This window comes from Lentzea sp. NPDC092896 (assembly GCF_044754905.1).
Lineage (GTDB): Bacteria > Actinomycetota > Actinomycetes > Mycobacteriales > Pseudonocardiaceae > Lentzea.
The window spans coordinates 54,716-111,128 of the sequence record NZ_JBIVPX010000003.1 but is presented as its reverse complement, the minus strand read 5'-3'; the positions used below and the strand labels follow the sequence as shown (position 1 = coordinate 111,128).

At 68.7% G+C, this 56,413-nt stretch carries 56 protein-coding genes and 1 pseudogene (2 of these 57 cut by a window edge); 36 read left to right on the top strand and 21 right to left on the bottom strand.

Going from position 1 to position 56,413, the window contains the following annotated elements:
- Together ACIQF0_RS16225 and ACIQF0_RS16220 are read left to right on the top strand one after the other, a co-directional pair.
- Positions 1-1,417: the final stretch of a polymorphic toxin-type HINT domain-containing protein gene (locus ACIQF0_RS16225; RefSeq protein ID WP_401030179.1), read on the top strand. 5,261 nt of this gene lie to the left of the window's left edge; only the last 1,417 of its 6,678 coding nucleotides appear in the window; the start codon falls outside the window, past its left edge; it ends in the stop codon at positions 1,415-1,417.
- A gap of 2 nt (positions 1,418-1,419) precedes the next feature.
- A complete protein-coding gene (locus tag ACIQF0_RS16220; protein WP_401030178.1) occupies positions 1,420-1,824 on the top strand; it encodes a DUF6896 domain-containing protein in 405 nt (134 codons plus the stop codon).
- A 75-nt stretch (positions 1,825-1,899) separates the two neighbouring features.
- Here the strand turns inward: ACIQF0_RS16220 and pssA are convergent, their stop codons facing one another.
- The 4 genes from pssA to glp form a co-directional block, all read right to left on the bottom strand.
- Positions 1,900-2,868 (bottom strand): CDP-diacylglycerol--serine O-phosphatidyltransferase, encoded by a 969-nt coding sequence (pssA, locus tag ACIQF0_RS16215; protein ID WP_401030177.1) that lies wholly within the window; start codon positions 2,866-2,868, stop codon positions 1,900-1,902.
- Positions 2,868-3,563: a phosphatidylserine decarboxylase gene (locus ACIQF0_RS16210; RefSeq protein ID WP_360046466.1), complete on the bottom strand. Its 696-nt coding sequence runs from the start codon at positions 3,561-3,563 to the stop codon at positions 2,868-2,870. The genes pssA and ACIQF0_RS16210 overlap by 1 nt, the downstream gene beginning before the upstream one ends.
- Before the next feature lie 203 nt (positions 3,564-3,766).
- Entirely contained in the window at positions 3,767-5,191 is a 1,425-nt protein-coding gene (locus ACIQF0_RS16205; protein ID WP_401030176.1) for a M48 family metalloprotease, read from the bottom strand.
- Positions 5,188-6,384 carry a gephyrin-like molybdotransferase Glp gene (gene glp / locus ACIQF0_RS16200; RefSeq protein WP_401030174.1) on the bottom strand — a complete coding sequence of 399 codons (1,197 nt, stop codon included), beginning with the start codon at positions 6,382-6,384 and terminating at the stop codon, positions 5,188-5,190. Before glp ends, ACIQF0_RS16205 begins: the two co-directional genes overlap by 4 nt.
- Positions 6,385-6,456: 72 nt before the next feature.
- On the opposite strand from glp, the gene ACIQF0_RS16195 reads away from it, so the two are divergent.
- The 4 genes from ACIQF0_RS16195 to groL all read left to right on the top strand — a co-directional run bounded on the left by ACIQF0_RS16195 (position 6,457) and on the right by groL (position 10,534).
- Positions 6,457-7,098, top strand: a complete 642-nt coding sequence (locus ACIQF0_RS16195) for an AIM24 family protein (RefSeq protein ID WP_360046472.1) — start codon at positions 6,457-6,459, stop codon at positions 7,096-7,098.
- 88 nt (positions 7,099-7,186) lie between these two features.
- Positions 7,187-7,393, top strand: a complete 207-nt coding sequence (locus ACIQF0_RS16190; protein WP_090014840.1) for a cold-shock protein — start codon at positions 7,187-7,189, stop codon at positions 7,391-7,393.
- A gap of 69 nt (positions 7,394-7,462) precedes the next feature.
- Complete coding sequence (locus ACIQF0_RS16185; protein WP_401030171.1) at positions 7,463-8,686, top strand: serine/threonine-protein kinase; 1,224 nt, start codon at positions 7,463-7,465, stop codon at positions 8,684-8,686.
- Positions 8,687-8,914: 228 nt separating this feature from the next.
- Positions 8,915-10,534 carry a chaperonin GroEL gene (gene groL, locus ACIQF0_RS16180; protein ID WP_360046476.1) on the top strand — a complete coding sequence of 540 codons (1,620 nt, stop codon included), beginning with the start codon at positions 8,915-8,917 and terminating at the stop codon, positions 10,532-10,534.
- Positions 10,535-11,271: 737 nt separating this feature from the next.
- Here groL and ACIQF0_RS16175 read toward each other — a convergent pair.
- Both ACIQF0_RS16175 and ACIQF0_RS16170 read right to left on the bottom strand, forming a co-directional pair.
- A complete protein-coding gene (locus tag ACIQF0_RS16175; protein WP_169746023.1) occupies positions 11,272-11,748 on the bottom strand; it encodes a carboxypeptidase regulatory-like domain-containing protein in 477 nt (158 codons plus the stop codon).
- Between the two features lie 5 nt (positions 11,749-11,753).
- The gene (locus tag ACIQF0_RS16170; protein WP_319975859.1) at positions 11,754-12,359 is read right to left on the bottom strand and encodes a sigma-70 family RNA polymerase sigma factor; all 606 of its coding nucleotides are present in this window, start codon (positions 12,357-12,359) and stop codon (positions 11,754-11,756) included.
- 356 nt (positions 12,360-12,715) lie between these two features.
- On the opposite strand from ACIQF0_RS16170, the gene ACIQF0_RS16165 reads away from it, so the two are divergent.
- The 5 genes from ACIQF0_RS16165 (at position 12,716) to ACIQF0_RS16145 (ending at position 17,813) form a co-directional block, all read left to right on the top strand.
- Positions 12,716-13,375: a copper homeostasis protein CutC gene (locus tag ACIQF0_RS16165; protein WP_401030168.1), complete on the top strand. Its 660-nt coding sequence runs from the start codon at positions 12,716-12,718 to the stop codon at positions 13,373-13,375.
- Positions 13,376-13,454: 79 nt separating this feature from the next.
- Positions 13,455-14,732 carry an extracellular solute-binding protein gene (locus ACIQF0_RS16160; RefSeq protein WP_401030166.1) on the top strand — a complete coding sequence of 426 codons (1,278 nt, stop codon included), beginning with the start codon at positions 13,455-13,457 and terminating at the stop codon, positions 14,730-14,732.
- Positions 14,733-14,734: 2 nt separating this feature from the next.
- Positions 14,735-15,619 (top strand): sugar ABC transporter permease, encoded by an 885-nt coding sequence (locus ACIQF0_RS16155; RefSeq protein WP_360046485.1) that lies wholly within the window; start codon positions 14,735-14,737, stop codon positions 15,617-15,619.
- Entirely contained in the window at positions 15,616-16,449 is an 834-nt protein-coding gene (locus tag ACIQF0_RS16150; RefSeq protein WP_401030163.1) for a carbohydrate ABC transporter permease, read from the top strand. Before ACIQF0_RS16155 ends, ACIQF0_RS16150 begins: the two co-directional genes overlap by 4 nt.
- Positions 16,446-17,813, top strand: a complete 1,368-nt coding sequence (locus tag ACIQF0_RS16145; RefSeq protein WP_401030161.1) for a beta-N-acetylhexosaminidase — start codon at positions 16,446-16,448, stop codon at positions 17,811-17,813. The genes ACIQF0_RS16150 and ACIQF0_RS16145 overlap by 4 nt, the downstream gene beginning before the upstream one ends.
- Before the next feature lie 6 nt (positions 17,814-17,819).
- Here ACIQF0_RS16145 and ACIQF0_RS16140 read toward each other — a convergent pair whose 3' ends face one another.
- A complete protein-coding gene (locus tag ACIQF0_RS16140) occupies positions 17,820-18,050 on the bottom strand; it encodes a PspC domain-containing protein (RefSeq protein ID WP_360046491.1) in 231 nt (76 codons plus the stop codon).
- Between the two features lie 84 nt (positions 18,051-18,134).
- Positions 18,135-18,518: a VOC family protein gene (locus ACIQF0_RS16135; RefSeq protein ID WP_401030159.1), complete on the bottom strand. Its 384-nt coding sequence runs from the start codon at positions 18,516-18,518 to the stop codon at positions 18,135-18,137.
- A 29-nt stretch (positions 18,519-18,547) separates the two neighbouring features.
- Here ACIQF0_RS16135 and ACIQF0_RS16130 point away from each other — a divergent pair, with 29 nt between their 5' ends.
- The 9 genes from ACIQF0_RS16130 to ACIQF0_RS16090 all read left to right on the top strand — a co-directional run bounded on the left by ACIQF0_RS16130 (position 18,548) and on the right by ACIQF0_RS16090 (position 27,563).
- Positions 18,548-19,378, top strand: coding sequence for an AAA family ATPase (locus tag ACIQF0_RS16130; protein WP_401030157.1), 831 nt, complete (start codon positions 18,548-18,550; stop codon positions 19,376-19,378).
- Positions 19,375-20,349 (top strand): VWA domain-containing protein, encoded by a 975-nt coding sequence (locus ACIQF0_RS16125; protein ID WP_401030155.1) that lies wholly within the window; start codon positions 19,375-19,377, stop codon positions 20,347-20,349. The genes ACIQF0_RS16130 and ACIQF0_RS16125 overlap by 4 nt, the downstream gene beginning before the upstream one ends.
- Positions 20,342-21,433 carry an XdhC family protein gene (locus ACIQF0_RS16120; protein ID WP_401030153.1) on the top strand — a complete coding sequence of 364 codons (1,092 nt, stop codon included), beginning with the start codon at positions 20,342-20,344 and terminating at the stop codon, positions 21,431-21,433. The genes ACIQF0_RS16125 and ACIQF0_RS16120 overlap by 8 nt, the downstream gene beginning before the upstream one ends.
- A gap of 80 nt (positions 21,434-21,513) precedes the next feature.
- Positions 21,514-22,047, top strand: a complete 534-nt coding sequence (locus ACIQF0_RS16115; protein ID WP_401030151.1) for a (2Fe-2S)-binding protein — start codon at positions 21,514-21,516, stop codon at positions 22,045-22,047.
- Positions 22,044-24,470 (top strand): xanthine dehydrogenase family protein molybdopterin-binding subunit, encoded by a 2,427-nt coding sequence (locus ACIQF0_RS16110; protein WP_401030149.1) that lies wholly within the window; start codon positions 22,044-22,046, stop codon positions 24,468-24,470. The genes ACIQF0_RS16115 and ACIQF0_RS16110 overlap by 4 nt, the downstream gene beginning before the upstream one ends.
- Positions 24,467-25,291 (top strand): FAD binding domain-containing protein, encoded by an 825-nt coding sequence (locus tag ACIQF0_RS16105; RefSeq protein ID WP_401030148.1) that lies wholly within the window; start codon positions 24,467-24,469, stop codon positions 25,289-25,291. The genes ACIQF0_RS16110 and ACIQF0_RS16105 overlap by 4 nt, the downstream gene beginning before the upstream one ends.
- The gene (locus tag ACIQF0_RS16100) at positions 25,288-25,884 is read left to right on the top strand and encodes an SRPBCC family protein (protein WP_360046507.1); all 597 of its coding nucleotides are present in this window, start codon (positions 25,288-25,290) and stop codon (positions 25,882-25,884) included. Before ACIQF0_RS16105 ends, ACIQF0_RS16100 begins: the two co-directional genes overlap by 4 nt.
- A gap of 26 nt (positions 25,885-25,910) precedes the next feature.
- Complete coding sequence (locus tag ACIQF0_RS16095; RefSeq protein WP_360046509.1) at positions 25,911-27,002, top strand: CapA family protein; 1,092 nt, start codon at positions 25,911-25,913, stop codon at positions 27,000-27,002.
- A gap of 27 nt (positions 27,003-27,029) precedes the next feature.
- Positions 27,030-27,563 (top strand): Uma2 family endonuclease, encoded by a 534-nt coding sequence (locus ACIQF0_RS16090; protein ID WP_401030146.1) that lies wholly within the window; start codon positions 27,030-27,032, stop codon positions 27,561-27,563.
- Here ACIQF0_RS16090 and ACIQF0_RS16085 read toward each other — a convergent pair.
- The 4 genes from ACIQF0_RS16085 to ACIQF0_RS16070 form a co-directional block, all read right to left on the bottom strand.
- Positions 27,548-28,471 (bottom strand): o-succinylbenzoate synthase, encoded by a 924-nt coding sequence (locus ACIQF0_RS16085; protein WP_401031433.1) that lies wholly within the window; start codon positions 28,469-28,471, stop codon positions 27,548-27,550. The two genes, ACIQF0_RS16090 and ACIQF0_RS16085, sit on opposite strands and share 16 nt — an antisense overlap.
- 8 nt (positions 28,472-28,479) lie before the next feature.
- Complete coding sequence (locus ACIQF0_RS16080; protein ID WP_401030144.1) at positions 28,480-28,932, bottom strand: hypothetical protein; 453 nt, start codon at positions 28,930-28,932, stop codon at positions 28,480-28,482.
- A 485-nt stretch (positions 28,933-29,417) separates the two neighbouring features.
- Positions 29,418-30,791 carry an ATP-binding protein gene (locus ACIQF0_RS16075; RefSeq protein WP_401030142.1) on the bottom strand — a complete coding sequence of 458 codons (1,374 nt, stop codon included), beginning with the start codon at positions 30,789-30,791 and terminating at the stop codon, positions 29,418-29,420.
- A complete protein-coding gene (locus ACIQF0_RS16070; protein ID WP_401030140.1) occupies positions 30,788-31,468 on the bottom strand; it encodes a response regulator in 681 nt (226 codons plus the stop codon). Before ACIQF0_RS16070 ends, ACIQF0_RS16075 begins: the two co-directional genes overlap by 4 nt.
- Positions 31,469-31,597: 129 nt before the next feature.
- On the opposite strand from ACIQF0_RS16070, the gene ACIQF0_RS16065 reads away from it, so the two are divergent.
- A complete protein-coding gene (locus ACIQF0_RS16065; RefSeq protein WP_401030138.1) occupies positions 31,598-33,109 on the top strand; it encodes a trypsin-like serine protease in 1,512 nt (503 codons plus the stop codon).
- On the opposite strand, the gene phnE is transcribed toward ACIQF0_RS16065, so the two are convergent.
- From phnE to ACIQF0_RS16045, 4 genes are read right to left on the bottom strand one after another with little or no spacing between them, the layout of a single operon-like run.
- Entirely contained in the window at positions 33,027-33,812 is a 786-nt protein-coding gene (gene phnE / locus ACIQF0_RS16060) for a phosphonate ABC transporter, permease protein PhnE (RefSeq protein ID WP_401030136.1), read from the bottom strand. The genes ACIQF0_RS16065 and phnE overlap by 83 nt on opposite strands.
- Positions 33,809-34,426 carry a phosphonate ABC transporter ATP-binding protein gene (locus tag ACIQF0_RS16055; protein ID WP_401030135.1) on the bottom strand — a complete coding sequence of 206 codons (618 nt, stop codon included), beginning with the start codon at positions 34,424-34,426 and terminating at the stop codon, positions 33,809-33,811. Before ACIQF0_RS16055 ends, phnE begins: the two co-directional genes overlap by 4 nt.
- Positions 34,426-35,313, bottom strand: coding sequence for a phosphate/phosphite/phosphonate ABC transporter substrate-binding protein (locus tag ACIQF0_RS16050; RefSeq protein WP_401030133.1), 888 nt, complete (start codon positions 35,311-35,313; stop codon positions 34,426-34,428). The genes ACIQF0_RS16055 and ACIQF0_RS16050 overlap by 1 nt, the downstream gene beginning before the upstream one ends.
- A gap of 1 nt (position 35,314) precedes the next feature.
- Entirely contained in the window at positions 35,315-36,601 is a 1,287-nt protein-coding gene (locus ACIQF0_RS16045) for a TIGR03364 family FAD-dependent oxidoreductase (protein ID WP_401030132.1), read from the bottom strand.
- 96 nt (positions 36,602-36,697) lie between these two features.
- Between ACIQF0_RS16045 and ACIQF0_RS16040 the strand changes: the two genes are divergently transcribed.
- The gene (locus ACIQF0_RS16040) at positions 36,698-37,444 is read left to right on the top strand and encodes a GntR family transcriptional regulator (protein WP_401030130.1); all 747 of its coding nucleotides are present in this window, start codon (positions 36,698-36,700) and stop codon (positions 37,442-37,444) included.
- On the top strand, positions 37,441-38,100 hold the full coding sequence (locus tag ACIQF0_RS16035; protein WP_401030128.1) for a phosphonatase-like hydrolase: 660 nt from the start codon (positions 37,441-37,443) through the stop codon (positions 38,098-38,100). Before ACIQF0_RS16040 ends, ACIQF0_RS16035 begins: the two co-directional genes overlap by 4 nt.
- Here the strand turns inward: ACIQF0_RS16035 and ACIQF0_RS16030 are convergent.
- Positions 38,074-38,460: a hypothetical protein gene (locus ACIQF0_RS16030; protein WP_401030126.1), complete on the bottom strand. Its 387-nt coding sequence runs from the start codon at positions 38,458-38,460 to the stop codon at positions 38,074-38,076. The genes ACIQF0_RS16035 and ACIQF0_RS16030 overlap by 27 nt on opposite strands.
- A gap of 38 nt (positions 38,461-38,498) precedes the next feature.
- Positions 38,499-40,139: a DNA repair helicase XPB gene (locus ACIQF0_RS16025; protein WP_401030123.1), complete on the bottom strand. Its 1,641-nt coding sequence runs from the start codon at positions 40,137-40,139 to the stop codon at positions 38,499-38,501.
- Positions 40,140-40,248: 109 nt separating this feature from the next.
- On the opposite strand from ACIQF0_RS16025, the gene ACIQF0_RS16020 reads away from it, so the two are divergent.
- From ACIQF0_RS16020 to ACIQF0_RS16000, 5 genes are all read left to right on the top strand, one after another.
- On the top strand, positions 40,249-40,833 hold the full coding sequence (locus tag ACIQF0_RS16020) for a hypothetical protein (protein WP_360046535.1): 585 nt from the start codon (positions 40,249-40,251) through the stop codon (positions 40,831-40,833).
- 50 nt (positions 40,834-40,883) lie between these two features.
- Positions 40,884-41,366, top strand: a complete 483-nt coding sequence (locus ACIQF0_RS16015; RefSeq protein WP_360046536.1) for a hypothetical protein — start codon at positions 40,884-40,886, stop codon at positions 41,364-41,366.
- 52 nt (positions 41,367-41,418) lie between these two features.
- Positions 41,419-41,931, top strand: a complete 513-nt coding sequence (locus ACIQF0_RS16010) for a hypothetical protein (protein WP_401030122.1) — start codon at positions 41,419-41,421, stop codon at positions 41,929-41,931.
- Between the two features lie 126 nt (positions 41,932-42,057).
- Positions 42,058-42,615, top strand: a complete 558-nt coding sequence (locus ACIQF0_RS16005) for a hypothetical protein (protein WP_401030120.1) — start codon at positions 42,058-42,060, stop codon at positions 42,613-42,615.
- A gap of 83 nt (positions 42,616-42,698) precedes the next feature.
- Positions 42,699-43,544: a hypothetical protein gene (locus ACIQF0_RS16000; RefSeq protein WP_401030119.1), complete on the top strand. Its 846-nt coding sequence runs from the start codon at positions 42,699-42,701 to the stop codon at positions 43,542-43,544.
- 59 nt (positions 43,545-43,603) lie between these two features.
- Here the strand turns inward: ACIQF0_RS16000 and ACIQF0_RS15995 are convergent, their stop codons facing one another.
- Positions 43,604-44,581, bottom strand: coding sequence for an ABC transporter substrate-binding protein (locus tag ACIQF0_RS15995; RefSeq protein ID WP_360046544.1), 978 nt, complete (start codon positions 44,579-44,581; stop codon positions 43,604-43,606).
- A gap of 484 nt (positions 44,582-45,065) precedes the next feature.
- On the opposite strand from ACIQF0_RS15995, the gene ACIQF0_RS15990 reads away from it, so the two are divergent.
- From ACIQF0_RS15990 to ACIQF0_RS15975, 4 genes are all read left to right on the top strand, one after another.
- Entirely contained in the window at positions 45,066-48,395 is a 3,330-nt protein-coding gene (locus tag ACIQF0_RS15990; protein ID WP_401030117.1) for a nitrate- and nitrite sensing domain-containing protein, read from the top strand.
- Positions 48,392-48,811, top strand: a complete 420-nt coding sequence (locus ACIQF0_RS15985) for a roadblock/LC7 domain-containing protein (RefSeq protein ID WP_030470879.1) — start codon at positions 48,392-48,394, stop codon at positions 48,809-48,811. Before ACIQF0_RS15990 ends, ACIQF0_RS15985 begins: the two co-directional genes overlap by 4 nt.
- Before the next feature lie 216 nt (positions 48,812-49,027).
- Complete coding sequence (locus ACIQF0_RS15980; protein ID WP_360046548.1) at positions 49,028-49,612, top strand: DUF742 domain-containing protein; 585 nt, start codon at positions 49,028-49,030, stop codon at positions 49,610-49,612.
- Entirely contained in the window at positions 49,593-50,198 is a 606-nt protein-coding gene (locus ACIQF0_RS15975) for an ATP/GTP-binding protein (protein ID WP_093605474.1), read from the top strand. The genes ACIQF0_RS15980 and ACIQF0_RS15975 overlap by 20 nt, the downstream gene beginning before the upstream one ends.
- Positions 50,199-50,337: 139 nt before the next feature.
- Here ACIQF0_RS15975 and ACIQF0_RS15970 read toward each other — a convergent pair whose 3' ends face one another.
- Positions 50,338-51,120: a hypothetical protein gene (locus ACIQF0_RS15970; protein ID WP_401030114.1), complete on the bottom strand. Its 783-nt coding sequence runs from the start codon at positions 51,118-51,120 to the stop codon at positions 50,338-50,340.
- 122 nt (positions 51,121-51,242) lie between these two features.
- The gene (locus ACIQF0_RS15965) at positions 51,243-53,495 is read right to left on the bottom strand and encodes a helicase-associated domain-containing protein (RefSeq protein ID WP_401030112.1); all 2,253 of its coding nucleotides are present in this window, start codon (positions 53,493-53,495) and stop codon (positions 51,243-51,245) included.
- A gap of 85 nt (positions 53,496-53,580) precedes the next feature.
- On the opposite strand from ACIQF0_RS15965, the gene ACIQF0_RS15960 reads away from it, so the two are divergent.
- The 4 genes and pseudogenes from ACIQF0_RS15960 to ACIQF0_RS15945 form a co-directional block, all read left to right on the top strand.
- Positions 53,581-53,766 carry a hypothetical protein gene (locus ACIQF0_RS15960; protein ID WP_330271303.1) on the top strand — a complete coding sequence of 62 codons (186 nt, stop codon included), beginning with the start codon at positions 53,581-53,583 and terminating at the stop codon, positions 53,764-53,766.
- A 116-nt stretch (positions 53,767-53,882) separates the two neighbouring features.
- Entirely contained in the window at positions 53,883-55,265 is a 1,383-nt protein-coding gene (locus tag ACIQF0_RS15955; RefSeq protein WP_401030110.1) for an NAD-dependent malic enzyme, read from the top strand.
- Between the two features lie 48 nt (positions 55,266-55,313).
- A complete protein-coding gene (gene moaC / locus ACIQF0_RS15950) occupies positions 55,314-55,787 on the top strand; it encodes a cyclic pyranopterin monophosphate synthase MoaC (protein ID WP_093605470.1) in 474 nt (157 codons plus the stop codon).
- Positions 55,784-56,413 (top strand): annotated as a pseudogene (locus ACIQF0_RS15945) (molybdenum cofactor biosynthesis protein MoaE) (it continues 263 nt past the right edge of the window). Before moaC ends, ACIQF0_RS15945 begins: the two are co-directional and overlap by 4 nt.

The following is a 56,413-nucleotide window of genomic DNA, read 5'->3' as shown; positions in this document are numbered from 1 at the left end:
GGCGACCGGCCGGTTCCTGGCCGACGACCCGATCATGAACACCGCGAACCCGCAGCAGGTCAACGGGTACTCGTACAGCAACAACAACCCCGTCACGTTCTCCGACCCGTCAGGCATGTACCTGGAGGGCGGTCACGACGGAAGTGGTCACAGCTGGGGCATCGACATGCGGGGTGGCGGCACGATCATCGGCAACCCGCCGCCGGGTGAGGAAGCCGGACTCGCGCAAGCCTTCCCGCAAGCCGCGAAGAAGCGCCAGAAGGCTCAGGCCGCGCACAACGCCGCGCAGCAGGCCCGCTATGACGCTGCCGGCGGTAAGGACAAGTACGAGGAGTACCTGCGCGAGGCCAACAACTCGCAGACGTGGTGGGACGTCGTTGTTGCGGAGCTTCCTGATCTGTTGATGGACCTCACGGGCATCAACGACGTCAAGGACTGCTTCACGAACTTCGACCTTCTTGCCTGCGTCAGCCTGGTGCCGGCGGCGAAGGCGTTCAAGTTGTTGCAGGCCGGTGAGCGGATCGTCAGAGCGATCGTCAAGGCCAACAAGATCATCGACAAGATCGCGGACGCAGCCAAGAGGCTGCGCAGGGTCGAGGAGAAGGCCGAAGAAGCCGTCGAGGACGCGACCGAAGCTCTGGATGCGGCGTCGTGTTTGACCGGCAACAGCTTTGTGCCAGGCACGCGGGTGTTGATGGCTGATGGTTCGTCGAGACCGATCGAGGAACTGAAGCTCGGCGATCGAGTTCTTGCGACTGACGCGGAGACCGGTCAGAGCGAGGGCCAGGACGTGGTGCGGACCATCGTGGGTGACGGTTCCAAGAACCTCGTGGAGCTGACGGTCGACGGTCAGGACGAGAAGATCGTCGCTACCGACGGCCACCGGTTCTGGTTGACCGAACAGCGACGTTGGGTCAAGGCGTCCGAACTGATCGCGGGTCAGGAGCTGTTCAACCAGGCCGGTGACAAGGTGAAGATCACGAGCGTGCGCGGGTGGAGTCAGGTAGCCAGGGTTTTCAATCTGACGGTCGCGAACCTTCACACCTACTACGTGCTTGCAGGCAAGACTCCGATCCTCACCCACAACTGCACGGTCAGCCCACACTCGCTGGAGCGGACGGAGCAACTCAGCGGCAGTGCCAGCCGGGAGAAGGTCGACAGAATCGCTGAGAGCATGTCCAACGATGGCTGGCAGGGAGCTCCGATCGAGGTCTTCGAGCACGGGAACAGTCGTTACGTGATCAACGGCCACCATCGTGTGGCCGCAGCCAAAAAGGCGGGGATCGACGTTCCGTACCGTTCTCTTTCGCTTGACGAGGTCCAGGCCTACAAGTACAAGTCAGCAGAAGAAGTAGTTTGGGCTGCTCTCGAGGTACGTGGCGACTTCCCAGATGACCGGAGGCGACGGCGCAGGTGACAGTGTCAAATGGTGCCGCTGATTGCATCAGTTCCTTCCTGCGGCACCGCGCGCTGATCAGGACGGCTCTTGTGGCTTCCTATCCACAGCTCGACAGAGTTGAGCACGCACTGGAGGCTTTTCGGGCAGGAGAGCTGGAACGAAATGCCGAGCTGGAATCCGGTTTCGCATACGCAGTCCATGGTCGTGGCCTGCGTATGACCGGGCCCGATGGCGAGGTGGTCGAACTCGATCTGCTCTTGGACGGTACAGAAGCATTCGACGTGTGGCGGTTGCAGGAGTTTGCGCGAAGCATCGGCATGAACCCTGTGCCACTCGGAGACGACCTTGCGCGGGAATGCCTTGGCATGAAACAGAAGGGCTTCTTTGAGGAACCGGAGCCAGCATGGTTCCGCATCATCGAGTGACGGTTGTTTGCTCGTGACACACCTGAGGGTGCCTACTCGCCGAGTAGGCACCCTCAGGTGTCAAAGCTGGGTCGATCAGCGCTTCGGCTGCCGCCGAAGTCCCAACTGACGCCACGAGCGACGGCGTCCGTTGGCCGAAGGCACTGTGCCTTCTGCTGCGGCAGCGACAGAACCATCGCGCCGAGGCCGACGAACGGCCCGTATCGCCGCACCGGCGACGCGACCGCTCAAAGGCTGCCGCAACCCGAGTCGACGAGCCGCAACTCCGTGCGCTCGCTTGATGGCCCGGCGATCAGCCCCGGTGACGGTCCAAGCCTCCGGGTGCTTCGACAGCCACATGTACCGCCGCACCGAGTAAGGCAGGTGCCCGAGGTAAACGACCATCGCGACGATCAAAGCCACCAACGGGTAAGTGATGATCGCGGCCGCCAGAAGACCCACGGCCACCAGCAACGGTGCGACCGCGCGCGGCGGCACCTTCACCGTCTTCACCGACAGCGTGGGAATCCGCGACACCAGCAGCATCGCGACCAGCACGGTCCACGCGGCCACGACGTAGGAGTTGTTCCACCAGCCGTCAGACCGGACCTGCTCCTCGATGATCAGGGGCAGCAGCAGCAACAGCCCGCCGGCCGGCGCCGGGACGCCCACGAAGAACTCCTTCGCGAACGGCGGCTGTTCCTTCTCCAGCAACGTGTTGAAGCGGGCCAGGCGGACCACCATGCAGACCGCGAAGATCAGTGCGATGACCCAGCCCGCGCGGTTGCCCTCGAACTTCCACAGGTAGATCGCGAGGGCCGGCGCGACGCCGAACGAGATGGCGTCGGCCAGGGAGTCGAGCTCCGCGCCCATCTTCGACGTCGCGTCCAGCAGGCGGGCGATGCGGCCGTCCAGGCCGTCGAACACGGCTGCCGCCGCGATCGCGGTGATGGCCGCGCCCCACATGCCGACGTTCGCGAAGTGCACCGCGGACAGGCCCGAGCACATGGCCAGGACCGTGATCGCGTTCGGCAGCAGGCGGACGCCGGGCCCGCTGGGCGCCATCAGGCTTCCGGGAGCTCGGCGAGGACGGTCTCGCCGCCGATGGTGCGCTGGCCGGCTTCGACCAGGACGCGGCTGCCGCGCGGGACGTAGAGGTCCACTCGCGAGCCGAAGCGGATCAGGCCGTAGGTCTGGCCGGCGGCGACCTTCTCGCCCTCGGCGACCTCGCACACGATGCGGCGGGCGACGAGGCCGGCGATCTGGACGACCACCAGGTCCACGCCCGAAGTGGTGCGCAGCCACACGGTGTTGCGCTCGTTCTCCTCGGAGGCCTTGTCGAGGTCGGCCGAGAGGAACTTGCCGGGGTGGTACGAGACCTGGACGATCTCGCCGTCCGCGGGCACGCGCTGCACGTGCACGTCGAACACCGAGAGGAACACGCTCACGCGCGTCATCGGCTGGGTGCCGAGGCCGAGCTCGGCGGGCGGGACGGCGTCGACCACGTGCGAGACGGTGCCGTCGGCCGGGGCCACGGCGAGGTTCGGACGGGTCGGCGTCACGCGCTTCGGCTCGCGGAAGAACCACGCCACCCACGCCGTGACCAGGGCGAGGACTACGCCCAGGCGCTTGAAGCGCAGCCGGACGAGGAGGGTCGCGATCGCCGCGGCGGCGACGAACGGGCGTCCCGCCGGGTGCATCGGCGGCACCATGCCGCGCGCGAGTTCGAGGAAGTGGGAGACGGGCTTCTCGCTGCTCATCGTGTCTGGGGGTCCGTAGCTTCCGTGAGTTGTCGGGCGCCAACACGCTACGGCAACACGCCAAACCGCCCATCGGGACTGCCGGAAAGACAAGTGGCCGGTCCGCCCGTGCATCCCCCGACGAATGCACGGGCGGACCGGCACCTGCGGGCAGTGTAATCCCCGTCACATGGGGTGAACAACGTCGCTGGGTGAGCGTTCCGTCACAGTCCGTCGACGCCGAGGTTCTGCAGCCTGAACCGCACGTCAGCCACCTGGTTAGCGTCACGGACGGCGGGTGCGACCAGGTCTTCCGGATAGACCGCAGCTCCGTCGCGCGTGCGCAGGACGAACAGCCCGCCCCAGTTGAGTTCCAGCGTCGCGCGGTTAGTCCTCACAAGCAGGTCAGACACCATGCATCCCAGTAGTTCCGTCACGGCCTCGACGGCGGCGTCGTGCACCTGCTCCGGGGTCAGCGACGCGTCCACCGGCGCCCCTGTCAGCTTGTGCAGCTCGGCGCGCGACAACGCCGCCAGCACGTCCGCCAGCGTCTCGCCGACCTTGCTCACCCGTCCCGCGTGCCGCAGCGCGTCGGCGTAGCGGCGCACGAGCGCCGGTCCGGCCAGCGTCGCGAGCTCCTGCCACGTGATCGGCGGCCCCTGCACCCCGACCAGTGCCGCGACGGCCTCTGGCGGCGTGCCGTCGAGCAACGACCACGCCCGCCGTTCGTCCACCGCCTCCGCCACCCCGCCGGAGAACGGGGAGAGCTGCCTGATCGTCGCCACCCGCTCGCGGATCGGCGGATGGCTGTCGAACACCGACGACGGTTCCTGCGCGGCCATCAGCGGCTCGATCTCGCGGAGCTGGTGCACGCGCCGCGGGTGGTCCAGGTAGGCGCGGAAGCCCTCCAGCAACGGCGGCGTGCGTCCGGCCAGCACGGCCAGCGAGACGTACCAGCGCAGGTAGTCGTTCCAGCCCTCGCCGAGCGGACCGCCGCGCAGCAACGACCGCGCCGTCGCCTCCGCCCCGGCCGCCGCCACGGACACCTCGTCGGCGAACCGCTCGTGCTTGCGGCTCTCCGAGGCGGCGACCAGGGCGTACAGCCTCGCCCACGCGTAGAGGACGGCGGACAGGTAGCTGCCCTGCCCGATCACCATCCCCAGGGCGAGCTTCGCGCGGAACGTCACCGCCGACACCTGCGTGTGTCCGCCGCCGTAGTGGCCGAGTTCGTGCGCGACCACCGACCGCAGCTCACCGATCGTCATGCCGGCCACGAACGGCAGGCCCAGCTCCAGGTAGCGCGTTCCGTGGCGCTCCCACACGCCCGCGTTCGCCTCGTTGACGAGCCGGATGTCGTCAGGGCTGCGGGTGCCCGCCAGCGCCGCCAGCTCGTCGACGTGCCGCCAGAGCTCCGGGTGCGTCGCGCGGGTCAGCGGCACGCCGGTCGGCCGCGGCCGGGCCCAGAACGCCCTGACCATCGCGTACAGCGACGGCCCGCCCACGATGAGCGTCAGCGCGGTGAGGAACGCCCCGCCCTCGACGTCGCCCCGGTCGAACAGGACGTACGCGAGCACGCCCAGCAACACGGTGAGGCCCAGCGCGAGCACGAAGAACCCGGCGAGCATCACCAGGGCCAGTGCGGCTCTCATTGGAGGTGGCGGACGGTGACCTCGGCTCCCGCCGCCAGCTCCGTGACGTCCTCGGGCACCTCGATCAGGCAGTTCGACAGCGCGAGCGCCGACAGCAGGTGCGACCCCGGCCCGCCGACGGGCGTCACGACCTCGCCGGACGACGGGTCGTGCAGGCCGCGCCGGAACTGCGTCTTCCCCGCCGGAGACGTCAGCGGAGCCGTGATGGTCGCTCGCGCCGTGCGGCGTTCTGGCTGCGTGTAGCCCATGGACGCGAGGAGCGCCGGCCGCACGAACACCTCGAACGACACCTGCGCGCTCACCGGGTTGCCCGGCAGCGACAGCACCGGCACGCCCTCGTACCGGCCGGAGCCCTGCGGCCCGCCCGGCTGCATCGCGACCTTGGTGAACTGCACGTCATGGCTCGCGAAAGCGTCCTTGACCACCTCGTACGCGCCCGCGCTGACCCCGCCGGACGTCACGATCACGTCCACCGAACCGAGGTACGGCGCCAGTGCGCGGTGGAACTCCTCGACGTCGTCCGGCACGAACCGCAGCTGCACGGCGACGCAGCCCGCGTCCCGCACGGACGAGGCGAGCATCATGCCGTTCGACTCGTAGATCTGACCCGGCTGCAGCGGCTTGCCCGGTTCGACCAGCTCGGAACCCGTCGACAGGACCAGCACGCGCGGACGGCGGCGCACCGGCAGCTCGGGGAATCCGAGGGCGGAGGCGAGACCGAGCGTGGACGGGCGCAGCACCGTGCCCGCGGCCAGCACCGCGTCGCCCTTGCGCACGTCGTCGCCACCGGTGCGGATGTTCTGGCCGGGCGCCACGGCCTGGTTGATCGTCACGGTCTCCGTGCCGCCGTCGGTCCACTCGACCTGGACCACCGCGTCCGCGCCGGGCGGGAGCGGGGCGCCGGTCATGATCCGCTGCACGGTGCCGGGCACCAGCGGGTTCAGCTGCGTGCGGCCAGCGGGGATGTCGTCGGCGACCGGGAGCCTGACCGGCAGCTCACCGGTCAGGTCGGCGGCCAGCACCGCGTACCCGTCCATCGCGGAGTTGTCGAACGGCGGCAGGTCCAGCGGCGCGATGACGTCGGTGGCGAGCACGAGCCCGAGGCACTCGTCGAGCGGGAGCTGCAGCACGGGCATCGACCCGACGAGCTCCGCGACGCGCTGGCGGTGTTCGGCGACAGTGGTGGGGGACACGACTGCATACTGCCAACGTCGCGGTGCTCGTGACGCCCGCTTTGACTCGTTTCCTTCCCGGAGGTGTTGTTCGTGCAGGTCCGGACCAGGCACACACCGACGTTCGGCGTGGCGAGACTCGTCCTCGCGCCCGGCGAGGCGGTGCTGGTCGACCCGCTGACCATCGCGGCCACGAGCTACGGGCTCACGGTCGAGGTGAAGGGCGCGGGCGCGAAAGCGGTCGCACTGTGCACGTCGGGCGCGGAGGGCGGCTGGATCGACGCGGCCCCCGTGCTGCCCGGTGACCTGCACCAGATCGAGCTCGACGGGGCGTACGGCTGGTGCCTCGCCCGGCACAGCTGGATCGCGTCGAGCAGCACGGTGGCGATGAACCCCGAGGCGCCGCCGATGCAGGCGATCTTCGGAGGCGCCGAGGGCTTCATGAACTACGCGCACGGCAAGGGTGCGGTGGTGCTCGCCTGTTACGGCGCGCTCGACCTCGTGACGCTGGCGGTCGGGGAGGCCGTGACCATCAGCAGCGATCACGTCGTGGCGTTCGCGGACACCGTGCAATGCCGTCTCCGGCCGTCGGTCCCCGATGGCGTGCAATCCATTCTGACTGGTGAGGGCCTGGTGTTCGACTTCGCCGGTCCCGGTGCCGTGCTGACGCAGACGCGCGGACCCCGCCGGCTCACCACCTGGTTGCGCGCCAACGGAGTCAGCTCCCGTTCATGACTCCGTAAGGAGGTATCCGAGTGAGATTTCTTCTTTTAGCGTTGCTCTCTGCGCTTTGCGTGAGATGCGTGATCTGAAGGAGGACGTCTTGGCTCTCGGTACCGTCAAGTGGTTCAACTCCGAAAAGGGATACGGCTTCATCGCGACCGATGGCGGGCCCGACGTGTTCGTGCACTACTCGGCGATCCAGATGGAAGGCTTCCGGACGCTCTCAGAAGGCGACCGGGTGGAGTTCGAGGTGCAGGCGGGCCGGGACGGGCGCAGCCAGGCGTCGGACGTGCGCCGGGCCAGCTAGACGTCACTCTGATCACGGCTTCACCCAACCCGGGACAAGCCGATCTGGCCGGACGTTAGGCTGCCTTGCGTGTCGGAGGACCTGAGCGGACGGCGAATCGCGCATTACCGGATCGACGGTGTGCTTGGTCGTGGTGGCATGAGCGTGACGTACCGGGCCACGGACGTGAGGCTTGGCCGGAAAGTCGCGCTCAAGGTCATCGGTGAGCACCTCGCACCCGACGCGGAGTTCCGCGAGCGGTTCGTCGACGAGGCGCGCAACACCTCGGCGATCGACCACGCGAACATCGTGCCGCTCTACGACTTCGACGAGGTCGAGGGCCTGCTCTACATCGCCATGCGGCTGGTGGACGGCCAGGACCTGGCCGGGCACATCAAGGAGGGGCCGCTCACACCCGCACGCACGTTGACGCTGCTCGCCCAGGTGGCCGAAGCGCTCGACATGCTGCACGGCAAGGGCCTCGTGCACCTCGACGTGAAGCCCGCCAACGTGCTGGTGACCCAGAAGGAAGGCGTGCGTGAGCACGTCTACGTCGCCGACTTCGGCCTCACCCGCCGCGGCGCCACCGGCCACCGCACCCGAACGGGTGATTTCCTCGGCTCGCCGACCTACGCGGCGCCGGAACACCTGCGGGGCGAGCCCGTCGACGGCCGCACCGACCAGTACGCGCTCGCCTGCATGCTCTTCGCCTGCCTGTCCGGCCGCCCGCCGTTCCAGGGCGGCGTGCAGGAGGTCATCCAGGGCCACCTCGGCAACGTCGTTCCGTCGTTGTCGCAGCTCGTGGCGTTGCCGCCGGCCATCGACGACGTGATCCGCAAGGGCACCTCGAAGGACCCGTCGCAGCGGTACGCGAGCTGCGCCGAGCTCATCAACGCCGCCCGCGTCGCTCTCGCCGGAGTCGCGCAGGGCTCGGCTCCCGCTCAACTCGGGCCGCAGTCCGGCTCGTTCCCGGCTCAGTCGCCGATGTCCGGGCCGATGCCGGTCCAGCAGGGTCAGTACCAGGGCGGCGGCTACCAGCAGCCCCTCTCGGACCCGGTCCGGCTGCGCCCGCCGAACCAGGTGGGCGCGAGCGCGTTCACGGCCGGCAAGAAGGAACGCCCGGCGTGGTTCGCGCCGGTCATCGCGGCCGCGGTGGCGATCGTGGTGATCATCATCGTGGTGGTGATCCTGTCGCCCGGTGACGAGCCCGCACGCCAGCCCAAGACGAGCTCCGCCCCGTCGCTGAACATCGGCGACGAGACGACCTCGAACAAGCCGCTGCCGACCTCTGTGCCGGTGCGCACTTCCCGCTGAGAGTCGCCTGGGTTCGCTTGCACTCGCCGGTGTCGAGTGCTAAACACGAACTAGCACTCGGCACAGTCGAGTGCCAAGAAAGTGAGGCTGGGACTGGTGAGGCCTCCTCGTCGCAAGACGGGGGAGTCGTCCGTCGCGGGCACCTGACCTGGTCACGCGAATCGTGTTCCGCTGCGGGTATGCGCTCGCAGTGGCCCAGAATCCACATAGGCGGAGGAACACACCGCAATGGCCAAGATGATTGCGTTCGACGAGGAAGCCCGTCGCGGTCTCGAGCGCGGGATGAACATCCTCGCTGACGCCGTCAAGGTGACGCTCGGCCCCAAGGGCCGCAACGTCGTGCTCGAGAAGAAGTGGGGCGCGCCGACCATCACCAACGATGGTGTCTCCATCGCGAAGGAGATCGAGCTCGAGGACCCGTGGGAGAAGATCGGGGCCGAGCTCGTCAAGGAGGTCGCGAAGAAGACCGATGACGTCGCTGGTGACGGCACCACCACCGCGACGGTGCTGGCACAGGCTCTGGTCCGCGAGGGCCTGCGCAACGTGGCCGCGGGTGCGAACCCGCTCGGCCTCAAGCGCGGCATCGAGCAGGCCGTCGAGGCCATTGCCGAGCAGCTCCTGAAGGCCGCCAAGGAGATCGAGACGAAGGAGCAGATCGCTGCTACCGCGTCCATCTCCGCCGCTGACCCCACGATCGGCGAGCTCATCGCCGAGGCGATGGACAAGGTCGGCAAGGAAGGCGTCATCACCGTCGAGGAGAGCAACACCCTCGGTCTCGAGCTTGAGCTCACCGAAGGCATGCGCTTCGACAAGGGCTACATCTCCGGTTACTTCGTGACCGACCCCGAGCGCCAGGAAGCGACCCTCGAGGACCCGTACATCCTGCTGTTCGGCTCCAAGATCTCCACGGTCAAGGACCTGCTCCCGCTCCTCGAGAAGGTCATGCAGGGCGGCAAGCCGCTGCTGATCATCTCCGAGGACGTCGAGGGCGAGGCCCTCGCGACCCTGGTCGTGAACAAGATCCGTGGCACCTTCAAGTCCGTCGCCGTCAAGGCGCCCGGCTTCGGTGACCGCCGCAAGGCCATCCTCCAGGACATCGCCACCCTCACCGGTGGCCAGGTCATCACCGAGGACGTCGGCCTGAAGCTGGAGAACGCCGACATCTCGCTGCTGGGCAAGGCCCGCAAGGTCGTCGTCACCAAGGACGAGACGACCATCGTCGAGGGTGCCGGTGACGCGGAGCAGATCCAGGGCCGCGTCAACCAGATCCGCGCCGAGATCGAGAAGTCGGACTCCGACTACGACCGCGAGAAGCTCCAGGAGCGCCTCGCCAAGCTCGCCGGCGGCGTCGCCGTCATCAAGGCGGGCGCGGCCACCGAGGTCGAGCTCAAGGAGCGCAAGCACCGCATCGAAGACGCGGTCCGCAACGCCAAGGCCGCCGTCGAGGAGGGCATCGTCGCCGGTGGTGGCGTCGCGCTGCTCCAGGCCGCCGAGGCCGCCTTCGCGGGCCTGAAGCTCACGGGCGACGAGGCCACTGGCGCCAACATCGTCAAGGTCGCCGTCGAGGCTCCGCTGAAGCAGATCGCGGTCAACGCCGGTCTCGAAGGCGGCGTCGTGGTCGAGCGCGTCAAGTCCCTCCCCGCGGGCGAGGGCCTGGACGCCGCGACCGGCGAGTACAAGGACCTGATCAAGGCCGGCATCATCGACCCGGCCAAGGTCACCCGTTCCGCGCTGCAGAACGCCGCGTCCATCGCCGCCCTGTTCCTGACGACGGAAGCCGTCGTCGCGGACAAGCCGGAGAAGAACGCCGCGCCCGCCGCGCCGGACGCCGGCGGCATGGACTTCTGAGTCCGTCCGCTTCGCTTCACCTCTGAAAGGCCCGGTTCGCTTCGGCGAGCCGGGCCTTTCGGCTGTCCGGGGCCGGGGATCGCGGGCGACGGGTCAGAGATCGCGGGTGGCGGGCCAGGCGCGGCTCTCGGGAGGCTGGGCGATGGGACTGGCATGGCCCTGGAAGGCGCGGCAGCAAGCTTGGCGCGGCCCTGGGAAGGGGATCCGGCGCGGCAGCCGGAGGGCGCGACGACCGCGTTGAGGTGGGCGGAGGGCTCGCTGGTGGTGGGTGGCGCGGTGAGGGGGGCGCACGGCTGTGGGGCGCACGGTGTCTGGCTGCACGCCCGCAAGCAACGGGCGAAGCCGAAGGCGAGCCACCCTTCAACCAACGGCAATGGCGAAGCCGAGGCGTGTGAACCAAGACCTGCTGGGCAAGCGGTCATGAGGTGACCACCGCGCGATTGGGGCTTGACATTGAGTGCGAGATGCTACCGTTGAAGACATCGGCCGGGCACTTATGCCCGGCCTTTTAAGGCCGATGAAGCATCTCGCTAGAGGCTCAATGTCAAGCCCCAATCGCAATCGTCGCGAAGCGGCGATGAATTGCCCCGGCTCGTCCCGCCCAGGCCCGGCCACCTGCGCAAGGTGACATCAGCGCACGGCAGTCGACCACCCCGCTGGAACAGAAACACGGCCAACGCAAGCCGACCCGCAACAAAACCCCAGAACCCCAGTAAAGCCGCCGGTAAAACCCAAACTCAAAGCATGATCGTAGGCGTAACAACAGTCCGCCCAGGCTCCCCACGAGAATTCACCAAATGCACCAAAATCTGGGTGGTCCCAGCCGGCACGTCCGGCAGGACGAACCGCCCCCCGTCATCAGCCCGAGTGCAGGACGACTGATGATCGGCCACCCGGACCTCGACCTCGTGCTCCCCAGCCGGCACCAGCCACCCGTCGATCCGGTGCCGTGACCCGGTCGAGGTGAAGTTCACCATCAACGTCAGGTTGTCGACCGTGAACGTGATCGTGCCGGTCTGCCCGCCCCGGACCCCGGCGAACGATCCGGCCCGCTCCCAGCGCGCGACCTCCACGTCCAGGGATTCCAGGGCGATCGCGAACTTCACTCGGTCCACCAGGTCGGCGGGTGGCGGGTCCAGTTCGTCGACGAGCCTGTTCAGCTCGGAGAGGACTGCGGTGTCCTCAGGGCCCCTGCGGTCGTCGCGCGGGTCGATCTCGTTCACCGCGATCCTCCTTCCGTCTCCAGGTAGTTGCGCAGCAGTGTCAGACACCGTCCCCTGGTCGGACCGATGCTGCCGTGGGGCATGGCCAGTGCCTCGGCGACTGCCCGGTACTCCGCGCGGCCCGCGAGCACGGTGAGTCGGAGCAGTTCCTGGCACCTCGTGGTCAGGCGGCCGAACGCGAGCCACAGGCGGCGGTCGCGGTCGTCCAGCAGCGTCACGTCCTCCGGCAGGCCGGTGTCGGACTCGAGCTGTTCGGCGTATTCGTCGGACAGGTGCGTCTCACGCTTGTTGGGTGTCCAAGTTCGGCGTGCTTCACGCCTCGTTGTGACCACCAGGTAGCCGACCAGGGCTTTGGGCTCGTTGATGTTCTCGATGTTCTTCAAGAACGCCAGCCACACGGTCTGCACCACGTCTTCCGCGGCGGCCCTGTCCAGGCCCTGGCCGCGGGCGACGTGCCACAGCAGCGGGGTCAGCTCGGTCACCAGGACGTCCAGCGCGTTGCGGTTGCCCTCACGTGCGGCTTCCACGCACATCGCGTGCCGTTCGGTGCCTTCAAGCCCGTCCCACGGCGGACGGTCATCCGCCGTGTGCAGCTCGTCCATGCAGCACCTCCGATCGGCCGCCCTGTCAGCGCCGTCCGCCAACTCATGAAGGGCTAACTGGGCGGTAGATACAAAATTCACTCGATTGGAGCAGTATCGCCGCCGCGGTGAGGCTCATCTTCCTCCGGGTATGCCAGCGGCCCGTGATTCCCCCTCCGAGTCACGGGCCGCCAGTGGTGGGAGCCCGCGCCGGCCGGCACCCCTCGAACCGGCTGACGCGTGCTCCACGCCTGAACAAAGCGCTCATCCAGAAAGAGCGGAGCTCAGGCGAGCAGATACAGCCTCCGACGCACGAAGAGCCGACGAGGCTCCGCGATTCCCGAAAGCACACGGCAAAGACCGTTATGGTCTAGACCATGCCGATTCTCGAAGTGATCGCACTGGACGTGAGGGACGCCGTCGCCGCGCAGGCGGGGGGCGCTGACCGGCTCGAACTGGTCGCCGACATGGCCTCGGACGGACTCACGCCGTCGGTCGCCACCTTCAAAGAGGTCCAAGGCGCCGTGGACATCCCGGTCCGCGTGATGCTCAGGGACGCCAAGGGGTTCGCGCCGGGCAACCTCAAGCAGTTGCGCCGGCAGGCGTGGGAGCTCAGGGAGGCGGGCGCCACCGAGTTCGTCCTCGGCTTCCTCGACGCGGGGGGTGAGATCGACGAGGGCGTCACGCTCAACCTCATCGCCGAACTGGAGGGTTGCGCGTGGACCTTCCACCGCGCGCTCGACAACTCGAACGACGTCTTCCGGTCCTGGGAGATCGTGCAGACCCTCGGCTGCGACACGGTGCTCGCCGCCGGCAGCGCGAAGGGCGTCGAGGACGGAATCGAGAACCTGAAGAAACTGGTCGCCCAGGCGCCGCCCGCACTGCTCGTCGGTGGCGGTCTGCAGGCTCGCCACGTCCCGGAACTGCTGGCAGCGGGCGTGAACGGGTTTCACGTCGGTAGTGCGGTGCGTCCGTCCGGCTGGGACGGACCGGTCGATTCGGCATCGGTTGGGGAATGGGTGAATCGTCTGGTCTAGACCCTTGCCCTGGTCCGTTCTACAGTCACGTTGCTTCCTGTGGAATGGCTGTTGCACTATATGCAATGCGGAGGGCGCGATGAGGCTGAAGGCACTTGTGGCCGTGCTGGGCGTGGGCGCGGTGGTCGCCTGCGCACCGGTGCAGTCCGGACCGACCAACTCTGGCACCGACGAGCAGACCGGGCAGTTGCGGGTCTGGTTGTTCGACGAGGTCAACCGAGGTCCGAAAGAAGCCGTGGTGAAGGAGGCGATCTCCGAGTTCCAGGGCAAGCACAGCGGCGTCACCGTCGACGTCCAGTACATCCAGGTGTCGAGCCGGGCGGAGCGCTTCAAGGCCGCGTTCAGCGACCCGAAGAGCGCTCCCGACGTCGCCGAGTTCGGCAACACCGACCTCGCGGGCTACGTCTCCGCCGGCGGCTTCTCCGAGCTCGACCTGGGCAAGTGGGACGAGTCGAAGGACCTGGTCCCGTCGATCCTCGACACGGCCAAGGTCGACGGCAAGACGTACGGCGTGCCGTGGTTCGTCGGCGTGCGCGCGTTGTACTACCGCACGGACGTGTTCACCGAACTCGGCCTGAAGCCGCCGACGACGTTGGACGAGATCGCCACCACGGCTCGTGAGATCCGGCAGCGCAAGCCCGAGCTGATCGGCATCTCGGCCGGCGGCAAGTACCTGTTCGCCGCGCTGCCGTTCATCTGGGCGCAGGGCGGGGACATCGCCAAGCAGGACGGTGGCAAGTTCACCGCCACGATCGACAGCGCCGAGGCCAAGGCCGGTGTCGCCAAGTACACCGAACTGATCAAGGACGACATCTGCCCGCCCGCCACCTGCGCGGGCAACGGCGGCGACGCGAGCGTCGAGGCGTTCCGCGCGGGCAAGGCCGCGATGACCATCGGTGGCGACTTCAACCGCAAGTCGGTCGACGCGTCCAGTGCCGCGGGCAAGTACGGCGTCGTGCCGCTGCCGGGCAAGGACAAGGGCTCGGTCGCGCCCGCGTTCGCCGGCGGCAACCTGCTCGGCGTCATGAAGGGCACGCAGCGCAAGACGCTCGCGAACGAGTTCACGCAGCTGCTCGCGTCGAAGAAGTACCAGCAGAAGATGTACACGGCGATGGGCAACCTGCCGACGTTCAGCGACGTGCAGAAGCAGGTCAGCGACTCCGACAAGTTCCTGGAGCCGTTCACGAAGACCCTGCAGTCCGGCACGAAGTTCGTCCCCGTCACGCCGGCGTGGGCGAAGATCGAGGCCCAGACCGTGGTGCCGACGATGCTCCAGGAGATCGTCACCGGCGCGAAGAACGTCGACACGGCCACCGCGGACGCCGCCAAGACGATGAACGCGGCCTTCACGTCGTGAGCGTGACGGCCAAAGGCCAGGGGCGGACCGCGTTCGCCTACCTGGCTCCAGCGCTGCTGATCCTCGGGGGCCTGCTGGCCTACCCGATCTATCAGCTGGTGCTCATCTCGCTCTACGACTACGGCCAGGAACAGGTCAGCGGCGGCGCGCCGCTCGAGTTCCTGGGCCTCGGGAACTACCAGAAGCTGTTGGGAGACCAGCAGTTCTGGGGCGTCTTCGGGCAGACCGTCGCCTTCGCGGCGGTCTGCGTGGTCGGCACGTTGCTAGTGGGCGCGTTCCTCGCGATCCTCGCCACGAGGGTCCGCACCTGGGTCCGGATGACGTTGTTCCTGGCGGCGCTCGGCGCGTGGTCCACGCCCGCCGTCGCCGGCTCGACGATCTGGCTCTTCCTGTTCGACGCGAACTTCGGGTTCGTGAACGAGGTCCTGGGCATCCAGGGCTTCTCCTGGACGTTCGACAAGTGGACGGCGTTCGGACTCGTCGCGGCCCAGGTGATCTGGTGCTCGTTCCCGTTCGTCATGGTGACGCTCTTCGCGGGCATCAAGGCGATCCCCGGCGAGGTGCTGGAGGCTGCCGCACTGGACGGCGCGTCGGCGTTCCGCACGGCGTGGAGCGTCACTCTGCCGTTGCTGAAGCCGATCATCCTCGTGGTGACGATCCAGTCGATCATCTGGGACTTCAAGGTCTTCACGCAGATCTACGTGATGACGAACGGCGGCGGCATCGCCGGGCGCAACCTCGTGCTCAACGTCTACGCCTACCAGCAGGCGTTCGCGGCGTCGGAGTACGGACTGGGCGCGGCCATCGGTGTCGTGATGACCGTGCTGCTGCTGGGAATCACGATGTTCTACCTCCGCGCGCTGCGGCGGTCGGGGGAGGTCCTGTGAGGCGCTGGCTGACCGAGGGCTTCGTCCTCATCATCGCCGCGGTGGTGGCGTTCCCGCTGTTCTGGATGGTGCTCAGCGCCTTCAAGCCGGAGGACGAGATCATCTCGGCCGACCCGGTGCCGTGGACGACTCGGCCGACGCTCGACAGCTTCACGCGGGCGCTGACGGTCGCGAACTTCGGGCGCTACTTCCTGAACAGCATCGTCGTCGCGGTGATCGTGGTGCTCCTGAGCATCGTGATCTCGTTCCTCGCGGCGACGGCGCTGACCCGCTTCCGGTTCCGCAGCCGCACGACGTTGCTGATCATGCTGCTGGTCGTGCAGATGGTTCCGGTCGAGGCGTTGACCGTGCCGCTGTTCTTCCTGATGCGGTCGGTCGGGGACAGCGTTCCGGTGTTCGGCCTGAACCACCTGGGCTCACTCGTGCTGGTGCACCTGGCCTTCAGCCTGCCGTTCGCGATCTGGATGCTGCGGGGTTTCGTCGCCGCGGTGCCGGTGGAACTGGAGGAGGCCGCCACCCTGGACGGCGCCTCGCGGTTCCGGTTCCTGTGGCAGGTGCTGTTCCCGCTCGTCGCGCCCGGCCTGGTGGCGACGTCGGTGCTGTCGTTCATCCACGCCTGGAACGACTTCCTGTTCGCCAAGACGTTCATCATCTCGGCCGTGGAGAACCAGACCCTGCCTCTGGCTCTTCAGGTGTTCGTCAAACCCGACCAGAACGATTGGGGCGCGATCATGGCGGGCTCCACCCTGATGACCATCCCTGTGCTCATCTTCTTCGTGCTCGTGCAGCGCCGGCTGGTGTCCGGTCTCGCGGGGGCGGTGAAGGGATGAACCTCCTCCCGCGCCCGGTGTCCTACGTGGACGGCGGGAGACTCTGCGACTACCAGGGCTGGCAGACGGTCCTCGTCGACGGCCCTCCCGGCGGCTACCGGTTGCTCTCATCCGACGCCGGCGTGCTGATCGAGGCGAACGACGCGGCCGGCGAGATGAACGCGCTGCAAACCCTGCGGCAGTTGCTGGGCGCCCAGGCGTTCCGGGCCGCGGGTGAGAAGCCGGCGGTCATCCCCGCGTGCGAGATCGTGGACCACCCTCGGTTCGCGTGGCGTGGCGTGATGCTCGACGTGTCGCGGCACTTCCTGCCCAAGCGGGAGGTGCTGCGGTACGTCGAACTGATGTCCGCGCACAAGCTCAACGTCCTGCACCTGCACCTCACCGACGACCAGGGCTGGCGCTTCGAGTGCAAGCGCTACCCGAAGCTCACCGAGGTCGGGTCGTGGCGGGAGGACTCGCGGTTCGGCGACCGGCGCTCCGCGGGCATGAAAGGCAGGCCGCACGGCGGTTTCTACACCCAGGACGACCTGCGGGAGATCGTCGAGTTCGCCCGCCAGCGGTACATCACGGTGATCCCGGAGATTGACGTCCCCGGTCACTCGCAGGCGGCGATCGCGGCCTATCCGGAACTGGGCGTGCACGGCGGTGGCGTCTGGACCGACTGGGGCGTCAACGAACGCGTGCTCAACACCGAGGAGTCCACAGTGGACTTCTATCGGAACGTGTTCGACGAGCTGATGGACGTCTTCCCAGCGGAGATCATCGGACTCGGCGGCGACGAGGCTCCCGGTCACGACGGCGAACTGGTCAGGGCGATCGCGAAGCACATCGTGCGCAACGGCCGACGGCCGTACGGGTGGGACGAGATCCTCGAGTCGGGACCGCTGCCGGCGGGCACGGTCGTCGCGTCGTGGCGCGGGGTCGAGGGCGGCATCACGGCACTGGGCGAGGGCCACGACGTGGTGATGTGCCCTGAGCAGCACGTTTACCTGGACTATCGGCAGTCCGATTCGCCGGACGAACCGATCCCGGTGGGAACGGTGACCACGCTGGAGGACGTCTACGCGTGGGATCCGGTGCCGGAAGGTCTCACGGGCGAGGAGCCCGGACGGCTGCTGGGCGCGCAGGCGAACATCTGGACCGAGCACCTCGACTCGGCCCGGCGGGTGGACTACGCGGCGTTCCCGAGGCTGGCCGCGTTCGCCGAGGTCGTGTGGTCCCCGGCGGAGAAGGATCCTGATTTCCTGCAACGACTCCAGGAACACCATCTCCCCAGGCTCGACGCCCTGGGGGTGGAGTACCGGCCCCTCACCGGACCCCACCCGTGGCAACGGCTGCCTGGCGTTCCCGGGTTTCCACGCTGATCACGCTTACACGGCCGCGTCTTCCTCGGGCATGAGGATCCAGGCGGCGACGTAGAGGACCGCTCCGGTGCCGAACCCGAGCAGCGTCGCCGCCACGAGGATGATCCGCAGGATCGCGGCGTCCACGCCGAGCGTCTTGGCGAGACCGCCGCAGACGCCGGCGAGCATCTTGTCGCTACGGCTCCTGCGGAGCTTCTTGACCTGGTCAGTGGCTTCGTTGAGCACGTTGTTCGTCATGGCTCAAGATTCGTCGAAACGACGGCTCCGCACATCGGTGACCACCCCGAACCCGACCCTGATCCCTGGCTGAGACCCCAGGGTTCAGTCGAGGCAGAACTCGTTGCCCTCGACGTCCTGCATCACGATGCAGGACTCGTTCTCCTCGTCGGCCTCCATCACGCGCACGCACACCGCGCCGATCGCCTCCAGCCGTCTGCGCTCGGCCTGAAGCGCGGCGAGGCGGTCGCGGCCCACCATTCCGGTGCCGGCCCGAACGTCGAGGTGGACCCTGTTCTTCACCGTCTTGCGCTCGGGAACGCGCTGGAAGAACAGTCGCGGTCCCACGCCGGAGGGGTCGTTGCAGGCGGACCACGAACCGTCGGTCTCCGGCTGTGCCTCGTAGCCCAGCACCTCGCTCCAGAACTGGGCGACGCGCTGTGGTTCCGCGCAGTCGAACGTGACCTGGATCTGCTTGATCGAACCCATTTCCCCACCGTAGTCGTACTCTGAGGCTCATGGAGTCCCCTGAGGAGCTCGCGTCAGGGCTCGACCGCGCGGGGTACCTGCCGGACGGCGGGGTGGCCACCGCGGCGTTCCTCGCGGTCGCGATGGGACGGCCGCTGTTCCTCGAAGGCGAACCCGGCACCGGCAAGACCTCGCTCGCGCTGGCGCTCGCGAAGTCGATGGACGTCCCGCTGATCAGGCTGCAGTGCCACGAGGGCATCGACGCCACGCAGGCCCTGTACGACTGGGACTACCCGCGTCAGCTCATGCACCTGCGCGTGCTGGAGACGCGCGGCGAGGTGGACGAGGCCTCCCTCTACACGCGACGGTTCCTGCTGGCCCGGCCGTTGTTGCAGGCGCTGGAGACGGCGCCGTGCGTGCTGCTCGTGGACGAGATCGACCGGGCGGACGACGAGTTCGAGGCGTTCCTGCTGGAGGTGCTGTCCGAGAACGCGGTCAGCATCCCCGAGTTCGGCGAGATCAGGGCCACGACACCGCCGCTGACCGTGCTGACCTCGAACCGGACCCGCGAGGTCCACGACGCGCTGAAGCGCCGCTGCCTCTACCACTGGCTGGAGCACCCCAGCCTGGAGAGGGAGGTCGCGATCCTCCGCCGCACCCTCCCCGGCCTCGACGAACGGCTCGCGCGGAAGGTCGCGGAGGCCGTCGGGCAGATGCGCGGCCTCGACCTGCTGAAGCCGCCGGGCGTCGCGGAGTCGCTGGACTGGGCGCGGGCACTTCAGGCGCTGGGCCGGACCGAACCGGACGTGACGACGCTCGGGGCCGTCCTGAAGTACCGGGAGGACGCGGATCGCGTGATCGGGAGCACAATCGTGGGGTGACGGAAGCCTGCGTCGGGTTCGCCGGCGTCCTGCGGGGCGCCGGACTCCCGTGCGGGCCGGACCGCGTCCAGGCGTTCCTGCGGGCCACCGAGCACGTCGACCTGTACTGGGCCGGGCGCCTCACGCTGTGCGCCGACCCGGACGACCTGCCGCGCTACGACGCCGCGTACCGGGCGTACTTCGGCGGCACCCCGCCGCGTCCACGCACGACGATCGAACTCGACTCGGTCACCGTCGGCGTCGCGGCGTCCGATGTGGAAGTGCTGAAGCACAAGGACATCTCCGAGTTCGACGCGGCACCGCTGATCGCCAGGCTGAGCCCGCTCCCGCCGCGCAGACGGTCGCGCCGGCTCCGCAAGGCCCGTCGCGGCCGGATGGACCTGGCCAGGACCGTGCGCGCGATGATCGAGACCGGCGGCGAGATCGCGTTGCCGCGCCACCGCCGTCGCGGGGTGAAGGCACGCAGGCTGGTGCTGTTGATCGACGTGTCCGGCTCGATGGCCGCCTACTCGGACGCGCTGCTGCGGTTCGCGCACGTCATCGCCCACGCCATGCCCGTCGAGGTCCGCACGATCGGCACCAGGCTGACCCGCGTGACCCGCCAGTTGCGCGAACGCGATCCGGAACGCGCTTTGCGAGCCGCGGGAAGGGCTATCCCGGACTACGAGGGCGGCACCCGGCTCGGCGACGCGCTGCGGCGGTTCAACCAGCAGTGGCGGCAGCGAGGTGCGGTGGTCGTGCTGTTCAGCGACGGCTGGGAACGCGGCGACCCGACCCTGCTGGCGACCGAGATGGCGAGGCTGAGACGCGTGAGCCACAAGGTCATCTGGGCCAACCCGCACGCGGGCAAACCGGGCTACCGGCCGTTGCAGAGCGGTGTGGTCGCGGCGCTCCCGCACGTCGACACGATGGTCGCGGGCCACAGCGTGCACGCTTTGGAAGAACTGCTGAAGGAGGTGCGCCGTGCGTGATGTCCTCTACGACCTCGCCGAACGGGTGGCGAACGGCGAGACGGTCGGCGTCGGCACGGTGGTCGCGACCTTCAGCTCGGCACCCCGGCCGGCGGGCGCGGCGATGCTCGTGACGCAGGACGGCGAGGCGGTCGGCAGCGTGTCCGGCGGCTGCGTCGAGGGCGCGGTCTACGAACTGGCGCAGGAGACCGGCGGCCCGGTCCTGCAGCGCTACGGCGTGAGCGACGACGATGCGTTCGCCGTGGGGCTGACCTGCGGCGGGATCATCGACATCTACGTCGAGAAGATCAGCTCGGAGACGTTCCCGCAGCTCGCCGAGGTGGTGGAGACCGTGCGCGCCGAGGAACCGGTGGCGGTCGCGACCGTCATCGAGCACCCGGACGGCATCGGGCGGCGAATGGTCATCTGGCCGGACCGGCGTGACGGCAGTCTCGGCAGCGCGCGGATCGACGACGCCGTCACGGACGACGCGCGCGGCATGCTGGCGTCCGGCCGGACCGGCGTGCTCCAGTACGGGCCGGACGGGCAGCGGCGCGGCGAGGGCATGAGCGTCTTCGTGAACTCGTTCGAACCGCCGCCGCGCATGCTCGTGTTCGGTGCGATCGACTTCGCCGCCGCGATGGCCCGGCTCGGCGCGTTCCTCGGCTACCGGGTCACCGTCTGCGACGCGCGACCGGTCTTCGCGACGCGCAGCCGTTTTCCGGAGGCGGACGAGGTCGTCGTCGCCTGGCCGCACAAGTACCTGGAAGGCGAAGCGTCCAAGCTCGACGAACGCACGGTGATCGCCGTTCTCACGCATGATCCGAAGTTCGACGTGCCGCTGCTGGAAGTCGCGTTGCGACTGAAGGTCGGCTACATCGGAGCGATGGGGTCCCGCCGCACGCACGAAGATCGGCTGGAACGGTTGCGCGAAGCGGGTTTGACCGAATCCGAACTTACGGCGTTGTCATCGCCCATCGGCCTCGATCTCGGCGCCAGAACCCCTGAAGAGACCGCAGTTGCGATTGCGGCCGAGATCATCTCCTTGCGGTGGAAGGGAACCGGGCGCCGGCTCAGTGAGCTCAAGGTGCCGATTCATCGGTGATCGGGTTGTTGAACTCGCAAACAGGGAGCAAGCTGAAGTGACCCTCGTCACTGAAGGCCCACCACCCTGGGAGGGTTTCAATGCACATCTCGGTCAACGTCGACGGAGTGAACTACGCCGACGAGGTCGAACCCCGCCTCCTGCTCGTGCACTACCTGCGAGAGCGTTTGGGCAAGACCGGCACCGTCGTCGGCTGCGACACCGGCAACTGCGGTGCCTGCACTGTCCACCTCGACGGCCACAGCGTGAAGTCGTGCCAGATGCTCGCCGTGCAGGCGAACGGGCACGAGGTCACCACCGTCGAAGGCCTCGCCCGCGACGGCAAGCTGCATCCGGTGCAGGAGGCGTTCCACTCCAACCACGCGTTGCAGTGCGGTTTCTGCACGCCCGGCATGATCATGCAGGCGATCGACCTGCTCGCCGACGAGTCGGATCCCGACGACGAGACCGTGCGCAAAGGCCTGGAGGGCAACCTCTGCCGCTGCACGGGCTACCAGAACATCGTGCGCGCGGTTCAGGACGCCGCGCAGCGGATGAAGCCCGGCGCCGGCCCCAGGCAGGAACAGCACAGCGACGAGCACGTCAGCTCGAAGCAGCCGGTAGGTGGCGAATGACCGCCACCGCGGAACCGGAGATCGGCAGGGCCCGGCTCCGCAAGGAGGACGCGCGGCTGATCACCGGCCAGACCACTTGGACCGACAACCTGCAGCTGACCGGCATGCTGCACATGGCGGTGTTGCGCAGCCCCATGGCGCACGCCCGCATCACCAACATCGACGTGAGCCGCGCGACGGCGATGCCCGGTGTGGCAGTCGTGCTGACCGGCGAGGACTTCGCCGCGGAGCAAGGATCTCTGCCGTGCGCGTGGCCGATCACCGAGGACATGAAGGCCCCGCCCGCGCCCCCGCTGGCCGTCGGACAGGTCAACTTCGCCGGTGAGGCCGTCGCCCTCGTGATCGCCGACAGCGCCTACCGGGCCGCGGACGCGCTGGAAGCGATCGACGTCGACTACGACGAGCTGCCGGTCGTGCTCGACATGGAAGAAGCGTTGCGGGACAACGATCTCGTGCACGACGATCTCGGCACCAACAAGTGCGCAACGTGGATCTTCGACTCCGCCGAGGCAGGGGTCGGGACCGACGTCGAGGACGAGATCGCGGCGGCCGAGGTCGTGATCGAGCGGACGTTCAAGCAGCAGCGGCTGATCCCGGCGTTCATGGAACCGCGGTCGGTCGTCGTGGACTCCACCGCGGGCATGTTCACGGTCTGGTCCGCGACGCAGATCCCGCACATCCTGCGCTGGATGCTGTCGGCCGTCACGGGCATCGCCGAGCACAAGCTCCGCGTGATCGCGCCCGACGTCGGCGGCGGGTTCGGCGGCAAGCTCCAGGTCACGCCGGAAGAGGTGCTGTGCCTGCTGGTCGCGCGCCGCATGGGCCGTCCGGTGAAGTGGACGGAGTCGCGCACCGAGTCGATGCTGTCCGCGCACCACGGCCGCGACCAGATCCAGAAGCTCACGCTGTCCGCCCGCCGCGACGGCACCGTGACCGGCCTGAAGGTCGAGCTGCTCGCCGACATGGGCGCCTACCTGCGCCTGGTCACGCCGGGTGTGCCGATCCTGGGCGCGTTCATGTTCAACTCGATCTACAAGTTCGCCGCCTACCGGTTCGTGTGCACCAACGTGTTCACGAACAAGGTGCCCACGGACGCCTATCGCGGTGCCGGACGACCCGAGGCCACGTTCGCGATCGAGCGGATGATGGACGAACTCGCGGTCGAGCTCGGCATGGAGCCGATGAAGATCCGCGAGCTGAACTGGATCAAGCACGAGGAGTTCCCGTTCAACACGGTCGCCGGGCTCACGTACGACTCCGGCAACTACGAGGCCGCGACGGCCCGTGCGATGGAACTGTTCGGGTACGACGAGTTGCGCGAAGAGCAGGCACGGCGTCGCGCCGACGGCTCTGTCGTGCAACTGGGCATCGGAATTTCCACCTACACCGAGATGTGCGGTCTCGCACCGTCCCGCGTCCTGGGCGCTTTGCGTTATGCCGCAGGAGGATGGGAGACCGCGTCGATCCGCATGCTGCCCACCGGCAAGGTCGAGGTGATCACCGGAACCTCGCCGCACGGGCAGGGCCACGAGACGGTCTGGTCGCAGATCGTCGCCGACCGGCTCGGCGTGCCGTTTGAGGACGTCGAGGTGCTGCACGGCGACACGGCCACGTCCCACAAGGGCATGGACAGCTACGGGTCGCGTTCGCTGGCCGTCGGTGGCACCGCTCTGGTGCACGCGGCGGAGAAGGTGCTGGCCAAGGCCCGCACTCTGGCAGCGCACATGATGGAGTGCGACGAGTCGGACGTGGAGTTCGCTGCCGGTTCGTTCTCCGTTCGCGGCACGTCGACCGTGCGGACTCTGGGTGACGTCGTGCTGGCCGCGCACGTCGCGCACGACCTGCCCGAGGGCATGGAACCCGGCATGGACGCCGACGCCACGTTCGACCCGGACAACTTCTCGTTCCCGCACGGAACCCATTTGTGCGCAACGGAAGTCGACACCGAGACGGGCATGGTGCGGATCAGCCGCTACGTGGCCGTGGACGACGTAGGCACGGTCATGAACCCGTTGATCGTCGACGGTCAGGTGCACGGTGGGCTGGCGCAGGGCATCGCACAGGCGTTGTACGAAGAGGCCACGCACGACGAGATGGGCACGCTGACGACGGCGACGTTCGCCGACTACCTCGTGCCGTGCGCGGCGGACCTCCCGGCGTTCCTCACGGATCGCACCGAGACGCCGGCGACGTCCAACCCGTTGGGCGCCAAGGGAGTCGGCGAGGCGGGCACGATCGCCTCGACACCGGCCGTGGTCAACAGCGTGCTGGACGCCGTGCGGCACCTGGGCGTGCGGGACATCGAGATGCCGATGTCGCCGGAACGCGTGTGGACCGCTTTGCAGGGCAGGCCGGACGAAGGCGCGGGCGAAGTGGCCGCGGGTGGGCTCGGTTCGATCGACGCGCAGGGAGGACAGTCGTGATCCCGGCGGAGTTCAAGTACCTGTTCCCGTCCAGTGTGGACGAAGCCGTGCGGATGCTCGCAGAGGAGGGCGAGGACGCCAAGGTCATCGCGGGCGGGCAGTCGCTGGTGCCGGTGCTGCGCATGCGGCTGGCAGCACCCACGGCGTTGATCGACATCGGCGGCCTGACCGAGCTGACGGGCGTACGCGACGACGGCGACTCTTTGCTGATCGGTGCCATGACCACGCATTACGAGGTGCAGCGCGATCACCTGATCCACGACCACGCGTTGCTCCTGAAGCTGGTCACGGACACGGTGGCGGACCCGCAGATCCGGCACCGCGGCACGTTCGGCGGTTCGCTGTGCCACGCGGACCCGGCGGGCGACCTGCTGGCACCCGCGCTGGCCCTGGACGCGGTGATGATCATCGCCGGTCCTGGCGGGCGGCGTGAGGTGCCGGCGTCGGAGTTCTTCGTCGACTACTTCACGACGGCGCTGGCTCCCGACGAGATCCTGATCGACGTGCGCGTGCCGAAGTACACCGGGTGGGGCGCGCACTACGAGAAGCTCAACCGGGTCGCGCAGGCGTGGTCGATCGTCGCGGTGGCGGCGGCCGTGCAGGTGCGGGACGGAGCCATTTCCGCTGCTCGGGTCGGTCTCACGAACGTGGGGTCCGGGCCGCTGCGCGCGTTCGAGGTCGAGGCGGCCCTGGTCGGGCAGCCCGCTTCCGCCGAGGTGATCTCCGAGGCGGCTCTGCGGGCGTCCGCCGGTGACAGCTACAAGGACAACCTGGCCCGTGTGCTGACCGGTCGTGCGCTGACGGCGGCGGTCGCGGGATGAAGTTGACGCATTCGTTCGTGTCGCCGGGGCCCGCCGAGGAGGTGTGGGCGGCGCTGATCGATCCCGAACGGGTGGCGCCCTGCCTGCCCGGCGCCACGCTGACCTCGGTGGACGGCAAGTCGTTCGGCGGGGAGGTGAAGGTCAAACTCGGACCGGTGCAACTGCTGTACCGGGGCACCGGCGAGTTCGTGGAGATCGACCCGGTGCTCCGCCGCGCCGTCATGAAAGCCGCGGGTAAGGACACCCGCGGCAACGGCACGGCGTCCGCGGTGGTGACGTTCGTGGTCGGCGACTCGGTCGACGTGGAGACCGACCTGTCGATCACGGGCCGTCCGGCTCAGCTGGGGCGTGGCCTGATCTCCGAGGTCAGCGGCAAGCTCGTCGACCAGTTCGCGGAATGCCTGGCGAGCACGCTGGGATCCGTGGATCCTGACGAGGTGGCGCAACAGCAGCATCTCCGAGTGGTCCCCGACGAGCCGATCGACCTGATCGACACGGCAGGCGTTCCGGTGTTGAAGCGCGTGCTGCCCCTCGCGGCCGCAGTGCTGGCGGTCGTGCTGTTCGTGGTCCTGCGACGCAGGCGGCAGCGCTGAAGCGTGGGATCCGGTGGTCGGCATTCGTGCTGGTCACCGGATTTCTGCTGTCCGCGTGCACCGGCTCGCCCGTCGTCATCACCTCGGCGCAGCCGACGCCGGCGACGACCTCCCAGGGCCCACCGCCGCCGCGTTCGTTCGTGCTGACCGCCGGTGGCGACATCCTGATCCACCCGCCGCTGACCGAGCAGGCGGTCGCCGACGGTGGTGCGGCCGGGCGCGACTTCCTGCCGTTGTTCTCGGGCATCAAGGACACCCTGAAGGCCGATTTGGCCTTGTGCCATCTGGAGGTGCCGCTCGGCCCGAAGGAGGGCCCGTTCTTCGGTTACCCGGCCTTCCTGGCGCCGCCCGAGGTGGCGAAGGGCCTGGTCGACGTGGGGTACGACTCGTGCTCGACCGCCTCGAACCACACGCTTGACCGCGGCGTCTCGGCGATCACGTCGACGCTGGACGCGATGGACGCCGTCGGCCTGAAGCACACCGGCTCGTTCCGCACGCAGGAGGAATCGGCGGCGCCGCTGATCCTGGACGCGGGCGGCGTGAAGGTGGCGCAGTTGTCGTTCACGTACGGCTTCAACGGCATCCCGCTGCCCCAGCCGTGGCGCGCGAACCAGATCAACGCGGCCAAGATCCTGGCTGACGCGCGGAAGGCGCGCGAGGCGGGCGCCGAGGTCGTCGTGCTGTCCGTGCAGTGGGGCAACGAGTACCAGCACGAGGCGACCGCCGACCAGAAGGCGCTGGCCCGTCAGCTGCTCGCCGATCCCGCGCTGGACCTGATCATCGGGACGCACGTGCACGTGGTGCAGCCGTTCGAGAAGATCGGCGACAAGTGGGTCGTCTACGGGCTCGGGAACGAGGTCGCGCGGCACGAGGAGCCCCGTGGCGTGACCGAGGAGGGGGCGATCGCGCGGTTCAAGTTCGAGCAGCGGCCCGCCGGGTGGACCGTGGTCGAGGCTTCCTACACGCCCACGCTGGTGGAGCTGGGGCCGCCGATCCGGCTGGTGGACCTGACTCGGGTGCCTGCTTCCGCCAGGCGGACCGAGGCGATCAACCGGACCGAGGGCGTCGTGTTCAGCATGGGCGCGGCGGCGCAGGGGCTGGCGAGGGCCAAGCCTTAGATCGCCTCCATGTGCGACGGTGATCTGGTGACCGAACTGCTGACCGTTGCCCAATACGCCGCGCTTGGCGAAGTCGGCTGCACCGAGCTCGTCGAAGGGCGTCTGATCCGGTCGCCCAACGCGCTCGCCGATCACAACTACGCCTGCGGCAACCTGATCATGCAGCTGGCGGGCCAGTTACCGGCGGAGCTCCAGGTCACCTACGCCGTCGACGTGGACCTGGAGCTGGCCCCGCCGGGCGAACCTGGTTTCGTCCGCCGCCCGGATCTGGTCGTGTTCCCACGCAGAGCGGGAGGTGGCCTCGTCCGTGCCGCGGAGGTCGTCCTCGCCGTCGAGGTGCTGTCGTCCCATTCGCGCTACACGGATCGTCGAGCCAAACGCCTCGACTACGCGGAGGCCGGCATCCCGTTCTACTGGATCGTCGACCTCGATCCGATCTCGTTGACTCCGTTGCGGCTCACCGAAGAGCGGCTTTACCAGGAGATACCTGCCGCGACCGGTGTCCACGAGTCGGTTGAGCCGTTTCCCCTGAAGATCCAGTTGGATCAACTCATCGACTGACGCACCCGCTGGAACCGCTCGACCCAGGCCTGGTCTCCGGTCTCGAACTCCGTGATCCGGTCGGGCACGGGTGATTTCGTCAGCACCGGCAGATAACCGTCCACCGGCGTCAGCGAGTCGCTCGTGACATCGCCGTCCAGCAGCGACAACGTCGCCAGCCCGCACGCGTAGTCGAGCTCGGGCAGTGCCGCCGCCAGCGCGACCCCGGCAGCCATGCCGATGGACGTCTCCAGCGCCGACGACACCACGCACGGCAGCCCGCACGCCTCGGCCACCTCCAGCGCCTTCCGCACGCCCCCGAGCGGTGCCACCTTGATCACCGCGATGTCCGCGGCACCGGACACGGCCACCTTCAACGGGTCGTCGGCCTTGCGGATCGACTCGTCCGCGGCGATCGGCACGCCGACCCTGCGCCGGACCGCAGCCAGTTCGTCCAGCGTGTGGCACGGTTGTTCCACGTACTGGAGCCCGCCGGCGGACTTGTCCATGGCCTTGATCGCGGTGACGGCCGTGTCGACGTCCCACATCATGTTCGCGTCGATCCGCACGAACCCCGCAGGTCCGAGTGCGTCCCGCACGGCTTCGAGCCGCGCGCAGTCGTCCGCGAGCGTCGACTCGGCGACCTTCACCTTGGCCGTCGAACAGCCCGACCGCGCCACGATCTCGTGCGCTCGTTCGGGACTGACGACGGGCACGGTGCAGTTGACCGGGATGCGGTCCCGGACCGGTGCCGGCCAGCCCTCGTTCGCGGCTTCCATGGCGCACGCCAGCCAGGCCACGGCCTCGTCGTCGTCGTACTCCTCGAACGGGCAGAACTCGCCCCACCCGGCCGGCCCTTCGAACAGCAGGCCGGTGCGCTGGGTGATGCCGCGGAACCGGGCGCGCATCGGAATGGAGTAGACGTGCACGCGCCGATTCAAGCGCACTTCTGGAACTCCAGCGAATGCCCGCCCCCGCGCAGGTTCACCGTGCCGACGGGCTGAACGGTCAGCAACGTGCACACGATCTGCTGGACAGCGGGGCCGCTGAGCTGCGAGACGTCGCCGGAGATGGTGACGTCGAGGCCGTTCGCGACGCGGTCGACGGTGGCGGGCGCGGCGTCGAACGGCACCTCGGTGGCGAGGCCGCGGGCCTGCTCGTCGTTGGTGGGGCCCTGGGCCAGCAGGGCCACGACGTCGAACCCGCTCAGGCTGCCCTCCGGCCGGCCGACGGGGATCACCCTGCCGCCGGGGGCGACCCAGAAGAGCGACGGCGAGGTGTTCTCGGTGGGGCCGCTGGGGGCTTCGAGGCCGGGGATCGGGTCGGTCGGGCGGATGCCGCACGCGGTGAGCACGGCGAGCACGAGGACGGCCAGCGCAAGCTCGCGCAAGGGCAGCCCCGCTTTGGGGCCGAGCTCGCGCAGGGTTTGCCACCGGGCATGCGTTCCGACAGCGTGCGTGTGCGCTGTCAGCGCACGCTCGCGAGGTCGTTCGGCCGTGGGTCCCAGTTCGCGCAGAGGTCGTTCGGCCGTGGGTCCCAGCTTGCGCAGAGGTCGTTCGGCCGTGGGTCCCAGCTTGCGCAGAGGTCGTTCGGCTGCGGGTCCCAGCTTGCGCAGAGGTCGTTCGGCTGCGGGTCCCGGCTCGCGCAGGGGTCGTTCGGCCGTGGGTCCCAGTTCGCGCAGGGGTCGTTCGGCTGCGGGTCCCAGCTCGCGCAGAAGTCGTCCGGACGCGGATCCCAACTCGCGCAGAGGTCGCCCGGCTTCGGGCCCAAGCCCGCGCAGGGATCTCCCCGCCGCCAGTCCAAGCTCACGCAGGGGTCCCCTCCCGGGGGTCCCCCTGTTTCCATTCTCCCAGGCGGCACCGACAGTTTCCGGCCTCAAGACTCACCACCCAGCGGCAGCCGCAGCGTGAACAACGCCCCGCCACCCGGCCGGTTCGCCGCCACCAGCGTGCCGCCGTGCAGCCGCGCGTTCTCCCACGCGATCGCCAGCCCCAGCCCCGACCCCTCCGACCGCCCCCGCGACGAGTCGGCCTTGTAGAACCGCGCGAACACGTGCGGCAGGACCTCCGCGGGCAGGCCGTGCCCGGAGTCGGCGACCTCGATCACCAGCGAGGACCCCGACACCGACAGCACGAGCGACACCGGAGCGGCGCCGTGCCGCAGCGCGTTGCCGACGAGGTTCGCCACGATCACGTCCAGCCGCCGCGGATCCAGCCGCGCCCGCACGCCCTCGGGCAGGGTCGCGGTGATCTCGAAGCCGCGCATCCGCAGGCAGGTTCGCACCACCTCGGCCACGTCGACGTCGTCCAGCGCCAGGGCGGCCGTCCCCGAGTCGAACCGGGTCACCTCGATCAGGTCGTTCACCAGCCGGGTCAGGTTCAGCGTCTCCCGGTTCACCAGCCGTGCGGCCTGGCCCGCGACACCGGGCAGTGAGGCGGTCTCGGCGTCCAGCACGTCGGTCACGGCCGTCATCGCGGCCAGCGGAGTGCGCAGCTCGTGCGACACGTCCGCCACGAACCGCCGCGCGTCCGCCTCCATCCGGCGCAGCTCGCCGACGTGGTGTTCCAGCGAGGAGGCCGTGCTGTTGAACGTCGACGCGACGGACGCCAGCTCGTCCCGCCCACGCACCGGCACCCGCGCGGAGAGGTCTCCCTGCCCGAGTTGCCAGGCCGCCAGTTGCAGTTCGCGGACGGGGCGCAGCACACCGCGGGCCGCCAGGAAACCCAGTCCCAGGGCCAGGATCAGCACGGCGCCGCCGATCAGCCACGCGTTGCGCGCCAGCTCGTCGACGAACGCGATCTCCGACGTGAACGGCCGCAGCACGTACACCTCGATGCCCGACGGGGCACCGGACGACACCCGCAGTTGCATGCCGACGACCAGCCACACGCCGTCCGCGTACGACACGCGTTGCCAGCCGACGCGTCCGGACGACACGAGCGAACGCAGCTCCGCGGTGATCACCGACGGGTTCATGCCGCCCGCGGAAACCCCGTTGCCGTAAGCCAAAGCCTGGCCTTCGCGGCCGGAGACCCGCGCGGCGACGCGTTCCAGGACGGCGGTGTCCACGGCACGCGCGGGCAACGGGTAGAGCTGCTCGACGCGGTTCGTGGTCTCGATGACGGCGTTGTCCTGGGCGCGCTGCACGATCGCGTCGCGGGCCCGCACGTAACCGGCGCCGGCGACGGCCGCGGCGGTCACGATGGTCAGCAGGGCGAACGCGAGCAGCAGTCGCAGGCGGAGCGTCACAGCGGTCCGAAGCGGTAGCCGAATCCGCGCACGGTCTGGACGTACACGGGCGCGGCCGGGTCGTCCTCGATCTTCGAACGCAGCCGCTGCACGCACGCGTCGACCAGCCGCGAGTCGCCGAGGTAGCCCTGGTCCCACACGGAACCCAGCAGTTGCTGCCGCGACATCACGCGACCGGGCGACGAGGAGAGTTCCAGCAGCAACCGCAGTTCCGTGGGCGCCAGCGAGACCGGCCTGCCGAACCGGGTGACCACGAGGCCCTCGCGGTCGATCGTCAGGTCGCCGTAGCGCTCGGCCACGACCTCGGCGACCGAGGCCGTCGAGCGGCGCAGCACGGCGCGGATGCGGGCCTCGAGCACGCGGGCCTGCGCCGGTTTGGCCACGTAGTCGTCGGCACCTGCCTCCAGGCCCGCGACCACGTCGATGTCGTCGTTGCGCGCGGTCAGCATGATGATCGGGAGGTCGCCGGTGGCACGGATGCGGCGGCACACCTCGAACCCGTCGACCCCCGGCAGCATCAGGTCCAGCACCACCACGTCGCGCGTGACGCTGCCCAGCAGGTCGAGGCCTTCCTCTCCCGTGCGCACCGCGTCCACGGTGTGTCCCTGGTAGGTCAGGGCGAGCGACAGTCCTTCGCGGACCGCCTCGTCGTCCTCGATCAGCAGTACGCGCGGCATGTCCTCCAGCTTTCCCGATGGGTCTCATGGGGACGTTCTTGCGACGTCATCGTTGCGTAACGACCGCCCGTGCGCAGTTGTTGCGCAGCTATCACCGTGCGCGCACACGGGTTCGACAGCCTCTGTGACATGCGAAAAGTGCTACCGGCGATGACCTTCGCCGCTCTCGCGATGATCACCACCGTGACTCCGGCGCTGGCGATCAGAGGCGGGGTCGAGGCCCCGCAGCCCTATCCGTTCTCGGGCTCGCTCCAACGGCCCGACTCACCCCGCGCGGACGGCCACACTTGCGGCGTCACGCTCGTCGCCCCGCAGTACGCCGTCACCGCGGGCCATTGCACCAGGAACAACCCCAGCCTCGCCCAGGTCGGCAGGCCGCGGGACTGGACGGTCCGCCTCGGCACGACGGACGCGGGCAGCGGCGGTGAGGTGATCGCGGTCGAGCGGTTCATCACCTACGCGCCCAACCCCGTCCACGACGGCGACATCGGCCTGCTGAAGCTGAAGAAACCCGCGAGGACGAAGCCCGTCGCACTACCCGCCGCACGACCCGCGGAAGGGACGACGGCGCGGATCCTCGGCTGGGGCATGACGTGCGACCGGCGCGCACCCGAGTGCTACCCGCAGAAGCTGCGCGAGGCGGACACCGTGATCCAGCCGACGACGGCCTGCGAAGGCATCTACGCGGATCGCGAGCTGTGCATCGGCGCGCTGGACGGCAGCGTCGCGGCCACGAACATGGACTCCGGCGGCCCGGCGCTGGTCCGCGACGGCGACCGCTGGGTGATCGCGGGCATCGTGAGCGGCGCGGGCGGCGACGACCGCCCCGTCATGTACACCGACGTCCACCACTTCACCGGCTGGATCAACGACGTCGTCACCGGCAGGATCAACCCGCCGGACACCCCGGTGCCGAACCTCGAAGGCGCCGCGTCGCTGGGAGGAGTCTGTTCGGCGTCCGTGGTCAGGACCGATCACAGCAAGCCCGGTGACCAGGCACTTCTGCTCACCAACGGCCACTGCCTCCCGGACCGCCCCGCGCCCGGCGAGACCCTGAAGGACGTCGCGCTCAAGCTCCTGGTGACCATCGGCGACCGCCAGGGCTACCAGCAGGCCAAGGCCGAGACGACCCGTCTCGTCACGGCGACGATGACCGGCACCGACACCGCGCTCTTCCAGCTCGACCAGACCTACGCGCAGCTCAAGGCCAAGGGCGTGAAGGTCTTCAAGCTCGCGGACAGGTCAGCCAGGCCGGGAGAACGCGTCGACATCATCTCGTCGGGCAACGGCAAGCGCTTCAGCTGCACGATCGAAGCCGTCGTCCCGCACCTGCGCGAAGAGGGCTACACGCAGGACAACGCCTACAGGTACGACCCGGAGTGCGGACCGTCGCACGGCGGGTCGGGCTCACCGATCGTGCTCAGGGACGGCGTCACGGTCGTCGGCGTGCACAGCACCGGCAACGACAGCGGTGAGCAGTGCACGGCCAACAACCCCTGCGAGGTCGCAGCGGACGGCTCGGTGACGGTGCGCCAAGGCGCCCGCTACGGCCAGCAGGTCAAGCACCTAGCCGCTTGCGCACGAGACCAGAAGCCTGGTCGACCACGACAACCAGAAGCAGCACCACGAGGATGTGCGTGACCATCTCGTCGAACCGGAACAGCTTGATCGACTGGTTGATCAGGAAGCCGATCCCGCCCGCGCCGACCAGGCCGAGCACGAGCGACGACCGCACGTTCACGTCCAGCCGGTAGAGCAGAAGTCCCGCCAGGGAAGGCAGGACGGTCGGGAGCACCGCGTGCAGCGCGATCTGCGGACCGGACGCACCGGTCACCTTCAACGCGTCGCGCGGCCCGCGGTCGCTCTCGTCCATCGCCTCCGCCCAGAGCTTGCCCATCACGCCGGTGTTGTGGAACACCAACGCCAGCACGCCCGCGAACGGTCCGAGGCCGACCGCCGTCACGAAGATCAGCGCGAACACCACGTCCGGCACCGAGCGCAGGAACGACAGCACCGCGCGAGCCGCCTGCTGCGCCCACGCCGCCGAAGTCGTCGCACGCGAAGCCAGAAGTGCCAGGACCAGTGCGAACGGGATCGAGAACGTGGTGCCGAGCAGTCCGATGTAGAGCGTGATCACCGCTGCTTCCAACGACTTCCCGAGAACCGAGAAGTCCGGCGGCATCGACTCGGCGAGGAAGTCCGCCATGCCGTCCCAGCCGGCGATCAGCGCGGCGGGGGAGAACTCCGTGGCCTGCCAGGCAAGCACGTGCACGACGACCGCGACCGCCACGACGACCCACACCGTGGCGGAGGGCCAGCGGCGCTTGGGAACCGCGATCGTCATGCCGCCACCACCGTCTGCATGTCCACGATCCGGTGCGCGTACGTCCGGGCGAGCTCGGGCTGGTGCAGCACGGCGACCACCGCCAGGCCTTCGGAAGCCAGGTCCACCAGCAGTTCCATCACCTGCACGGCGGCCTGCGGGTCGAGCGCCGAGACCGGTTCGTCGGCGAGGATCACGTTGGCGCGCTGGCACAACGCCCGCGCGATCGCCACACGTTGTTGCTGGCCACCGGAAAGCCGCGCACACCGGTCCACCGCGCGGTCCGCGAGCCCGACCCTGTCCAGGCACCGCATGGCCTCTTCCCGGACGTCGGCGGGGAAGAACCACGAGCGGCGCAACGGAAGCCTGCCGAGAGCGCCGGAGCAGACGTTGTCCAGCGCGGTGCGGCGGCCGACCAGGTGGATCTTCTGGAACACCATCGCGGCGTTCCCGCCGACCTCGATCGACCCGCCGTCCGGGGTCTCCAGCCCGACCACGCACCGCAGCGCCGTGGACTTGCCCGAGCCGTTCGGCCCGAGCAGCGCCACGAACTCGCCGGGTTCGACGGAGAGGTCGAACCCGTTCAGCACGACCCGGCCGCCGAACGACTTGCGCAGGCCGCGGATGGCGAGCATCAGACGTCCTCTTCCTTGAGCCCCAGCGTGGTCGCGAGGTCGAAGAGCACCTTGTACGTGTCGTTGCCGACCTGAACGAGCGGTCCGGGCGGGGTGACGTCGAGGAACGCGCCGACCTTCTCGACGTCGGCGGTCTCCAGTTCCAGCAACGCCTTGCGCACCTCGTCCTTGAACGCCGGGTCGAGATCGCCGCGCACGGTGATCGGGTCGTTCGGGATGGGCTCCGACTTCCAGACCTGGCGGAACTTCGACTCGTCGAACGTGCCGGCGGACCGCGCCGTGGCCAGCGTCTGGCTGTTGATCTCTGCGGCGTCGACCTTGCCGTTGACCAGCGACAACATCGCCTCGGGATGACCGCCCGCGTAGTCGAGCTTCACGCCGTCGACGTTGTGCTTCTTGAGGCCGTAGCGGGGAAGCGCGTCACCGGACGCCGACCCGACGCTGCTCAGCGCGAGCGCCTTCCCGCCCAGGTCCTCGATCTTCCGCACCGGCGAGTCCTTCGGGACCCAGATGCCGGCGGTGTAGCTGGTGAGCTTCCCGGAGCCGTCCGCGAACGAGACCATCGGCTCCGCGCCGGCCTTCTGCGCCGCGAAGACGTAGCCGAGCGGACCGAACTGGGCGATCTCCAGCTTGTCGTTGCGCATCGCCAGCACCTCGGCGGCGTAGTCGTCGACGACCTGCAGCTCGACCTCGCAGCCGAGCTTGGCGGTCAGCGCCTTCGCGAGCACCTCGTAGGCGGGCTTGAGCTTCTCCGGGTCCTCGTACGGCTCGACGCCGAAGCGCACCTTGCCGTTGGGGCAGTCACCGCCGCCGGCAGCGGAATTCGTGGTGCCGCAGGCTGTTGTCAGCAGCAGTGTCGCGGCGAGGACAACGCTGAAGGCTCTCATCTCACATCTCCTGGAGGAGGTCGTCGAGCACGGCCGGGGCGAGGCCGAGCGCGGTGGTCATGCCGATGCCGGAGGTGACCGAGACGGCCCTGGTGAGGGGAACGGGCGTCGCGGTCAGGAAGGGTTCTGGGGCCGACGCGTAGATCCCGCGCCAGCGTTCGAGCACGCGCAGGGCCGGCACGCCGAGGAGGCGGGCCGTCTCGGTGAGGACCAGGTCGTCGAGGTCCTCCGGCCGGTACGGGGCGACCGTGCGGCTGTAGTGGTGGGTGTCGCCGATCGTGAGCGAGCCGTCGGGGAGCTGGGTGAACATCAGGTTCAGCCCCGCCTCGACCAGCTCGGGGTGGTCGTGGGTGAGGCGCTCGCGGACCTTCTCGGTGCTCGGGCACCGCGCGAACGCCTCGTAGCGCAGCATCGAGAACCCGGTCAGCACGGCCGGGTCGATCACTCCGCCGTGCGCGACGCGCAGCATGCGCAGCTGGCAGCGCTGGATCTCGCGTTCCTCGGCGAGATCGGGGAAGAACCTGTCGACGTCGTGGCCGACCGCGACGACCGCCGCGCGGCAGCGGAGTTCGCCGCGCGAGGTGCGGACCAGGCCCGGCTCGACAGTGAGCACGTTGGTCGACCAGTGGAACGTGACCCCGCGGTCGGCCAGCAGCGCGGCGATCGCGTGGACGGCTTCGCGTGGGTTGACGCGGATGTCGAGGGGGAGCAGGGCGGCGCCGAGGATCGAGGGATTGTTCAACAATCCAACACCTGAATCGTTGAACGATCCCGCGCTGCCGCTGCCGATCGGGGGATTGTTGAACGATCCTGCGCTGGTGCTGCCGCTGCCGATCGGAGGATTGTTGAACGATCCTGCGCCGACGTGGCTGATCGGGGGATTGTTGAACGATCCTGTCGCTGGATTGTTGAACAACCGGGTCGTCGGATTGTTGAACGATCCCTTCGTCGGATTGTTCAACAACTCAACATCGCGGACCTCGGCGAACTCGCGCAACACCTCAAGTTCGTCCTCCGCGCGGGCCACGACGATCGAGCCGGACTCCCGCAGCCAGAAACCGGCTTCGCGAGCGAGCGTCAGCCACTGCTCGCGAGCAGCCATCGCGTACTCGAACGCCACCCCGTCCTGAGCGGTGAAGCACCCGTGCCCGAAGTTGCGCACGGAAGCCCCGGCCGCGTGCTCGTCCCGCTCGACCACGGCGACGGAGAGACCCCGCCGCACCGCGTGCCAGGCGTGCGCGAGCCCGACGACACCCGCGCCGACGACCACCAGGTCCACACTTGTCATGACAAGAACGATGAGTGGCCTCAGAACGAGAATCAATGGCTGTTCTGATGTGTTCACTTGGAGTTCAGACTTGTTATGACATGTATCGTTCGTTGCATGGAGATGCCACTGCACGAGCGCATCGCGGCCGACCTGCGCCGCCGCATCGGCTCGGGTGAACTGGCCGTCGGCGACCCGGTGCCGTCCGAATCGCAGCTGTGCGCGCAGTGGAACGCCTCGCGCGCGCCGGTCCGGCAGGCGCTCACCTCGCTCAGAGCCGAGGGCATGATCGGCGGCGGTCGCGGCAAGCCCGCGGTGGTGCGCAGGCACACGCTGTCGCAGCCGTTCGAGACGTTCCTGTCGTTCTCCAGTTGGGCCGCGGGTCTCGGGCACGTTCCGGGACAACGCACCCTGGAGATCGCGCGCCGCCCGGCCGACGCCGACATCGCCGACGCACTCCAGCTCGACGAGGGCACGCCGGTCGTGCAACTGCTCAGGCAACGGCTGATCGACGGCCGGCCGACGATGCTGGAGCGCACGACGTTCGTGGAACCGGTGGGGCGCCTGCTGTTCGACTTCGACTGCGACAGCGGCTCGCTCTACGCCTACCTGGGCGAGCACGGCGTCGACATGACCGTCGCACGGCACCAGATCGACGCCGTCGCAGCCGACGACAAAGACGCCGAACTGCTGGAAGTTGTTCCAGGAGCCCCACTTCTGCGGGAACGGCGGCGTGCGTCCGGAATGGACGGACGTCCGGTCGAGTACTCCGACGACCGCTACCGCCCGGACATGGTCAGCTTTTCGATCGAGAACTCCCAGCAGGCGCACCCGGCGCTGCTGCGGGACTGGAGGGCCTCGTGAACCCCGTCGACCTCGTGGTGCTGGACATCGCCGGCACCACCGTGGAGGAGCACGGACTCGTCTACCAAGCCTTGGCGGACACCGTGATCGCGGCCGGTGGATCAGCCGAGGACGTCGGCGCCTGGATGGGCGCCGACAAGTACGAGGCGATCTCGTCGATGCTCGGCAAGTCCAATGTGGATGCCGAGTTCAAGGACTTCCACGAGCGGCTCGGGCAGTACTACGCCGAGACGCCGCCGACGCCGATCCCCGGAGTGCCGGAAGCGTTGGCACACCTGCGGAGCAACGGTGTGAAGGTCGCGCTGACGACCGGCTTCGACCGCCCGATCGTGGATGGCCTGCTCGACGTCCTGGGCTGGCGCGAGGGCGTGCTGGACGCGGTGGTGTGCGTGGACGACGTGTCCGCGGGCCGCCCGGCGCCGTACATGATCTTCACGGCGATGGAGCTGACCGGGGTCCGGGACGTCCGGCGCGTGCTCATCGCGGGCGACACCACCAGAGACCTGGAGGCGGGCATGAACGCCGGCGCGGGGTTCGTCGTCGGGGTCCTCAGCGGCAGCCAGACGGCCGAGGAGCTCAGCGCCGTCCGGCACACGCACCTGCTGAAGTCCGTCGCTGAGGTCCCGGCCCTAGTCCAAAGCGGCGGTGTGGCGTAGCTGCTCCGGCGTCGGGTCGGTGACCAGCACCCGCAGCGCGTCCGCGAACTGGTCGAAGCGCCGATCGAACTCGGCCAGTTCGCGCGACGGCTCCGCCACCAGCGCCGCCCGCCCCGCCCTGGGCGCGGCGGTCGCCAGCGCGTCACGAAGAGGCTGAGACCGGCGCAACGCCACGAGCAGCGTCCACAGCCGTTGCTCGACCAACGCGACCTGCACCGGATCGCCGCCCACCCGCAGGAAGTCCGACCGCACCGCGGTGGCGCGGCGGCGCTGCGAGGGACAGGTGAAGTCCTCCGACCGGACGACCTGGGTCTCCGGCGCCGACCTCGCGAGCGACTCCTCCGACCGGAACCGCCGCACTGGCGCGGTCCCTGCCGGGTCCCACATCCACCAGGACGTCATCCGACCAGGTCGTCCGCGTCGACGATCTTGTACGCGTACCCCTGTTCCGCCAGGAACCGCTGCCGGTGCGCCGCGTAGTCGGTGTCGAGCGTGTCGCGCGAGACGACCGAGTAGAAGTGCGCCTGCCGCCCGTCACCCTTGGGCCGCAGGATCCGGCCGAGGCGCTGGGCCTCCTCCTGGCGCGACCCGAACGTGCCGGACACCTGGATGGCGACCGACGCCTCTGGCAGGTCGATGGAGAAGTTGGCGACCTTCGACACCACCAGCGTCTGGACCTCGCCGCGCCGGAACTGGTCGAACAGCTGCTCGCGTTCCTTGTTCTTCGTCGATCCCTTGATCACCGGCGCCTCCAGTTCCTCGCCCAGCTCGTCCAGCTGGTCCAGATAAGCACCGATCACCAGGGTCGGCTCGCCGGGATGCCGCTCCAGCACCCGCTTGACCACCGGGATCTTGGTCCTGGCCGTCGAACAGAGCTTGTAGCGCTCCTCGGGCTCCGCCGTCGCGTACTGCAGCCGCTCGTTGTCCGTCAGCGTCACCCGGACCTCGGTGCACTCGGCGGGCGCGATCCAGCCCTGCGCCTCGATGTCGCGCCACGGCACGTCGTAGCGCTTCGGCCCGATCAACGAGAAGACGTCGCCCTCCTGGCCGTCCTCGCGGACCAGGGTCGCGGTCAAGCCCAGGCGCCTGCGACTTTGCAGGTCGGCGGTCATCCGGAAGACCGGCGCGGGCAGCAGGTGGACCTCGTCGTAGACGATCAGGCCCCAGTCGCGCGAGTCGAACAGCTCCAGGTGCTTGTACTCGCCCTTCGACTTGCGGGTGATCACCTGGTAGGTCGCGATCGTGACCGGGCGGATCTCCTTGCGTTCGCCGGAGTACTCGCCGATCTCGTCCTCGGTCAGCGAGGTGCGCGCGATCAGCTCCCGCTTCCACTGCCGTCCCGCCACGGTGTTCGTGACCAGGATCAGCGTGGTCGCCTGGGCCTCGGCCATCGCCGCCGCGCCGACCAGCGTCTTGCCCGCTCCACACGGCAGCACGACGACGCCGGAGCCACCCGCCCAGAACGCCTGCGCGGCCAGTCGCTGGTAGTCGCGCAGCTTCCAGCCGTTCTCCTCCAGCTCGATCGTGTGCGCCTCGCCGTCGACGTACCCGGCGTGGTCCTCGGCCGGCCAGCCGACCTTGAGCAGCAGCTGCTTGAGCCGCCCGCGCTCGCTCGGGTGCACGATGACGGTGTCGTCGTCGATGCGGGCCCCGAACATCGGCGCGATCTTCTTGTTGCGCAGCACCTCTTCGAGCACCGCGCGGTCGTTGGAGTGCAGCACCAGCCCGTGCGCGGGGTTGTTGGCGAGCACCAGCCGCCCGAAGCGGCTCATCGTGTCGACCACGTCCACCAGCAGCGGCTGCGGCACCGGATAGCGGCTGAACCGCACCAGCGCGTCCACCACCTGCTCGGCGTCGTGACCTGCCGCCCGTGCGTTCCACAACGCCAGCGGCGTCACGCGGTACGTGTGCACGTGCTCCGGAGCCCGCTCCAGCTCGGCGAACGGCGCGATGGACGTGCGCGCGTCGTTGGCGAGCGGGTGGTCGACCTCGAGCAGCAGCGTTTTGTCCGACTGGACGATCAAAGGGCCATCGGTCACGCCGACAAGTCTCCCTGACGACGCCAAATGCGTTCGACCAGCGTCAACTGGCGACAACAAGTGTGAGGCGACACACGCAGCCAACACCCGGTGTCGTACGTTCTCGCGCATGAGCACCGAGTCGACTGATCCCGTCGAGCCGCCGGCCGTGGTGACCCCGGTTCCGGAGGAGTCCGAGACCGACGAGTCGCCCAAGAAGAACAACTGGCTGAAGTTCGTCATCGTCGGCGTGCTGGCGATCGTGCTGGTCGGCGGCGGTGTGTGGGCGCTCACGTCGCTCAACAGCACCAGCGTCGGCGACTGCGTGAGCGCCTCGCCCAAGGACGTGGACAAGCCGGACGGCGACTGGAACATCTCGTCGAAGAGCTGCAGCGACGTCGATGCCACGCATCGAGTCGCCTCGGTGCTGAAGAACGCCGAGGACCAGTGCCCCGCCGAGGGCATCTACGAGCAGATGCAGTCCGACGGCAAGACGATGTGCCTGATGCCGAACCTCGCCGAGGGCAACTGCTACACGTCGAGCGACGACGGCGCCTTCAAGAAGGAAGCCTGCACCACGGACTCGCCCGTGAAGATCGTGAAGAAGGTCGACGGGCTGCCCGAGGAGGGCTCGGTCTGCCCCGAGGGCTCCAGCGAGCTGCGGTTCACCGAACCGGCCTCGGTCTACTGCATGGGTGTCCACGAAGGATCCTGATCGGGTGAACTCGGTTGAGTTGAACCCCGTCTGACGCCGATACCCAGGCCATGAAGAAGGTCGGCCTGGGTATCGCCGTTGTCATCGCGCTCGTCCTGCTCGGCGGGTTCGTCATGAACCAGCTCGGCGACGTGGCCAAGGCGGCCCAGCCCGGCGACTGCGCGCGGATCTCCGGCGCGCTCGACAACCCGAAGTACCAGGCGCTCGACTGCGGTTCGGAGCAGGCGAACGTCAAGATCGCCAAGATCCTCGACTGGAACGAGAAGGCCTGCCCGTCCGGCGGCATGGACTACTCGACGTACACGGGTGACGCCACGCTGTGCCTCATGCCGAACTTCGTCGAGGGCTCCTGCTACGGCCAGAACTCCGACACCGGCATCGCGAAGGTCGACTGCGCGACCAAGGACTCGGTGAAGGTCGCCAAGGTGGTCAGCGGCAAGGCCGACCGAGCGGCCTGCGGGGACACGCGCGCGGCGGTCTTCCCGGAGCCCGCGATCACCTTCTGCCTGGAGCGCGGCGACCAGAAGCAGTGATCTTCCCGCAAACCGCACCACGTCCGACCGTCCACGTGGAACGCTGCGCGGCGTGATGATCGACGAGCCGCCCGCGCCCAGGAAGAACCTCGGGACGCGAGTGCTGACCTACGGACTCACGCTGGTCGCCGCGGCGGTCGCCATCTACGGCATGACCGAGTTCCTCGCCCCGATCACGGCGCCGAAGACCGGTGAGTGCGCGAACGTCACCGGCTACTCGAACGAACCGGACCTCGACACCGTGAGCTGCACGTCGTCGAGCGCGAACTACGTGGTCACCGAGTCGCTCGCCAAGTCGAAGAGCTGCGCGAACGCCTACGCGGACATGATCACCAGGCGGGCGCAGGACCCCGAGGTCAAGATCTGCCTGGTCCCGCTGTGGGAGGAAGGCGCCTGTTATCCGGCCGATTCCTCCCGCATGGAACTCACGCCGGTGGAGTGCGGAGCGGACTCGTTCAAGGTCACGAAGATCGGCCGGGACGGGCCGGGACAGTCGTGCGCGGCGGAGGAGCAGCGGTACAGCTACCCCGAGGTGAAGCTGACCTACTGCACCGCGACCCAGTAGCTGATCCAAGTAGTCGTAACGTTTCCGTAAAGCCCGAGCGGTTTCCCGCGCTGCGTGGCACTCTCTGCTCCGGCTGTGTCGGGGGGCATGGGCCGTCTGGGGTAATTCGGAAATGAGAGAACCCGCATGAGCACGACTGAATCCGCTTCGCCCGCGCCCGCGCCGGAGCCCACGCAGGAGCCCGCGCCGAAGAAGTCGAGCATCGGCAAGCGGATCTTGACCTACATCGTCGGTCTGATCGTCGTCGGTGGCGCGTTCTACGCGTTCAACTACTTCACCAGCGACGTCGCCCAGGCCAAGGTGGGGGACTGCGCCGCCATCACCGGCACGTCGACCAGCCCTGAGTACAAGCAGGTCGACTGCGGTGCCGCCGACGCGAACTACACGGTCGCCAAGGCCGGTGGCACGAGCGAGGTCTGCGGCGACGGCTACGACGAGTACACGCAGACGCAGCGCCGCGGCCCGAAGACGAAGCTGTGCCTCGCGCCGCTTCTCGCCGAGGGCAAGTGCTACGGCGAGAACACCGGTGGGATCGGCCTCAAGGCCGTCGAGTGCTCCGGCGCCAGCACCATGAAGGTGACCAAGGTCGTCAAGGAAGCCGCCGCGCCGCAGTGCGCCGAGGGGGAGCAGGCGCTGCCGTACCCCGAGGTCAAGCTGAACTACTGCGTCGGTGCACCCGCCTAACAGCGTTGCACTCGTGAAACCGGAGTCGTGTCCCACGGCTCCGGTTTCGCTGTCTTTCGCTTGACCCATCCGAGAGGAATCCAGTGACCGACCCCAACTACCCCCAGCAGCCAGGGCCCTACGGGCCGCCTCCCGGTGGACAGCCGCAGCAGCCCTACGGCCAGCAGCCGGGCCAGCCGAACCCGTACGGTCCGCCGCCCGGTCAGGGCTACCCCGGCCAGCCAGGACAGCCCGGTCAGCCCGGTGACCCGTATGCCCAGCAGCCCTACCAGGGCCAGCCGGGTGACCCGTACGCCCAGCAGCAGAACCCGTACGGCCCGCCTCCCGGCCAGATGCCCGGTCAGCCCATGGGCCAGCCGATGCCCTACGGCCCGCCGCCCAAGAAGAGCGGCGCCGGCAAGGTCATCGGTTCGATCATCACCATCGTCGTGCTCGTCGGCGTCGGCATCCTGGTGAAGGTCCTGATCGGCGGCGGCCTGAGCGCCATCACGGAGCCGTCCGCCAAGGCCGGGGACTGCGCGAACGTCACCGGCACGACCTTCAGCCCGAAGTACAAGAAGGTCGACTGCGGCTCACCTGAGGCGAACTACTTCATCGCCAAGGCCATGAACTCGACGACCGAGGCGTGCCCGAGCGACGACTACGCCGAGTACACCGAGTCCGGCCGGCGCAGCTCGTCGCTGAAGCTCTGCCTCGTGGAGAAGCTCGAGGAGGGCAAGTGCTACGAGGAAGAGCTCGTCAAGATGAACATGGAGGGCATGAAGGTCGTCGACTGCTCGAAGGGCAGCGCGGCCACCATCCAGAAGGTCCTGAAGATCGAGAAGCTCGTCAAGGCGGCCACCGCGGACTGCGGTGAGGCCACGGCGATCTCGTACACCGAGCCTTCACCGGGCATCACGTACTGCGTGACCGCGCTCGGCGGGCAGTGATCGAACGAGAAATTGGCGGGCCGGTGATCCGGCCCGCCAATTCTCATGCCTGAACGCAACTAATTCGTCGTGCCTGGCGGAAGTAGCTGCTGCACGTCCAGACGCCCGGAAAGCACGTCCTCGGTGTCCATCATGTCGGCGACGCGCTGGAGCCGGATCGGGTTCAGCGACAGCGGGAACGTGCCCACGGACACGAGTGCCGCGGTCGGCTGGTCGACGTCGGCGTAGCTGGTCAGCGAGTCCTGCACGCCGAGCTTGTTGGCCTGCGCGCGCTGCTGCGCCTCGCGCAGCACGTCCCGGAACGCCTTCATCGTCTTCGGGTTCGCCTCGGCGAACTTCTTCGACGACGCGTACCCGGACATCGGGAAGTCCAGTGTCGGGCCGCGGGCGGTGTCGGTGAGGATCTTCGCACCGATCTTGCGCTGCGCCTTCGTGATGAAGGGCTCGATCATGAACGCCGCGTCGACGGTGCCGGACGTGAGCGCCGCCTCCATGTCCGCGAACGCCATCGGCTTGAACTTGATCTTCTGCTTCTCGACCGCGGCGGTGTCCAGCACGGCACGCGTGGTCAGCGCGCCGATGTCGGTCTCGCTGTTCACCGCGATGGTCGGAGCGGCCTTCTTGCCCGGGTCGTCGTAGTCCGACGCGGCCGACGTGACCAGCGCCATCGAGTTCGGACCTGCCTGGTAGGCCTCACCCTGCAACTGCAGTTCGGTGCCCTCGGCGACCGCGCGGAAGAGGCTGACGTGCGTCGCCCACGTGAGGTCGAGCGTGGTGTCCAGCTGCTTGATGGCCTCAGCCTCGCTGGGCTGGGGGACCAGGTTGACCTGCAGACCGGCCTTCTCGAACAGCTTTTCGGTCAGCGCGATCCGCAACGGGGCGACGTCGACGACCGGCAGCACGCCGATGCGGATGACGTTGCGCTCAACGTCCGCGTTGCCGCCGTTCGACGAACTTCCGAACAGGCCGCAGCTCGCGGTCAGAGCACACGTGATGAGCACTGCGGCAAGCCGCAGAGCTTTGGCTCGGGTAGCCATGGCACCTCTTGCCGGTAGGTCTTGAGTAGCATCGATTTGATCAGTGAGTGTCGTTACAGACCTGGTACTCCGCAGCCCCAACTGGGCGTTCGGACGGAGGCGAGGTGTGCCGACATCCGGGGATGTTAACCACCTGAACGTATGAAACGACACCCCATCTCGATACGGTGAGTGCTTCTGGAGACTTCCCCCGAGTAGGGGGTGACCATTACCCTTCCGGCTCGGGTGGCACTGGTCGTAGTAGACCTACGTGTCTTCAGACGGGGTAGGGCGCCTCATCGGGCGAACAACCTCTGTGCTGCAATTCGGCCCGTTTGACGAGTCCATGCTCGGTCCTGGGGAGAGACCGGGACACTGCTGCTGGAAGAGGAAGCCCAGAGTGGCCCGACGTGAGAGAGGTCCCAGCCAGTTTGGCGTGGGTGACACCACACGCTCCGAAAGGCCCGAATCGGGTGACGGACTGGCTGCGCTGGGTAACGGACCGATGAACGTGACACCGGACTCGGTGACGCACGAAGTCGGTGCCGCACCCGGTTCAGGATCTAACCGATCCGCGGGATGGCGCCTGCGCAACTGGCGGCTGCGCACGAAGCTGCTCGCCGTTCTGCTCATCCCGACCGTCTGCGCCCTCGCCCTGGGTGGTCTGCGCGTGCGCAGCGACCTCCAGGCCGCGACGGAGTTCAACAACCTCGCGAACCAGATCCGCCTCGAGACCGCGGTCGCGGACCTGGTGCAGCAGCTGCAGCGCGAACGCGACCTGTCGGTCAGCTACGTCGCGTCGAACAAGAAGGTCGACAGGGTCGTCCTGGAGCGCCAGCTGCGCCGCGTGAACGACACCAGCGAGGCGTTCAGCAACAAGATCGCCGAGCTCAGCTCCGACCTGAACCCGGCTGCCGTCGAGCGGTTCCAGGTCGCGTTCAACCAGCTCAACCGCCTGAACAGCCTCCGCAACTCGGTGCGCGACACCCAGTACCCCGCCGAGGCCGTCCAGCGCACCTACTCGGAGTCGATCGAGACGCTCATCAACCTCGGTGAGCAGACGATCTCCGAGATCAACGACCCGGAACTGGTGCGACTGCACCTGACCACGAACGCCATCGCGCGCATCAAGGAGCAGGAGTCGCTCAAGCGGGCGATCCTCCTGGACGTCTTCCAGCGCAAGGCGTTCACGCCGTCCCAGCTGCGGTCCCTGCAGGCAGCGGACGCCGAGCTCGAAGCGGCCCGCAACGACTTCCGCAAGTCCGCGACGCCGGACCAGGCCAAGATCTACGACGACACCGTCACCGGCCTGATCGTCGACAACGCGAACGACATGCAGGAATCGGCGATCAACCAGCAGACGGCCGCGAAGGACTTCACGCAGGTCACGCCCGAGAAGTGGGACATCGCCGCCACGCTGACGGTCAACCTGACGCGTGACGTCGAGAACCTGCTGGTCGAACAGCTGCAGAACAAGACCGACGAGCTGGCCGGCGACACCCGCACCAGGGCGTACGTCGAGTCCGGCATCGTGCTCGCGATCCTCGCGCTCGCGTTGCTGATGGCGCTGTTCGTCGCCCGCTCGATCCTCAACCCGCTGCGCACGCTGCGCCGCACCGCTCTCGACGTCGCCGACCACGGTCTTCCGGACGCGGTCGAGCGGATCCTCGCGGACCCGAACCCGGAGGACGCCGCGAAGAGCGCCGTCGAGCCGGTGCCGGTGCACACGCGGGAAGAGATCGGCCAAGTGGCGCGCGCGTTCGACGCGGTGCACGGTGAAGCGGTGCGACTGGCCGCCCAGCAGGCACTCCTGCGTGACAACGTCAACGCGATGTTCGTCAACCTGTCCCGCAGGTCGCAGGCCCTGGTGGAACGCCAGCTGAACCTGATCGACCGGCTGGAGCAGGACGAGCAGGACCCGGACCAGCTGGCCTCGCTGTTCGAGCTCGACCACCTCGCGACCCGCATGCGCCGCAACTCGGAGAACCTGCTGGTCCTCTCGGGTACGGACCTCTCGCGGCGGCTGACCCGGCCCGTCCCGGCCGCCGAGGTTCTCGGCGCCGCGGTCTCCGAGGTCGAGCAGTACGCCCGCGTGCAGGTCGGCCAGACCCCGGACCTCACGGTCCAGGGTCGCGCGGTCAACGACCTCGTGCACCTCATCGCCGAGCTGCTGGACAACGCCACGGCGTTCTCCGACCCGGTCACCAAGGTCACCGTTCGCACGGCCAAGACCCGCAAGGGCGAGCTGGCGATCGAGATCCAGGACCGCGGCGTGGGCATGGGCGACCAGGAGATCATCGACGCCAACGACCGGCTGGCAGACCCGCCGGACGTCGACGTCGCCGTCTCCCGCCGAATGGGCCTGTACGTGGTCGCGCGGCTCGCCAAGCGCCACGACATCAAGGTCCGCCTGCGCGGCAACGAGGACATCGAGGGCGGCACGACGGCACTGGTGATCGTGCCGGAGACGCTCATCGCGATCCCCGGCCAGGCACCGATCTCGACCCCGCCGTCGGGCTCCGGTTCGCTCGCCTCCGCGTTCGGCATGTCGCAGCCCGCGCTCGCGCCGGCTCCGACCCCCGCCGAGCACACGACGGAGATCGGCACCACCGCGAACAGGGCCAGCGGCATCGCCGGTGCCTTCGGCGGTGCGACCGGTGTCACGCCGCGGATCGACGAGTCGAGCCCGAGCCTGCCGAGCATGCCGGTCAGCTTCGTCCCGAGCGCCCTCACCGACACCGGTGCCGGCGCGACGGCGGTCCCCGTCTACAGCGAGCCGCCGATCGAGGACGTGACGCCGTCCGAGCGGTGGCGTCGTGACCAGCTGGCCGCGGTGGAGCCGGAGGGTTCGTTCGGCGAGCCCACGCTCTTCACGGCCTACGAGGACCGCAACGAGGAAGCCGGCGAGATCTCCTTCGAGCCCGGCTACGAGACCACGCAGTTCGTGCCGATCTCGCCGATCGACGACGAGCGTTCGCCGTCCAACGGCGTTTCGCGCGACTCGTCCGGCGAGGGCCTCCTCGATCTGGGGATGGCACACCGCAACGGGACCTCGGAAGCCTCGCGCAAGCAGATCGAGCACGACCTGGACGCCCCGACGGAACGCCTGCCGATCTACGAGGCGGTCCTGTCGCAGTGGTTCCAGGCCGTGGGCAGCGAGACGTCGGCTTCGGCCGCTCAGCCGGTCCGTGCGGCCGCTGAGGACGACGCACCGGCCGCCACCAACGGACACGTCGAGTCGAGGCTCGGCGGAACCGACAAGGGGTCCGTCGAGTACATCGACGAGCCGCCGACCGTCCCGCCGCTCTCGGACGGGCCGGAACCGGAGCTGCCGACCCGATCCCGCAAGCCTGTACCGGCGGTGGCACCCACCACCACGTCGGCCGCTGGTCTTCCGGTGCGCACGCCGCGCTCGAAGGTCCAGCCGGTGGCCGAAGAAGTACCCGCACCCGCCGAGCAGGAGCGAGTTGTGGAACCCGAGCCCGTTGTGGAGGAGACTCCAGCGGCGGCAGCTACTTCCGAGTCGGCCTGGCAATCGCCGGCCGATGAGGGATGGCACGCGGCTCAGGCGTTGTTGAACAAGACGCCGGAGACGAAGACCACGGCAGGACTGCCGAAACGGACACCCAAGGCTCAGCTCGTGCCAGGATCTGCTGCACCCAAGCCGCAGTCCCTGACATCGACAGCGCAGCGCCCGCCGCTGCCGCCCCGTACCGCTGACGCGGTGCGCGGACGGATGTCGAGCCTGCAGAGTGGTGTCAAGCGAGGCCGGCACGCATTGATCGAGGCATACGCTGGTGACCAATCGAGCCGGCAGAACGAGGAGCAGGAGTGACGACCGCAGCGCAGCCAGGCAGCTTTGGTTGGCTTATCACCGACTTCGTGCGGAGGGTGCCCGGTGTGGCACATTCCGTTGTGGTGTCCGCGGACGGGCTGTTGCTCGCGGGGTCCCAGGGCTTGCCCCGGGACCGTGCAGAGCAGCTCTCCGCGGTCGCGTCCGGACTGGTCAGCCTCACCCAGGGTGCTGCCCGCTGCTTCGAGGCAGGCGGGGTCAACCAGACGGTCGTCGAGATGGAGCGGGGTTACCTGTTCCTCATGTCGATCAGTGACGGTTCTTGCCTTGCCGTCCTGGCGGCACCCAACTGCGACATCGGCCTCGTGGCCTACGAGATGACGCTGTTGGTGGAGAGAGTCGGTCAACAACTCACCCCTGAGCTGCGCGCGCAGCTTCAGGGCGTGGTCCGTCGCTAGACCTCATCTGAAGTTCAGGGGTGAGAACCAATGGCTGGTAGATCTGGCGCTAGAGGCCGGGGCTTCGGTAGGAACTTCAACTACCAGGAGTGGGCTTCTGGTGGGTTCCAGTTCGAAGAGCCTGACGCGATACCCCAGGAACAAGAGGAAGCCGAGGACGCACCCCACGATGAGCGGGTTACAGGGCAAGGGCTAGGCGATATGTCTCAGCGTGAGGTGGACGACTCGTCGTCGTATCCGTACGACGACGTGCCGAACCGATTCGACATAGACGGGTACGGCTCCGGGCTGTTCGGTGGCCCCGGAGCGGACCTCTTCGGCCAGCACGAGATGCCGGATGCCGTACCGGAGCAACTGCCGTACACAACCGGTTCGCATCCGGTGTACAGCACCGGCGGGCAACCGGCGTACAGCACCGGTGCGCAGCCTCAACTGCGCCCGGAGGAGAATGCTTCCGCGGACTCGGGTTCACTGGTGCGGCCCTACACACGCACCGGTGGACGCACACGACCTGATTACGACCTTGCTATCGAGGCGCTGATTTCGACCAGCGAAAAGGGCCTCGAACGGGATGCCGCAGTTCTTCCCGAGCACAGGTCGATCTGCGGGTTGTGTGTGGACACGCGGTCGGTGGCTGAGGTCGCGGCACTCCTACGCTTGCCACTTGGCGTCGTGCGGGTGCTGATCGGCGACATGGCAAGCATGGGTTTGGTTTTGATTCACCAGGGCGGTCTGGTCGTGGGGGACCGGCCTTCCATGGAATTCCTGGAGAGGGTGCTCAGTGGGCTTCGCAAGCTCTAGTCCCCAGGGCGCCGAGGGCGCACGGAAGCCGACGACGTCTGCCAAGATCGTGGTGGCGGGTGGCTTCGGTGTGGGCAAAACGACGTTCGTCGGCTCGGTGTCCGAGATCGTCCCGTTGACCACCGAGGCGGTGATGACCGAGGCCAGCGCGGGGGTGGACGACCTCTCCGCCACGCCCAACAAGGTCACCACGACCGTCGCGATGGACTTCGGCCGCGTGTCGCTCGACAGCGACCTGATCCTGTACCTCTTCGGTACACCGGGTCAGCACCGGTTCTGGTTCATGTGGGACGACCTCGTACGCGGTGCCATCGGCGCCATCGTGCTGGTCGACACCCGCCGCCTGGCCGACGCGTTCGCCTCGATCGACTTCTTCGACGACCGGCAGCTGCCGTACGTCGTCGGCGTCAACTGCTTCGACGGCCTCCTGCACCACAGGCTGGAGGACGTGCGTGAAGCGCTGACGATCGACGAGTCGGTGCCGATCGTGACGTGCGACGCGCGCAACCGGCAGTCGACGAAGCAGACGCTCATCACGCTGGTCGAGCACGCCATGCGCCAGTGGATGTCCGTCCGCGCGGGCTGATCTCCTCCCGTTTGGGGACAACTGCAAACATGAACGAGGCGAGCGCCACCTTCGGGTGCGGCGCTCGCCTCGTCGTTGCGGTCTGACTCAACTGGTTCGAGATCGGTCCAAGCGGTCGTCCTTTCGTCGTCGGTCGCTGCTAGCCGATGGTCAGGCCGACGCCGATGAAGGCCTCCGCGGAGACGTCGCCGCTGCCGAGGTCGACGCTTGCGTCAGCACCGACCGCGGCACCGGCGTCGACGGTCACCAGGCTGATGTCCACGTCGGCGTCGGCTCCGATTGCGAGGCCGGCGTCCACGGCGATGCCCGGACCCACGTGCACGCCTGCTCCGGCGTGCGCGTCGATCACGGCTGCCGCGTGCGGGCCGACGTTCACCCAGATCCCGCCGACGTGGATGGCGTTCGCCTTGTCCTCGACGACGGTCTCGGTGGCCACTGCGGGGGTGACCGCGGGAGCCACTGCGGGTGCGGCCGTTTCGGCAGCGGTCTCGACGACAGCGGGCGCGCGGTCGTCCGTGGCGCTCACGTCGGCAGCGACTTCAGCGTCAGCTACCACCGCGGCGTCCACGTCCGCGTCCACAGCCGCGTCGAGGTCGATGTCGAGATCCGAGTCGAAGGCGTCGCCGACGTCCACGCCGGCGCTGACGCCCGCGTCGACCTGGGCCGCGAGCCCAAGAGCGACCTGAATGCCACCGTTGGTCATCACGCTGATGCCGGGACCGGTGTCGAGCGCGACGTGGGCGCCGGCCGCGACGTCGAGCATGTCGACGTTGCCGCTCACCCCCACCGTCGCGTTGACGTGGTTGTCCTGCAACAGGACGAGGATCGGGTCGGCGTTCGCGGTGCCCGTCGAGAACGGCAGGGCGAACGCCAGGGTCGTGACGGTGGCGGCGGCTCTCAAAGCCCACCGGGAGCTGGCCATGTGCGCAGGACCTCCTCGGGTCGATGCGGACGTGTCTCGGGAACGTCCACGTCAATCGACGCTAGGTCGCGCACCAGCCACGCAAGGGTGGTCCGGGTTTCCTACCGGGGGATGACCGACCGTCAGTCCTCGTCCACCAATGCGGCGGACGTGACGCGATGAAGAGGGAACCTCAGCACCTCTCCGTAGCTGTGGTCGTAGCCCTCCAGCACGCCACCCCCGACGACGTGCGGCTCGATCACGCGCTGTGCCGCCGTGCCGTGGGAGTCGACGAACCCGACGAGCACCCTGCGGCGCGCCCGTGCGGCCTGCTGGAGCAACGACAGGGTGGCCGACGGACCGGCGCCGAGATGGCCGGGAACGGCCACCCGTTCACCCCGTGGTGTCGCGGCGGCACGATCACCGGCCCGGACCAGCCGGACGAGTTCACCCAACCGCTCGTCGGCCTGCACGGCGGGTGACACCGGTTTGCGGGCACTGCGCTGCCTCGGTGTGGTCCGACGGCCACCCGGCCGCAGGTCGAGGACCTGGCCGTCCGGGCCTTCCGCGGCCGGCGCGAACCCGGCCGAGCGCAGTCCGTCCAGCACGTCCGCCAGCGGCAACGGGCTGACGAGCACGGTCGGCGCGATCCGGCGCAGCTCCAGCCGCCCGGCCTCCGGGTGCGCGAGGACCTCGCTGATCAGCACCGAGTCGTCGCAGCGCAGGAACGAGCCCGCCGCCCCGCCGCGCAACCTGCCGTGGCGGCGCGCGGCGTCGTCGATCAGGTAGGTCAGCGACTGCGGCACGGGCGTGCGCGAGCGGGTCTTGAAGAGTTCCTGCAGCTCGTCGGCGGTGCGGCCGGAGTCGAACGCGCGCCGGACCGTGGCCTCGCTGATCCGGTAGACCGTGGCGCTGCCGGCGGACTCGACGTTCGCGACCAGCGCCAGTTCGTCGGCGAGCTCCGGTTCGAGGCGGCCGGGGGCGACGACGGTGAGGTCGGCCTGCACCAGCACGTGGTCGAGCGGCGCGGGCAGGGCGTCGCCGAGTGCCTTGGCGGCGTGGCCGGGACCCTCGTCGAGCAGCACGCGGCCCGCGCTGGTGATCGAGCCGAGGGCGAGCACGCCGACCGCGGTGCCCTCCTCGACGGTCCAGCGCACCAGTTCGTCGCGCTGGCGCCCGCCCCGGCGCGGTGCCCGCCAGGCCAGCAGTGCGGCCAGGTCGGTGGGGTTCGAGATCGAGGTGCCCTTGGGGAACGCGCCGAGCGCCTCCAGGACCCACCGTCGGTCGCGCGGGGCCTGGGCGCGGCGGATCTCGTCCGCGAGCGGGTTGAAGAGCTTGTCCTTCTCGTCGCGGCGGCCGACCAGCGCGGGCAGCCGCGGCAGCTCCAGCCAGGCGTGCGCCAGAGTGGCCCAGCGGACCTCGGTCGTCGCCGCGAGCCAGACGTCGGCCTTGGTCGTCGGCATCCACTCCGGCTCGGAGGCCTCGGTGTTCGCGGCCATGTCCGCGCCGACCACGAGCTCGATCAGCAGGGCCGCGCGGCGTTCGTCGACATCGAGGTCCTTGGCGACCTTGCGCAGCTCACGGACGCCCAAACCGCCCGTCCGCAGCACCGGCGCTGGCTCCGCCGACCAGCTCGCGATCAGGTTCTCGACGTGCCGGACGAGTTCGAGCGCCTCGCCGCCGCCCGTGGCGTCGACGCTGGTCTGCTGGAGCGTGGTGGTCTTCGGCTTCGGTTCGGTGACCTGGATCGGGCCGAGGGGGCGAGCGCCCCGCAGTTCGAGAGCGATCTCCCGGGGCAGTTCGACGGTGCCGGGGTCGCGGCGCAGCAGCAGGCCGCGCGCGAGCAGCCGTTGCACCGGCGTCTCCGCCTTGTCGAGCGGCACGACCCGGGAGGCGTCCTTCGTGTCGCCGATGGGCGGGCCGGCGGCGAGCTTCTGCAGGACGCGCTGCTCGCCCTCGGTGATGCCTTGGAGGTCGTACGTCTGACCGGTCTGTCGGCCCAGCCCGCCGGGGTACGAGCCGAACGCCTCCCGCGTGACGGGCGGGACCGACAGCGCGTCGTCGTCGCCCCAGGCGAGCGCGAGGGACCTGAGCTTGCCGACCGCCTGCTTGAGCGGTCTGGGCTTCACGTCCGGTCCGAGGATCTCGCCGAGTGTGGGCAACGCCACGGGCTCGGCGTCCGCACCCTGCACGACCAGTGCTTCGAGCACGGCCAGCGTGAAGGTGTCGAGGTCCTCGCAGGCGCGCGCGATCGACGCCCTGGTGCCGACCCGTGTCGCGAGCACGGACATATCGGCAGGTGGGGGCGTTGCCAGGTCAGGACGGGCGCGCAGCAGTGCGACGAGAGCAGCGTCGTCCTGGGCGCGCAGCCAGTCGGCGAGAGTGGTGCCGGACATTCTCACCACGGTATATGGGCCGCTGGTGATCTCGTCGTCCTCTGTCACACTTGTCGCGTCATCTGGCACCACCGAGGAGGAGAACGTGGCGAAAGGACGCCCTGGACGGGTCGACCCGCACTGGCCGGAAGGTCCGGACGGCGGTCACCCCGTCACCGAACTGACCAGCGACGTGCAGGGTGCGCTGTCCCCGTTCGGCACGGTGACGTTCCCGCTGTCGTCGGACGACCTCCCGTACCGGCACCCGGTGACCGAGATCAACAAATCCTGATCGGTCCTCATCGGACTGTCAGAGCGGTCTTAAGACTGTCGAGTCGCGTGCGTACCGCAATGGGCCCGGGGATAGGCTCACTTCCCGCTTGAGCTGTACTTCGTGGGAGGACGACGATGCCGGTCCCCGGCCCTGGTTACTCGATCACCGTTCGTCTGGAGGCGCCGCCGTCAGCGAGCGCCGCGGGTGACCTCACCTCGGCCGTCGGCCGCGCCGGCGGTGTGATCACGGCGTTCGACGTCGTGGAGTCGCACAACGACCGCGTCGTCATCGACCTCACGTGCAACGCGCTTTCCGCGAACCACGCCAAGGACATCACCGACACGCTGGAGACGCTGCCCGGCATCGTCGTCCGCAAGGTGTCGGACCGCACGTTCCTCGTGCACCTCGGCGGCAAGATCGAGATCGCGTCCAAGGTGCCGCTGCGCAACCGTGACGACCTGTCCCGCGCGTACACGCCGGGTGTCGCCCGTGTGTGCGAGGCGATCGCCAAGAACCCGGACGACGCGCGCCGCCTGACCATCAAGCGCAACACCGTCGCCGTCGTCACCGACGGGTCCGCGGTGCTGGGCCTCGGCAACCTCGGCCCCGCCGCCGCCCTGCCCGTGATGGAGGGCAAGGCCGCGCTGTTCAAGAAGTTCGCCGGCGTCGACGCCTGGCCGGTCTGCCTGGACACCCAGGACACCGAGGAGATCATCCGCGCGGTCGAGCTCATCGCTCCCGTGTACGGCGGCATCAACCTCGAGGACATCTCCGCTCCGCGCTGCTTCGAGATCGAGGCCCGGCTGCGCGAGAAGCTCGACATCCCGGTGTTCCACGACGACCAGCACGGCACGGCGATCGTCGTGGTCGCCGCTCTGCGCAACGCTCTGCGGGTCGTGAAGAAGGACATCAAGAACTGCCGCATCACGGTCTGCGGCGTCGGCGCGGCCGGTTCCGCGATCATCCGCCTGCTGCAGGCCCAGACGCCCGGCGACATCATCGCCGTGGACGTCGACGGCATCGTGCACCGCGACCGTCCCGGCCTGGACTCGAACCTGAAGTCCATCGCCGCGACCACGAACAAGGGCAACGAGTCCGGCCGCCTGCACGACGCGCTGGTCGGTTCCGACGTGTTCATCGGCGTCTCGGCTCCGAACCTGTTCGGTGCGGAGCAGGTCGCGACGATGGCCAAGGACGCCATCGTGTTCGCGCTGGCCAACCCGGACCCGGAGATCGACCCGATGGAGGCCCAGCAGCACGCCGCCGTCGTCGCGACCGGCCGCTCGGACTTCCCGAACCAGATCAACAACGTGCTGGCGTTCCCCGGCGTCTTCCGCGGCCTGCTGGACGCGCACGCCAGGACCATCACCGACGCGATGCTGCTGGCCGCCGCGCAGGCCATCGCCGACGTGGTGGAGGGCGAGCGTCTCAACGCGTCGTTCATCGTTCCGTCGGTCTTCGACAACACCGTTGCTCCGGCCGTGGCCGAAGCGGTGCGCAAGGCCGCGACTTCCTAGGGCCTTTACGCACCGGCTGTAGGCCCTGGGCAGGCATACGATCGCCATATGACCAAGCAGTTCACCCACCTGGACTCCCACGGCGCGGCCCGGATGGTCGACGTCTCCGGCAAGGAGCAGACCACCCGGACCGCCGTGGCGACCGGGATCCTGCACACGACCGCCGAGGTGGTGGAGTTGCTGGGCGCTGACGGCCTGCCCAAGGGCGATGCCCTGGCCACGGCCCGGATCGCCGGCATCATGGCCGCGAAGCGCACCTGGGAACTCGTGCCCCTGTGCCACCCGATCTCGTTGTCGTCGGTGGTGGTGGATCTGGCGTTGGCGGACTCCGCTGTGCTGATCACGGCCACGGTTCGCACCACCGATCGCACCGGCGTCGAGATGGAGGCTTTGACCGCGGTTTCCGTGGCCGGGCTGACGCTGCACGACATGGTGAAGTCGGTCGACCCCGCCGCGTCGTTGGACGCGGTTCGGGTGGAGCGCAAGGAAGGCGGCAAGTCCGGTCTGTGGGAACGCCCGTGAAGGCCGTGGTGATCACCGCGTCCAACCGTGCTGCCTCTGGGGTTTACGCCGATCGCAGCGGACCTCTGATCGTCGAATGGCTTTCGGCGCGCGGGTTCTCGGTTTCCGCCCCGGTCGTCGTGCCTGATGGCGATCCGGTCCAGAAGGCGTTGGCCGACGCGGTGGCCTCCGGGGCTGAACTTGTTCTGACCACCGGTGGGACCGGGATCAACCCCACTGATCGGACTCCGGAAGCCACCCGTGCCGTTCTGGACTACGAGGTGCCCGGGCTGGCCGATGTCATTCGGATGTCCGGCTGGCCGCGTGTGCCCGGGTCCGTGTTGTCGCGCGGGGTGGCCGGGGTGGCCGGGCGGACGTTGATCGTGAACCTGCCCGGGTCGACCGGCGGGGTGCGGGACGGGCTGGACGTGTTGGCTTCGGTCGTCGAGCATGCACTCGACCAGCTGCGTGGAGGTGACCACAAATGAGCGTGGTGTTGCGGGCCGTTGTCACCTCGGAGCCGCTGTCGGTTGAGGAGCACGCGGCTTTGGTCGGGTCTGATCGGGCCGGTGCCGTGGTCACCTTTGCTGGTGTCGTGCGGGATCACGACGGTGGGCGGTCGGTGCTGGAGTTGGAGTACCACTCGC

Bases quoted from the DNA above. Each gene is read 5' to 3' on its own strand.
- ACIQF0_RS15995 (WP_360046544.1), bottom strand. From the start codon at position 44,581: ATGGCTACCCGAGCCAAAGCTCTGCGGCTTGCCGCAGTGCTCATCACG.
- ACIQF0_RS16145 (WP_401030161.1), top strand. From the start codon at position 16,446: ATGAACCTCCTCCCGCGCCCGGTGTCCTACGTGGACGGCGGGAGACTC.
- ACIQF0_RS16140 (WP_360046491.1), bottom strand. From the start codon at position 18,050: ATGACGAACAACGTGCTCAACGAAGCCACTGACCAGGTCAAGAAGCTC.
- ACIQF0_RS16130 (WP_401030157.1), top strand. From the start codon at position 18,548: ATGGAGTCCCCTGAGGAGCTCGCGTCAGGGCTCGACCGCGCGGGGTAC.
- ACIQF0_RS15970 (WP_401030114.1), bottom strand. From the start codon at position 51,120: ATGGCCAGCTCCCGGTGGGCTTTGAGAGCCGCCGCCACCGTCACGACC.
- ACIQF0_RS16100 (WP_360046507.1), top strand. From the start codon at position 25,288: ATGAAGTTGACGCATTCGTTCGTGTCGCCGGGGCCCGCCGAGGAGGTG.
- phnE (WP_401030136.1), bottom strand. From the start codon at position 33,812: ATGACGATCGCGGTTCCCAAGCGCCGCTGGCCCTCCGCCACGGTGTGG.
- ACIQF0_RS16110 (WP_401030149.1), top strand. From the start codon at position 22,044: ATGACCGCCACCGCGGAACCGGAGATCGGCAGGGCCCGGCTCCGCAAG.
- ACIQF0_RS16015 (WP_360046536.1), top strand. From the start codon at position 40,884: ATGAAGAAGGTCGGCCTGGGTATCGCCGTTGTCATCGCGCTCGTCCTG.
- moaC (WP_093605470.1), top strand. From the start codon at position 55,314: ATGACCAAGCAGTTCACCCACCTGGACTCCCACGGCGCGGCCCGGATG.
- ACIQF0_RS16005 (WP_401030120.1), top strand. From the start codon at position 42,058: ATGAGCACGACTGAATCCGCTTCGCCCGCGCCCGCGCCGGAGCCCACG.
- ACIQF0_RS15955 (WP_401030110.1), top strand. From the start codon at position 53,883: ATGCCGGTCCCCGGCCCTGGTTACTCGATCACCGTTCGTCTGGAGGCG.
- ACIQF0_RS16055 (WP_401030135.1), bottom strand. From the start codon at position 34,426: ATGCTCGCCATCCGCGGCCTGCGCAAGTCGTTCGGCGGCCGGGTCGTG.
- ACIQF0_RS16170 (WP_319975859.1), bottom strand. From the start codon at position 12,359: ATGGACGAGCTGCACACGGCGGATGACCGTCCGCCGTGGGACGGGCTT.
- pssA (WP_401030177.1), bottom strand. From the start codon at position 2,868: ATGGCGCCCAGCGGGCCCGGCGTCCGCCTGCTGCCGAACGCGATCACG.
- ACIQF0_RS16115 (WP_401030151.1), top strand. From the start codon at position 21,514: ATGCACATCTCGGTCAACGTCGACGGAGTGAACTACGCCGACGAGGTC.
- ACIQF0_RS16045 (WP_401030132.1), bottom strand. From the start codon at position 36,601: ATGACAAGTGTGGACCTGGTGGTCGTCGGCGCGGGTGTCGTCGGGCTC.
- ACIQF0_RS16040 (WP_401030130.1), top strand. From the start codon at position 36,698: ATGGAGATGCCACTGCACGAGCGCATCGCGGCCGACCTGCGCCGCCGC.
- ACIQF0_RS16210 (WP_360046466.1), bottom strand. From the start codon at position 3,563: ATGAGCAGCGAGAAGCCCGTCTCCCACTTCCTCGAACTCGCGCGCGGC.
- ACIQF0_RS15965 (WP_401030112.1), bottom strand. From the start codon at position 53,495: ATGTCCGGCACCACTCTCGCCGACTGGCTGCGCGCCCAGGACGACGCT.
- groL (WP_360046476.1), top strand. From the start codon at position 8,915: ATGGCCAAGATGATTGCGTTCGACGAGGAAGCCCGTCGCGGTCTCGAG.
- ACIQF0_RS16165 (WP_401030168.1), top strand. From the start codon at position 12,716: ATGCCGATTCTCGAAGTGATCGCACTGGACGTGAGGGACGCCGTCGCC.
- ACIQF0_RS16205 (WP_401030176.1), bottom strand. From the start codon at position 5,191: ATGAGAGCCGCACTGGCCCTGGTGATGCTCGCCGGGTTCTTCGTGCTC.
- ACIQF0_RS16135 (WP_401030159.1), bottom strand. From the start codon at position 18,518: ATGGGTTCGATCAAGCAGATCCAGGTCACGTTCGACTGCGCGGAACCA.
- ACIQF0_RS16020 (WP_360046535.1), top strand. From the start codon at position 40,249: ATGAGCACCGAGTCGACTGATCCCGTCGAGCCGCCGGCCGTGGTGACC.
- ACIQF0_RS16065 (WP_401030138.1), top strand. From the start codon at position 31,598: ATGCGAAAAGTGCTACCGGCGATGACCTTCGCCGCTCTCGCGATGATC.
- ACIQF0_RS16050 (WP_401030133.1), bottom strand. From the start codon at position 35,313: ATGAGAGCCTTCAGCGTTGTCCTCGCCGCGACACTGCTGCTGACAACA.
- ACIQF0_RS16160 (WP_401030166.1), top strand. From the start codon at position 13,455: ATGAGGCTGAAGGCACTTGTGGCCGTGCTGGGCGTGGGCGCGGTGGTC.
- ACIQF0_RS16070 (WP_401030140.1), bottom strand. From the start codon at position 31,468: ATGCCGCGCGTACTGCTGATCGAGGACGACGAGGCGGTCCGCGAAGGA.
- ACIQF0_RS15990 (WP_401030117.1), top strand. From the start codon at position 45,066: ATGAACGTGACACCGGACTCGGTGACGCACGAAGTCGGTGCCGCACCC.